This window comes from Streptomyces sp. NPDC048825 (genome assembly GCF_043198355.1).
Classification (GTDB): domain Bacteria; phylum Actinomycetota; class Actinomycetes; order Streptomycetales; family Streptomycetaceae; genus Streptomyces; species Streptomyces xiangluensis.
Genome location: NZ_JBICUR010000018.1, coordinates 1 through 57378, shown reverse-complemented (window position 1 = coordinate 57378; position 57378 = coordinate 1). Strand labels below are relative to the sequence as shown.

At 70.5% G+C, this 57378-nt stretch carries 49 protein-coding genes (1 of these 49 only partly in view); 22 read left to right on the top strand and 27 right to left on the bottom strand.

Going from position 1 to position 57378, the window contains the following annotated elements:
• The 4 genes from paaN to pdhA form a co-directional block, all read right to left on the bottom strand.
• Positions 1-208, bottom strand: the beginning of a protein-coding gene (paaN, locus tag ACGFNK_RS35010) for a phenylacetic acid degradation protein PaaN (protein ID WP_393422455.1). The gene continues 1520 nt to the left of window position 1, outside the view; the window shows 208 of its 1728 coding nt (coding positions 1-208); its start codon is at positions 206-208; its stop codon lies off the left edge, out of view.
• Positions 209-286: 78 nt separating this feature from the next.
• Complete coding sequence (locus ACGFNK_RS35005; protein ID WP_393422453.1) at positions 287-2026, bottom strand: dihydrolipoamide acetyltransferase family protein; 1740 nt, start codon at positions 2024-2026, stop codon at positions 287-289.
• Positions 2023-3042 (bottom strand): alpha-ketoacid dehydrogenase subunit beta, encoded by a 1020-nt coding sequence (locus tag ACGFNK_RS35000; protein ID WP_393422451.1) that lies wholly within the window; start codon positions 3040-3042, stop codon positions 2023-2025. Before ACGFNK_RS35000 ends, ACGFNK_RS35005 begins: the two co-directional genes overlap by 4 nt.
• Positions 3043-3047: 5 nt before the next feature.
• Positions 3048-4169 carry a pyruvate dehydrogenase (acetyl-transferring) E1 component subunit alpha gene (pdhA, locus tag ACGFNK_RS34995; RefSeq protein ID WP_393422449.1) on the bottom strand — a complete coding sequence of 374 codons (1122 nt, stop codon included), beginning with the start codon at positions 4167-4169 and terminating at the stop codon, positions 3048-3050.
• A gap of 120 nt (positions 4170-4289) precedes the next feature.
• Here pdhA and ACGFNK_RS34990 point away from each other — a divergent pair, with 120 nt between their 5' ends.
• On the top strand, positions 4290-4790 hold the full coding sequence (locus ACGFNK_RS34990) for an Lrp/AsnC family transcriptional regulator (RefSeq protein WP_386350363.1): 501 nt from the start codon (positions 4290-4292) through the stop codon (positions 4788-4790).
• 13 nt (positions 4791-4803) lie between these two features.
• Here the strand turns inward: ACGFNK_RS34990 and ACGFNK_RS34985 are convergent, their stop codons facing one another.
• A complete protein-coding gene (locus ACGFNK_RS34985) occupies positions 4804-6522 on the bottom strand; it encodes an aldehyde dehydrogenase family protein (protein ID WP_393422447.1) in 1719 nt (572 codons plus the stop codon).
• A 5-nt stretch (positions 6523-6527) separates the two neighbouring features.
• The gene (locus ACGFNK_RS34980; RefSeq protein WP_393422445.1) at positions 6528-7574 is read right to left on the bottom strand and encodes a histidinol-phosphate transaminase; all 1047 of its coding nucleotides are present in this window, start codon (positions 7572-7574) and stop codon (positions 6528-6530) included.
• Between the two features lie 343 nt (positions 7575-7917).
• Between ACGFNK_RS34980 and ACGFNK_RS34975 the strand changes: the two genes are divergently transcribed.
• On the top strand, positions 7918-8601 hold the full coding sequence (locus tag ACGFNK_RS34975; protein ID WP_393422443.1) for a hypothetical protein: 684 nt from the start codon (positions 7918-7920) through the stop codon (positions 8599-8601).
• 55 nt (positions 8602-8656) lie between these two features.
• Here the strand turns inward: ACGFNK_RS34975 and ACGFNK_RS34970 are convergent, their stop codons facing one another.
• Positions 8657-9079: a pyridoxamine 5'-phosphate oxidase family protein gene (locus ACGFNK_RS34970; RefSeq protein ID WP_393422441.1), complete on the bottom strand. Its 423-nt coding sequence runs from the start codon at positions 9077-9079 to the stop codon at positions 8657-8659.
• 335 nt (positions 9080-9414) lie between these two features.
• Here ACGFNK_RS34970 and ACGFNK_RS34965 point away from each other — a divergent pair, with 335 nt between their 5' ends.
• From ACGFNK_RS34965 to narI, 6 genes are all read left to right on the top strand, one after another.
• The gene (locus ACGFNK_RS34965) at positions 9415-10716 is read left to right on the top strand and encodes an MFS transporter (RefSeq protein WP_393422439.1); all 1302 of its coding nucleotides are present in this window, start codon (positions 9415-9417) and stop codon (positions 10714-10716) included.
• Positions 10717-10763: 47 nt separating this feature from the next.
• Entirely contained in the window at positions 10764-11240 is a 477-nt protein-coding gene (locus ACGFNK_RS34960; protein ID WP_393422437.1) for a hemerythrin domain-containing protein, read from the top strand.
• A 274-nt stretch (positions 11241-11514) separates the two neighbouring features.
• The gene (locus tag ACGFNK_RS34955; protein ID WP_393422435.1) at positions 11515-15231 is read left to right on the top strand and encodes a nitrate reductase subunit alpha; all 3717 of its coding nucleotides are present in this window, start codon (positions 11515-11517) and stop codon (positions 15229-15231) included.
• A gap of 2 nt (positions 15232-15233) precedes the next feature.
• Complete coding sequence (gene narH / locus ACGFNK_RS34950; RefSeq protein ID WP_393422433.1) at positions 15234-16931, top strand: nitrate reductase subunit beta; 1698 nt, start codon at positions 15234-15236, stop codon at positions 16929-16931.
• Complete coding sequence (gene narJ / locus ACGFNK_RS34945; RefSeq protein WP_393422431.1) at positions 16928-17587, top strand: nitrate reductase molybdenum cofactor assembly chaperone; 660 nt, start codon at positions 16928-16930, stop codon at positions 17585-17587. The genes narH and narJ overlap by 4 nt, the downstream gene beginning before the upstream one ends.
• Positions 17584-18354 carry a respiratory nitrate reductase subunit gamma gene (gene narI, locus ACGFNK_RS34940; protein WP_388677273.1) on the top strand — a complete coding sequence of 257 codons (771 nt, stop codon included), beginning with the start codon at positions 17584-17586 and terminating at the stop codon, positions 18352-18354. Before narJ ends, narI begins: the two co-directional genes overlap by 4 nt.
• Positions 18355-18376: 22 nt before the next feature.
• Here the strand turns inward: narI and ACGFNK_RS34935 are convergent, their stop codons facing one another.
• Positions 18377-20116: a GAF domain-containing protein gene (locus ACGFNK_RS34935; RefSeq protein ID WP_393422428.1), complete on the bottom strand. Its 1740-nt coding sequence runs from the start codon at positions 20114-20116 to the stop codon at positions 18377-18379.
• A 358-nt stretch (positions 20117-20474) separates the two neighbouring features.
• Here ACGFNK_RS34935 and ACGFNK_RS34930 point away from each other — a divergent pair, with 358 nt between their 5' ends.
• Positions 20475-21965 (top strand): gamma-aminobutyraldehyde dehydrogenase, encoded by a 1491-nt coding sequence (locus tag ACGFNK_RS34930; RefSeq protein WP_393422426.1) that lies wholly within the window; start codon positions 20475-20477, stop codon positions 21963-21965.
• Positions 21966-22197: 232 nt separating this feature from the next.
• Positions 22198-25575 (top strand): pyruvate carboxylase, encoded by a 3378-nt coding sequence (locus tag ACGFNK_RS34925; protein ID WP_393422424.1) that lies wholly within the window; start codon positions 22198-22200, stop codon positions 25573-25575.
• A gap of 60 nt (positions 25576-25635) precedes the next feature.
• Here the strand turns inward: ACGFNK_RS34925 and ACGFNK_RS34920 are convergent, their stop codons facing one another.
• Entirely contained in the window at positions 25636-26007 is a 372-nt protein-coding gene (locus ACGFNK_RS34920; RefSeq protein ID WP_393422422.1) for a DUF4333 domain-containing protein, read from the bottom strand.
• Positions 26008-26178: 171 nt separating this feature from the next.
• On the opposite strand from ACGFNK_RS34920, the gene ACGFNK_RS34915 reads away from it, so the two are divergent.
• Positions 26179-27363, top strand: coding sequence for a sensor histidine kinase (locus ACGFNK_RS34915; protein WP_393422420.1), 1185 nt, complete (start codon positions 26179-26181; stop codon positions 27361-27363).
• A gap of 130 nt (positions 27364-27493) precedes the next feature.
• Here the strand turns inward: ACGFNK_RS34915 and ACGFNK_RS34910 are convergent, their stop codons facing one another.
• The 9 genes from ACGFNK_RS34910 to ACGFNK_RS34870 all read right to left on the bottom strand — a co-directional run bounded on the left by ACGFNK_RS34910 (position 27494) and on the right by ACGFNK_RS34870 (position 34925).
• A complete protein-coding gene (locus tag ACGFNK_RS34910; protein ID WP_393422718.1) occupies positions 27494-28339 on the bottom strand; it encodes a class III extradiol dioxygenase subunit beta in 846 nt (281 codons plus the stop codon).
• Between the two features lies 1 nt (position 28340).
• Complete coding sequence (gene ligA, locus ACGFNK_RS34905; RefSeq protein WP_393422418.1) at positions 28341-28697, bottom strand: protocatechuate 4,5-dioxygenase subunit alpha; 357 nt, start codon at positions 28695-28697, stop codon at positions 28341-28343.
• A gap of 29 nt (positions 28698-28726) precedes the next feature.
• Positions 28727-29479: an SDR family NAD(P)-dependent oxidoreductase gene (locus ACGFNK_RS34900; protein ID WP_393422416.1), complete on the bottom strand. Its 753-nt coding sequence runs from the start codon at positions 29477-29479 to the stop codon at positions 28727-28729.
• Entirely contained in the window at positions 29476-29757 is a 282-nt protein-coding gene (locus ACGFNK_RS34895) for a muconolactone Delta-isomerase family protein (protein WP_386350327.1), read from the bottom strand. The genes ACGFNK_RS34900 and ACGFNK_RS34895 overlap by 4 nt, the downstream gene beginning before the upstream one ends.
• Positions 29758-29775: 18 nt before the next feature.
• Positions 29776-30492 carry an alpha/beta fold hydrolase gene (locus tag ACGFNK_RS34890; protein WP_393422414.1) on the bottom strand — a complete coding sequence of 239 codons (717 nt, stop codon included), beginning with the start codon at positions 30490-30492 and terminating at the stop codon, positions 29776-29778.
• Positions 30489-31559, bottom strand: coding sequence for a Rieske 2Fe-2S domain-containing protein (locus tag ACGFNK_RS34885; protein ID WP_393422412.1), 1071 nt, complete (start codon positions 31557-31559; stop codon positions 30489-30491). Before ACGFNK_RS34885 ends, ACGFNK_RS34890 begins: the two co-directional genes overlap by 4 nt.
• Positions 31560-31616: 57 nt before the next feature.
• Positions 31617-32654 (bottom strand): PDR/VanB family oxidoreductase, encoded by a 1038-nt coding sequence (locus tag ACGFNK_RS34880; RefSeq protein WP_393422716.1) that lies wholly within the window; start codon positions 32652-32654, stop codon positions 31617-31619.
• A gap of 131 nt (positions 32655-32785) precedes the next feature.
• Positions 32786-33163, bottom strand: a complete 378-nt coding sequence (locus tag ACGFNK_RS34875) for a hypothetical protein (RefSeq protein ID WP_393422410.1) — start codon at positions 33161-33163, stop codon at positions 32786-32788.
• A gap of 121 nt (positions 33164-33284) precedes the next feature.
• Positions 33285-34925 (bottom strand): AMP-binding protein, encoded by a 1641-nt coding sequence (locus ACGFNK_RS34870; protein WP_393422408.1) that lies wholly within the window; start codon positions 34923-34925, stop codon positions 33285-33287.
• A gap of 399 nt (positions 34926-35324) precedes the next feature.
• On the opposite strand from ACGFNK_RS34870, the gene ACGFNK_RS34865 reads away from it, so the two are divergent.
• From ACGFNK_RS34865 to ACGFNK_RS34855, 3 genes are all read left to right on the top strand, one after another.
• A complete protein-coding gene (locus ACGFNK_RS34865) occupies positions 35325-37007 on the top strand; it encodes an ATP-binding protein (RefSeq protein ID WP_393422406.1) in 1683 nt (560 codons plus the stop codon).
• Positions 36995-37642, top strand: a complete 648-nt coding sequence (locus ACGFNK_RS34860; RefSeq protein WP_386350700.1) for a response regulator — start codon at positions 36995-36997, stop codon at positions 37640-37642. The genes ACGFNK_RS34865 and ACGFNK_RS34860 overlap by 13 nt, the downstream gene beginning before the upstream one ends.
• Positions 37643-37874: 232 nt before the next feature.
• On the top strand, positions 37875-40091 hold the full coding sequence (locus ACGFNK_RS34855) for an alpha-L-fucosidase (RefSeq protein ID WP_393422404.1): 2217 nt from the start codon (positions 37875-37877) through the stop codon (positions 40089-40091).
• A gap of 242 nt (positions 40092-40333) precedes the next feature.
• On the opposite strand, the gene ACGFNK_RS34850 is transcribed toward ACGFNK_RS34855, so the two are convergent.
• On the bottom strand, positions 40334-40465 hold the full coding sequence (locus ACGFNK_RS34850; RefSeq protein ID WP_393422402.1) for a hypothetical protein: 132 nt from the start codon (positions 40463-40465) through the stop codon (positions 40334-40336).
• Positions 40466-40525: 60 nt separating this feature from the next.
• On the opposite strand from ACGFNK_RS34850, the gene ACGFNK_RS34845 reads away from it, so the two are divergent.
• Complete coding sequence (locus ACGFNK_RS34845) at positions 40526-42007, top strand: aldehyde dehydrogenase family protein (protein ID WP_393422400.1); 1482 nt, start codon at positions 40526-40528, stop codon at positions 42005-42007.
• 296 nt (positions 42008-42303) lie between these two features.
• Positions 42304-42510, top strand: coding sequence for a hypothetical protein (locus ACGFNK_RS34840; RefSeq protein WP_393422398.1), 207 nt, complete (start codon positions 42304-42306; stop codon positions 42508-42510).
• 12 nt (positions 42511-42522) lie between these two features.
• Here the strand turns inward: ACGFNK_RS34840 and ACGFNK_RS34835 are convergent, their stop codons facing one another.
• Complete coding sequence (locus ACGFNK_RS34835) at positions 42523-42900, bottom strand: winged helix-turn-helix transcriptional regulator (RefSeq protein WP_393422396.1); 378 nt, start codon at positions 42898-42900, stop codon at positions 42523-42525.
• A 102-nt stretch (positions 42901-43002) separates the two neighbouring features.
• On the opposite strand from ACGFNK_RS34835, the gene ACGFNK_RS34830 reads away from it, so the two are divergent.
• Together ACGFNK_RS34830 and ACGFNK_RS34825 are read left to right on the top strand one after the other, a co-directional pair.
• On the top strand, positions 43003-43641 hold the full coding sequence (locus tag ACGFNK_RS34830; protein WP_393422394.1) for an NAD(P)-dependent oxidoreductase: 639 nt from the start codon (positions 43003-43005) through the stop codon (positions 43639-43641).
• Positions 43641-44069: a nitroreductase family deazaflavin-dependent oxidoreductase gene (locus ACGFNK_RS34825; protein ID WP_386350290.1), complete on the top strand. Its 429-nt coding sequence runs from the start codon at positions 43641-43643 to the stop codon at positions 44067-44069. The genes ACGFNK_RS34830 and ACGFNK_RS34825 overlap by 1 nt, the downstream gene beginning before the upstream one ends.
• A gap of 168 nt (positions 44070-44237) precedes the next feature.
• Here ACGFNK_RS34825 and ACGFNK_RS34820 read toward each other — a convergent pair whose 3' ends face one another.
• Positions 44238-44690 carry a flavodoxin family protein gene (locus ACGFNK_RS34820; RefSeq protein WP_393422392.1) on the bottom strand — a complete coding sequence of 151 codons (453 nt, stop codon included), beginning with the start codon at positions 44688-44690 and terminating at the stop codon, positions 44238-44240.
• A 49-nt stretch (positions 44691-44739) separates the two neighbouring features.
• Between ACGFNK_RS34820 and ACGFNK_RS34815 the strand changes: the two genes are divergently transcribed.
• On the top strand, positions 44740-45429 hold the full coding sequence (locus ACGFNK_RS34815; protein ID WP_393422390.1) for a class I SAM-dependent methyltransferase: 690 nt from the start codon (positions 44740-44742) through the stop codon (positions 45427-45429).
• Between the two features lie 22 nt (positions 45430-45451).
• Here the strand turns inward: ACGFNK_RS34815 and ACGFNK_RS34810 are convergent, their stop codons facing one another.
• Positions 45452-46651 carry a M20 family metallopeptidase gene (locus tag ACGFNK_RS34810; RefSeq protein WP_393422388.1) on the bottom strand — a complete coding sequence of 400 codons (1200 nt, stop codon included), beginning with the start codon at positions 46649-46651 and terminating at the stop codon, positions 45452-45454.
• A gap of 64 nt (positions 46652-46715) precedes the next feature.
• A complete protein-coding gene (locus ACGFNK_RS34805) occupies positions 46716-48275 on the bottom strand; it encodes an AbgT family transporter (RefSeq protein ID WP_393422386.1) in 1560 nt (519 codons plus the stop codon).
• A gap of 124 nt (positions 48276-48399) precedes the next feature.
• On the opposite strand from ACGFNK_RS34805, the gene ACGFNK_RS34800 reads away from it, so the two are divergent.
• Positions 48400-49425, top strand: coding sequence for an AsnC family transcriptional regulator (locus tag ACGFNK_RS34800; RefSeq protein ID WP_386350276.1), 1026 nt, complete (start codon positions 48400-48402; stop codon positions 49423-49425).
• A gap of 67 nt (positions 49426-49492) precedes the next feature.
• Here the strand turns inward: ACGFNK_RS34800 and ACGFNK_RS34795 are convergent, their stop codons facing one another.
• From ACGFNK_RS34795 to ACGFNK_RS34780, 4 genes are all read right to left on the bottom strand, one after another.
• Entirely contained in the window at positions 49493-50137 is a 645-nt protein-coding gene (locus ACGFNK_RS34795) for a LuxR C-terminal-related transcriptional regulator (RefSeq protein ID WP_393422384.1), read from the bottom strand.
• Positions 50125-51342 carry a sensor histidine kinase gene (locus tag ACGFNK_RS34790; RefSeq protein ID WP_393422382.1) on the bottom strand — a complete coding sequence of 406 codons (1218 nt, stop codon included), beginning with the start codon at positions 51340-51342 and terminating at the stop codon, positions 50125-50127. Before ACGFNK_RS34790 ends, ACGFNK_RS34795 begins: the two co-directional genes overlap by 13 nt.
• A 123-nt stretch (positions 51343-51465) precedes the next feature.
• Complete coding sequence (locus tag ACGFNK_RS34785) at positions 51466-52650, bottom strand: NAD(P)/FAD-dependent oxidoreductase (RefSeq protein WP_393422714.1); 1185 nt, start codon at positions 52648-52650, stop codon at positions 51466-51468.
• A gap of 192 nt (positions 52651-52842) precedes the next feature.
• Positions 52843-54321 (bottom strand): MFS transporter, encoded by a 1479-nt coding sequence (locus ACGFNK_RS34780; RefSeq protein ID WP_393422380.1) that lies wholly within the window; start codon positions 54319-54321, stop codon positions 52843-52845.
• A 197-nt stretch (positions 54322-54518) separates the two neighbouring features.
• On the opposite strand from ACGFNK_RS34780, the gene ACGFNK_RS34775 reads away from it, so the two are divergent.
• On the top strand, positions 54519-56036 hold the full coding sequence (locus tag ACGFNK_RS34775; RefSeq protein ID WP_393422378.1) for an alpha-N-arabinofuranosidase: 1518 nt from the start codon (positions 54519-54521) through the stop codon (positions 56034-56036).
• 100 nt (positions 56037-56136) lie between these two features.
• Positions 56137-57159, top strand: a complete 1023-nt coding sequence (locus ACGFNK_RS34770; RefSeq protein ID WP_393422376.1) for a LacI family DNA-binding transcriptional regulator — start codon at positions 56137-56139, stop codon at positions 57157-57159.
• Positions 57160-57378 lie beyond the last annotated feature (219 nt).

Genomic DNA, 57378 nt, shown 5'->3' with positions numbered 1-57378 from the left:
GCGGGAAGGGGCGGTCGAGGAGGCCGCGGAAGGCGGCCTCGCCCGCCTCGGGTGCTCCTGCGCCGTACACGGAGGTGCTCGGGGCCTCCGGGTAGGGCGTCCAGTAGTCGCGGTCTACGGTGCGGGTCACCGCCTGGTCGAGCAGGTCCGCGTGGCGTGCGTAGAAGTCGGGGAGGTCGGGGACGTCGGGATGCTGGTCGGTGGACATGAAGGCTCCAGGCCGAACGTTCGGTCGGTTGATGGGCACAGGGCGCCCAGGTACGGGGGAGGGGGGAAGCAGGTCGGGTCAGACGTCGGCGAGCAGGGTCGCCGGGCGTTCCACGCAGTCGGCCACGAAGCGAAGGAAGCCGCCGGCCACGCCGCCGTCGCAGACCCGGTGGTCGAAGCTGAGTGACAGCTGGGTGACCTTGCGGACGGTGAGCGCGCCGTCCACCACCCAGGGTTTGTCCACGATGCGGCCGACGCCGAGGAGCGCCGCCTCCGGGTGGTTGATGATGGGTGTGGAACCGTCGACGCCGAACACGCCGTAGTTGTTGAGGGTGAAGGTGCCCCCGGTCAGCCGGTCGGGCGGCAGGCTGCCGGTCCGGGCCAGTTCGGTCAACCGGGCGAGTTCCGCGGCGAGTTGGACCGTCGTCAGCCGGTGGGCGTCGCGGACGACGGGGACGACGAGCCCGCGTTCGGTCTGGGCGGCGAAGCCCAGGTGCACCTCGTCGTAGCGCAGGATCTCCCGGCGTTCGGTGTCGACGGCCGAGTTCAGCTCGGGGTAGCGGCGCAGACCGGCGACACAGATCCGGGCGAACAGGGCCAACAGGCCGACGCGGCGGCCTGGTTCGGCGGCCTCCAGCGCCTTCTTCGCCTGGAGCAGTCCGGTCGCGTCCACGTCGACCCAGGTCGTGGCGTCGGGAATCTCGGTCCGGCTGCGGGAGAGCTTGTCCGCGACGGCTTTACGAACGCCTCGGAGCGGGATGCGCTCGGGACCGGCTGGGGCGGTCTCTGGTCGGGACACGGGCGCTGGTCCCGGGCGGGGCACGGGCGTGGGGTCCAGCCGTGACGCGGGCGTCGGCTCCGTGCTGGTCGGCGCGCCGGACGGTGCCTCCGCGTGCCTCGCGCCCTGGGCGACGGCCTGTTCCACATCCCGCCGCAGGACGACCCCGGCGGGACCGGACGGCACCAGCGCGGTGAGGTCGATCCCGTGGTCCCGCGCCATCCTGCGCACGAGAGGCGAGATGACCCGGGGAGCGTGCGGCCCGATCGCCGCCGCCGTCTCGGCCACCGGTCCGGCGGGCGCCGCCTGGGGCACGGGCCTGGCGGACGCCGCGGCGGCCCCCGGCATGGCGGGCACCGTCTCGGCCACGGGTCCGGGGCTCGCCGTGGCGGCGACCGGCCAGTCGGATGCCGTCTCGGCCACGGGCCCGGGGGACGCCGCCTGGGTCAGGGGCCCGGGGGATGCCGCCTGGGTCACGGGCCCGGGGGACGCCGCCGCGGCCCCCGCCCGTCGGCGGCGCCGACGCGACACCGGTTCGTGTCCGGTGCCGTAGCCGATCAGCACGTTGCCCGATCCGGCCTGCTCTTCCTCCCGGTACCGCTCTGCGGCCGGGTCGGATGGCGCCGGTCCCGCCATGGGCTCGCCCGACGGCGACGAACCGAGGGCCTCGCCCATGTCGCCGCCCGGCCCGCTCGTCGAGCCGGACAGGCGAGCCCCGGTACCGACTGCGGCGGGCGACGGATCGCCCGAGCCACCCGTGCCGGCGCCCACGCCGGAGGCATTCGCGTTCGCCCCCACAGTGATCAGCGGCTCCCCCACCCCCAGCGCCGCGCCCGCCTCCGCATGCAGCCGCAGCACCGTGCCCGCGTACGGCACCGGCACCTCGACCGCGGCCTTGGCGGTCTCCACCTCGACCACGATCTGGTCGATCGTCACGGTGTCGCCGACGGCGACCTTCCACTCGATGATCTCCGCGTCGGTGAGCCCCTCGCCGAGGTCGGGGAGCTTGAACAGCTGCTCGTGCAGCGTTGCGGTGGTCATGCGACCGCTCCCTTCGACAGGTGCCGGGTGTCGGGCTCGTCGGAGAACTGCAGTCGGTCGACGGCGTCGAGGATCCGGTCGACGCCGGGCAGGTGCGCATGCTCCAGCTTCGGCGGCGGGTACGGGATGTCGAAGCCGGCCACCCGCAGCACGGGCGCGGCCAGCGAGTGGAAGCAGCGTTCCTGCACCCGGGCGGCGATCTCCGCGCCGACCCCGGCGAAGCCCTGCGCCTCCTGAACGACCACGCAGCGCCCCGTCCTGCGCACCGACTCCGTGACGGTCTCGTCGTCGAAGGGCACCAGCGTCCGCAGATCCACGACCTCCAGCTCGATCCCGTCCTCGGCGGCTGCCTCGGCAGCGGCCAGGGCCACCGGTACCGAGGGGCCGTAGGCGACGACGGTGGCGTCACGCCCCGCGCGCCGGATCGCAGCCCGCCCGAACGGCAGCGCCCCGCGCGTCTCCAGATCGGTGTCCTCGCGCGACCAGTACAGCTTCTTCGGCTCCAGGAACACCACCGGGTCGGGGTCGGCCACCGCGTCACGCAGCAACCAGTACGCGTCCTCGGCCGTGGCCGGGGTGACGACCTTGAGGCCGGGCGTGTGGGCGTAGTAGGCCTCGCTGGAGTCGCAGTGGTGCTCGACTCCGCCGATTCCGCCGGCGTAAGGGATGCGGATCACCATCGGCAGGCCGATCCGCCCGCGGGTGCGGTTGCGCAGCTTGGCGACGTGCGAGGCGATCTGCTCGAACGCCGGGTAGGCGAAGGCGTCGAACTGCATCTCCACCACGGGCCGGAAGCCGCCCATCGCCATGCCGACCGCCAGCCCGACGATGCCGGCCTCCGCGAGCGGGGTGTCGAAGCAGCGCTGCTCGCCGAAGTCGCGGGTCAGCCCGTCGGTGATGCGGAACACGCCGCCCAGCGGGCCGACGTCCTCACCGAAGACGAGGACTCGTTCATCCTCGCGCAGTGCGTCACGCAGGGCGGTGTTGAGCGCCTGCGCCATCGTGACCTTGGCCATGGTCGTCAGTCCTCCTGGGCCTGGGCGGATTCGGCGAGCTCGGCCGCCAACTGGGCACGCTGCTCCCGCAGTTGCGGGGTGAGATCGGCGTATACGTGGTCGAACAGCTCCAGCGGATCCAGTACGGAGTCCGCGTTCATGCCGGCACGCACCCGCGCCGCCAGCTCCTCGGCCTCCTCCCGCACCGCCGCCACGTCCTCGTCGGTGAGCGCGCCACGCGAGCGCAGATAGGTCTCCAGGCGGTCGACCGGGTCGGCGCCCCGCCACCGGTCGACCTCGTCGTCCTCCCGGTAGCGGGTGGCGTCGTCGGCGTTGGTGTGCGCGTCCATGCGGTACGTGTGCGCCTCGACCAGGACCGGGCCGTTCCCGGCGCGGGCGTGCTCGACGGCCGAGGTCAGCACTGCCAGCACCGCGAGCAGGTCGTTGCCGTCGACCTGCTCGGCGCGCACCCCGTAGCCGATGCCCTTGTAGGCGAGGGCGGGCGCCGCGGTCTGCCGGGCCAGCGGGACGGAGATCGCGTACTTGTTGTTCTGCACGAAGAAGACGACCGGGGCGCGGAAGACGGCCGCGAAGTTCAGCGCCTCGTGGAAGTCGCCCTCGCTGGTCGCCCCGTCCCCGACGAGGGCCATCGCCACGCCGTCCTCGCCCTTGCGGCGCAGGGACTCGGCCATGCCGACGGCGTGGAGCACCTGGGTGGCAAGCGGGGTGCACTGCGGTGCGACGCGGGTGGCGGCGGGGTCGTAGCCGCAGTGCCAGTCGCCGCGCAGCAGTGTCAGCACCTCGACCGGGTCGATGCCACGGGTCACCAGGGCGACGGAGTCGCGGTAGGTCGGGAACAGCCAGTCGTCCGGGCGCAGCGCGAGCACGGCGCCGATCTGGCAGGCCTCCTGGCCGCGGCTGGACGGATAGACCGCGAGGCGGCCCTGCTTGGTGAGGGCGGTCGCCTGGGTGTCGAACCGGCGGCCCAGGACCATTCGCCGCCAGGCCTCGAACAGGGCCTCGACCTCGGGCTCGGTGTAGTCGGCCGGCTGCTTCGCGACCGGTGTGCCGTCCTCGGCCACGAACCGCACCGGCGACAGGGACGGCAGGAGGCCCTGCACCGTCTGGCGGAGGCTCTTCACAGACATGGAGGGCACTCGCTTTCTCTGGACACTTGACAGGAGAATGGTCGCCGTCGCGGAATATGTGTTCAATAGCTCGGCAGAACAGGCGACGAACTGCCGAATCGAAGAGACCGGGAGGACAAAGTGTCCGAGGAAGACGCCCTGCCGGGGGCAGTGACCGGACGAACTGCCGTCCCGCTCGACGACATCGACCGGCAGATCCTGAGCCGGCTCCTCGAGGACGGCCGGATCTCGGTCCGCGCCCTCGCCGAGCAGGTGCACATCTCCCGGGCCAACGCCTACACGCGCATCGGCCGGCTGGTGGCCGAGGACGTCATCACGGGCTTCACCGCGCAGCTCAACGCCCAGCGGGCGGGCCTGGGCACGAGTGCGTACGTGACGGTGATGATCGACCAGAACGCATGGCGGAACATCTCCCGCGAACTGCGCGAGATCCCCTACGTCGAGCATGTCGCCCTCGTCACGGGCGACTTCGACGTCCTGGTGCTGGTGCGCGCACCGGACAACCTAGCTTTGCGCAAGGTGGTGCTGGAGAGCATCCAGGCGGTGCCGGGCGTGCGCTCCACCCGCACCTGGCTGGTCTTCGACGAGGTGCGGGGGCGCGGCGCCACCTGGACGGACTGAGGGACCGGCGCGGTCATACGTCGATCAGTGCGGCGGTGGCGGCAGGGCTTCCCGCGGCGACCTCCAGACGGTCAGGTGCCGGGACGGGATCCGCCGCCGGTGCGCGCCGCCGGGAGCGCACCACGCGGAACCGGCCGGTGACGAAGTGGGCGTCCGCGCCCGGCAGTTCGGCGAGTGCCGAGGACGGGTCGGCGGGCAGGTCCTCGAGGTTCTCCACGAGGTGCACCCCGGCGTCCAGCGCCGCCGTCTCGGCCGCCGCCAGCACCAGCGGGTCGGTGGAGTGCACCGAGGCGTAGAGCGCGCCGTGCCGCGCCACCGTACGGCGCAGGAGCGCCAGGCTGTGCGAGGTCGAGTCGGTGCCCACCAGGAAGGAGATGGGCCCGGGCCACTCGCGCGTGTAGACACGCTCGTCCGAGGCGCGCAGCCGCACCAGCAGCGGACTGCGCAGATCGGCGTACGGGTGGTCGGGATGGGCCACGGGACCGGACGCGTGCAGGACCGGGCCGCACCGCGCGGCCTCCGTCAGAGCGCCGCGCACCTCGTCGGCGGTGATCGCACCCAGCACCTTTGCCGCGCGGGCGGGATGCCCGAGCAGCCGGACCACGGCGTCACCGAGGTCGGCCCCGAGGTCCCGCAGCGTCCTGTGCCCCTCGTCGGTGCTGAAGCCCCGCTCCGGCACCAGGATGTTCTGCGGCGTGGTACGCACCGTGCCGTTGCACCGGCACGAGGCGAGGGCGAGACCCCGTACCAGGCCCTGGTAGTCGCCGGTCGAGTCCACGACCACGGTGTTCAGCCCGGTCCGGTTGGCGAACACGGCGGCCTGGTGGGCGTGTTGTTCCAGCCAGTCGGCGAAGCGCGCGGAGCCCGTGAAGTCGACGATGCGCACTGCCGGATCCGTGGCCAGCCGCCGGTGCACCTGCCGCTCCGGTTCCGCCACGGCCAGGGTCACGAGGTCCGGGGAGTGACCTGCCTCCGCGAGCACCTGCCGGGCGACCCGCACCGTGATCGCCAGTGGCAGTACCGAGCGCGGGTGCGGAGCCACGACGACCGGGTTGCCGGTCACCAGGCTGGCGAACAGGCCCGGATACCCGTTCCAGAGCGGGAAGTCGGGACAGCCGACGAGCAGCGACACCCCACGGGGCACGAGTGTGCAGGTGCCCCTCAGCGCGCGCGGCGGCCGGCCCGGCTGGGCGCTTTTCCAGTGCGAGTCGACCGGCACACGTTCCGACTCGGCGAAGGCCTGGGCCACCGCCTCCAGGCCACGGTCCTGGGCACGCGGCCCGGCGGAGCGGAAGGCCGCCTGGAGGGGCTGGCCGGTGGTGTGGTGCACCGCGAGGGCCAGTTCGTGGCTGCGGGTGTTGAGCCGGCGCAGGATCTCCACGGCCAGCTCGGCGCGCTCGTACGGCCCGGCCACCCGCCAGCCGGCCGCCGCCCGCCCGGCCGCCGCGACCAGCTCCGCGGGATCGCAGCGCGGGTAGGCGATGGCAGGACCGACGCCGTACGGCGACGACTCCGTGCGCACAAGACCGAGCTCGCCGGACTGTGGCAGGGCGAAGGTCCGTCCCAGCAGCGAGCGGAACACCTTTCCCGCGGTGCGGGTCGACCTCATGCCCGCGTCGGCCGCGTCCTGGCCGGTCGCCTCGGTGAAGGGGCGTCGGCACTCACCGGCGGCGCTCGCGCGAACGATGCTCTGAAGCAGCTCGCGGTGCCGTTCGTAGGGACCGGGGCGCATGGCCGTCAGCCTCTCCAGCTCGCCGCGAGCGCGAGGAGGGCGTCGTTCTCCTCGGGCAGCCCGATCGTCACCCGGACGCCCTCGCCGCGGAACGGGCGGACCATGACCTTCCCGTCCGCGCAGTGCAGGGCGAAGTCCCCGCTGTCGCCGCCGAGCGGCAGCCAGACGAAATTGGACTGGGAGTCGGGCACATCGTGGCCGAGGTCCCGCAACCGCTCGGTGACCCGGTCCCGTTCGGCGACCGTGAGGGCGGCCCGCCGGACGACCTCCGCCCCTTCGCCGAGGGCGACGACGGCGGCCCGCTGGGCGAGGGCGCTGACGCTGAACGGCACCTGGGTCCGGCGTACGTGCGCGGCGATCCCGGGCGGCGCGACGCAGTAGCCGACGCGCAGCCCAGCCAGGCCGTACGCCTTCGAGAAGGTCCGCAGTACCGCCACGTTCGGCCGGTCGCCGAGGAGGGCGAGACCGTCGGGGATCCGGGCGGGATCGGTGTACTCCCGGTACGCCTCGTCGACGACGATCAGCACGTCCCGCGGCACCCGGTTCGCGAAGTCGGTCAGGGCCCGCGCGCCGACCGCCGTGGAGGTCGGGTTGTTGGGGTTGCACACGAAGACCAGCCGGGTCCGGGCGGTGATCGCCGCCGCCATGGCGTCGAGGTCGAGGGCGTGGTCGCGCAGGGGCACCCGCACTGCCGTACCGCCCGCTACGGCAGTGAGGATCGGGTACGCCTCGAACGACCGCCAGCCGAAGACGACCTCGTCACCGGGCCCCACGACGGTGTGCAGCAACTGCCCGCACACCTCGGAGGAACCGGCGCCCACCGCGATCCGGTCCGGCTCGACCCCGTGGTGCGCGGCCAGGGCCTCGACGAGCGAGGCGGCGTGCAGATCGGGGTACCGCGACACACCGCCGGCGGCCTCCGCGAGGGTTGCGGCCACTCCCGGCAGCAACCCGTGCGGGGATTCGTTGCTGGCCAGCACGACGGCACCGGGCAGTTTGCGGCCCGGTACGTAGGCGGGCAGCTGGGACAGGGATGCACGGACACGCACCATGCTGGACTCGCTTCTGCAGCGCTGGGGCCCGAGGCCTCGCCGTCGGGCACTTGAAAGGCAAATCGTGAAGAAAGGACGACAAGCGCTCAACTGTTTGGGAATTTCGGCTACGAATCGCCGAAAACGACGCAGGTCATCGGCAAACCGTCTCCCGCCGAGCCCATCGGGGCCTTTGGTGCGAGACGGACGGCACGCCCTCCGCAGGGCGCAGGCTCGTCTCCTTGATCACGGGACGGACACAGCGGGCCATCGAGGCCCCCGCCGCGGGCGCGGCGTGAGCAGACTGCTCGCCGCCCGAGCCGCGCGATGTCCGCGGCCTGCCCTGTTCCGATCGAGGGAGACCATGCACAGCACCCAGACCCGCCTCCGCCACGGAGCCCTGACGGCGTGCGCGGCGGCCCTCGCGCTGCTCGCGGCCGGCTGCTCGAAGGTGTCCGCGGAAGCGCAGGCCGGCGGCTGCCGCGACGACGGCCAGTGGTCGGGACGGGAACAGGCCGCATGGCTGCGCACCGCGGTGGCCTTCCGCGGGACGGCCGACGGGGCAGGCCCGTCGTACGAGGACGCTTCGGTCGTCCTCCGCGCACAGCACACGGGTGATGTCCGGGTGCTGTGCCAACCGCTCGATGTGCACGTCGAGTTCTGGACCCTCTCGGCCAGGACGACGGAGACGAAGACGGAGACGGGGACGGAGACGGAGACGTCGTCCGTCATGCGCTACGGACTGTCCGCGGACGGCAGCAGGACCCGTACCGTCGGGTTCCCCAGGGGCCTTCCCGCCGGACAGGACGGCATCTGCACCCGCGTCCTTGTGGCGGCGTACGCGGGCGCGCCCCTGAGCGACCGGGAACTGCCATGGATGACAAGGGACTTGGCCATCGCCAGGGACATGGACGTGCGGTTCGGGACGGATCGGATCGGCACCCACCGGTTGCTCCCGCCGCAGGATCCCACCGCATGCACCACGGACCGGCCGACGGCCGACCCCTCACCCACCAGGTCGACGACCTGGGACATCTACCATCCGTGACGCGGTCTCGGGCGGGTGACCGGCCACAACCCATCGGCCCGCTGCGGGCTGCGCCTCACTGCGTGCCGCGCGTACCCCTGAGTTCGCGTCCGGTGACCATCTCGGACTCGATCCGTACGACCACCGGGTCCCGCAGGGGCATCCAGGACGTGGGACCGGCCTGCGACAGCCGTTCGTGCTCGGCCGGATCGGTCACCACAGTGGCCCGGCCGGTGACGACCACGCTCCAGCCGGACCGGGTCGCCGCGTCGAACTCGTCCGCCTCGAAGGCGACCACGACGCCGTCGATGGCGCGTACGAGGTCCGAGTCCGGTGAGCTGCACAGCAGGACGGAGGCGTCCGTGTCCAGGGAGAAGTTGACGGGCAGGACCGCGGGCAGAGCCTGCCGGGTGTAGACCACGCGGCCGACCGGCACCTTGGCGAGCAGGCGCAGGCTCTCTTGCCGGTCGAGTGCGCGAAAGGCGTCGTTCTGGAACATCCGTCCATGGTCTCCGCGGTCGCGGTGAGGGGGTAGGGCCGACCGGCCCTACCCCCTCGGCCCTCTTGGGACGCGAGGACGGCCGATCGCGGCCGTTGATCCGCGTGAGCCGTGCGGGCAACGCGGTACCCGGGGTCGTACGGAGGAAGTACGCAGGGACTGCCGGGTCCGGATCAGGGGACCGTCTGTCCGTCGGCAGGGACTCATGGCCCATGCCTCGGTCGAGTCCTGATGCGGACAGTGGGGACGTGACGCCGTTCCGCAGGCAAGGAGCCGCGGAACGCGTGCGAGCCCGGTGGCGCCGTACCACCATCACGAGGAAAGGGACGGACAACATGGTCCAGCCGTCGAAGTCGAAGAGCGGCAGTTCACCGTCGGGTGTGCCGGCGCCGGGTGCGCCGGTGTCGCGCCAGGCGTGGCTGATGCTGGCCCTGGCCACGGTCGGTTTCGCCGTGAACTTCTGGGCGTGGGCGCTGCTCAGCCCGCTCGGCCCGCGGTTCAAGGACGGGCTCGACCTGTCGTCGTTCGAGCAGTCACTCCTCGTGGCGGTGCCGGTCGTGGTCGGCTCGCTGGGGCGGATCCCGGTGGGCGCGCTGACCGACCGGTTCGGCGGACGGATCATGTTCCCGATCGTGTCGGCGGCCACCATCGTGCCGGTGCTCTACCTCGGCCTGGCCGGCCATTCCTCGCTGGCTGCCCTGCTGATCGGCGGGTTCTTCCTCGGTATCGGCGGCACCGCCTTCGCCGTCGGTGTGCCGCTGGTCAACGCCTGGTTCCCGCCCGAGCGGCGCGGGCTCGCCATCGGCGTCTTCGGCGCCGGCATGGGCGGCACCGCCATCAGCGCCCTGACCACCGTGAAGCTCGTCGACGCGGGCAGCATGGCCACCCCGTTCCTGATCACGGCCGCCGTCCTTGCCGCGTACGCTGTGGCCGCCGCGCTGCTGCTGCGCGACGCCCCCGGCCGCACCGTGCCGACCGAGCCGCTGGCCCGCCGGCTGGCCGCCACCGCCCGGCTGCCCATCACCTGGCAGGCGTCCGCGCTGTACGCGATCGCGTTCGGCGGCTATGTGGCGTTCTCCGTCTACCTGCCCACCTACCTCAAGACCGGCTACGACCTGACCCAGGCCGACGCCGCGAACCGGATGGCCGGGTTCGTTCTCCTCGCCGTGGCGATGCGCCCGATGGGCGGCTGGCTGTCGGACCGCATGGGCCCGGCCCGCGTGCTGGCCGGCTCGCTGGCGGTGGTCGTGGCCGGAGCGGTCGTGCAGTCGTTCGGTCCGTCGCTGGCACCGCTGGGCACCATCGCCTTCCTGGCCATGGCCGCCGCGCTCGGCGCCGGCAGCGGGGCGACCTTCGCCCTGGTGGCCCTGCTGACCCCGGCCGACCAGGTCGGCTCCGTCACCGGCGTCGTCGGCGCCGCGGGCGGCCTGGGCGGCTTCCTGCCGCCGCTGGTCATGGGTTCGCTGTACGGGGCGTACGAGTCGTACGCGATCGGCCTCGCCCTGCTCGCGATCGTGGCCGCCGCAGCGCTGGGCTTCACCCTCACCGCCGTCCGCGCGGCCGCCGAAGGCGGGGAGCGGAAGCCCCGCACGGGTCGCCGGCGCCGGCACGGCACCACCGCCGGCACCACCGCGTAAGGGCACACGGACGGAACAAACGGGAACCAAGGACGGGGAGAAGACCGGTGTGCGAGTACTGCGGCTGCCAGTCTCTGGCGTCGATCGACGAGCTGACCCGGGAGCACGACGAGGTCGTCCGCTTGATCAGCCACCTCCGCCCCGCTCACCGGGACGGTGACGTGGACCGGATGGCGCAGGTCGCTCGCGAGATCGCGACCGTGCTCGGCCCCCACACCCAGGTGGAGGAGCACGGGCTGTTCCCCGCGATGGCCGGGGGCTTCCCTGAGCAGATCGCCGCTCTGGAGGCTGAGCACCGCCGCATCGAGGCCGTCCTGGTCGAGGCCGCCGACGGCGGCACGCCCCCGGATCCGCCCTGGCCGGACCGGCTGCTGGAAGCGATGGCCATGCTGCGCGATCACATCCTCAAGGAACAGGACGGTGTCTTCCCGGCCGCACTCGCCAATCTCAGCACCGAAGAGTGGGAAGCGGTCGAGGCCGAGCGCCTGAAGGCGGGCGGCGCCCTGTCCCGGCCGACCGCCTGACCGATCGCACTCCGGCTCCGGCCAGGGCAGCAACACACCATGCACGCCCCGTACCCCCGCTCCGCCCGAGCGGAGGTACGGGGCTTTGCACACACGGGAGTGGCCGCGCGGAGCCGGGGTAACCGCCGCTGCACGCAAGCGATCTCTACCGAGCCCCGCGTTGTTCGTGGTGTGGCTGTTGACCCTCCGGGGGACAGCGGTCGTAGAGTCGTGAGCGGCCGGAACCGATCACAATTCGAACGGGTGCCCGGTGCGCCCGGGGTGGAGTGGCACGGTGAGCACCGAGACCAGCGGCGAACAGGCACAGGCGGGCTTGGACGGCGATCTGGCGGAGGCGCTGGTGCGCAGCCGCCGGTTCTTCAGCCGGGCGGAGGTCTCCGATGACCTGCGCACCCTGCACCGCAAGGGCGGGCGCCAGGCGGACGAGTTCTACCGGGACCGCTGGTCGCACGACAAGGTGGTGCGCTCGACGCATGGGGTGAACTGCACGGGGTCGTGTTCGTGGAAGGTGTACGTCAAGGACGGCATCATCACGTGGGAGGCGCAGCAGACCGACTATCCGTCGGTGGGGCCGGACCGGCCCGAGTACGAGCCGCGGGGCTGCCCGCGGGGGGCCGCCTTCTCCTGGTACACGTACTCGCCCACGCGAGTGCGCTACCCGTACGTGCGGGGCGTACTGCTGCAGATGTACCGGGAGGCCAAGGCCCGCCTCGGAGACCCGGTGGCGGCCTGGGCGGACATCGTCTCCGACCCGGAGCGTGCCCGCCGCTACAAGGCGGTGCGCGGCAAGGGCGGCCTGGTGCGGGCGAGTTGGGACGAGGCGGTGGAGTTGGTCGCCGCCGCACACGTACACACCATCAAGGAGTACGGGCCGGACCGGCTGGCCGGGTTCTCGCCGATCCCGGCGATGTCGATGGTCTCGCACGCGGCCGGTGCACGGTTCTACTCGCTGCTCGGCGGCGCGATGCTGTCGTTCTACGACTGGTACGCCGACCTGCCGGTGGCCTCGCCACAGATGTTCGGCGACCAGACCGACGTGCCCGAGTCGGGGGACTGGTGGGACGCCGGCTATCTGATCATGTGGGGTTCCAATCTGCCGGTGACCCGGACGCCGGACGCGCACTGGATGGCGGAGGCCCGCTACCGAGGCCAGAAGGTGGTGGCGGTCTCCCCGGACTACGCGGACAACGTGAAGTTCGCCGATGAGTGGCTGCCTGCCCAGCCGGGCACCGACGGCGCCCTCGCCATGGCCATGGGGCACGTGATCCTCAAGGAGTTCTTCGTCGACCGGGCCACGCCGTACTTCACCGACTACGTCAAGAAGTACACGGACCTGCCTTTCCTGGTGACCCTGGAGGAAGGCGAGGCGGGAACGTACACAGCCGGCAAGTTCCTGACCGCCGCCGATCTCGGTGGCGAGCATGCGGCGGCCGAGCACGCCGAGTTCCGCACCGTCCTGCTGGACGCGGCCACGGGCCGGCCGGTGGTCCCGAACGGAACCCTCGGCGACCGCTTCGGCGAGGCCGGCGCCGGTAAGTGGAACCTGGACCTCGGCGACACCCGGCCCCAGCTGTCCGTCGAGGGCGGTGAGGAGGCGCCGGTCGCGGTCGACCTCCCTCGCTTCGACGCGCCCGACGGCAGCGCGGGGCGGCTGCGACGCGGGGTGCCGGTGCGGCGCGTGGCCGGGCGGCTGGTGACCACGGTGTATGACCTGTTGCTCGCCCAGTACGGGGTGAACCGGCCGGGCCTGCCGGGCAGTTGGCCGTCGTCGTACGAGGACGCGTCGGAGCCGTACACCCCGGCCTGGCAGGCGGCGATCACCGGTGTGGATGCGGGCCGGGCGGCCCGGATCGCGCGGGAGTTCGCGGCCAACGCCGAGGAGTCCGGCGGCCGTTCGATGATCATCATGGGGGCGGGCACCAACCACTGGTTCCACTCCGACACCATCTACCGGGCCTTCCTGACCCTCACTTCGCTGACCGGCTGTCAGGGCGTCAACGGCGGCGGCTGGGCCCACTACGTCGGCCAGGAGAAGGTCCGCCCGATCACCGGCTACTCGGCCATCGCGACCGCCGCGGACTGGAACCGCCCGGCCCGGTTGATGATCCAGACCGCGTACTGGTATCTGCACAGCGACCAATTCCGCTACGACCCCTTCTCGGCCGACACGCTCTCGGCGGCCGGTGCAGGGGGTCCCTTTGCCGGGAAGACCACGGCCGACGTCATCGCCCAGTCCGCGCGGATGGGCTGGATGCCCTCGTACCCGACCTTCGACCGCAACCCGCTCGACCTCGCTGACCAGGCACAGGCCGCGGGCCGCCCGGTCGGCGAGCACATCGTGGAGGAACTCAAGTCGGGGCGGCTGCGGTTCGCGGGCGAGGATCCGGACGCGCCGGAGAACTTCCCGCGCGTCCTGACCGTATGGCGGGCCAATCTGCTGGGCTCCTCGGCCAAGGGCAACGAGTACTTCCTCAAGCACCTGCTCGGCACCGATGCGTCGGTGCGTGCCACCGAGGCACCGCCGGACGCCCGTCCGCGGGACGTGGTGTGGCGGGAGGAGGCGCCGGCCGGGAAGCTCGACCTGCTGCTGACCCTGGACTTCCGGATGACCAGCACGACCGTCTTCTCCGACGTCGTCCTGCCCGCCGCCACCTGGTACGAGAAGCACGACCTGTCGAGCACGGACATGCACCCCTTCGTGCACGCCTTCAACCCGGCGATCTCCCCGCCCTGGCAGACCCGCACCGACTGGGACGCCTTCCACACCCTGGCCAAGGAGTTCAGCCGTCAGGCCGCAGGCCACCTCGGCGTCCGTACGGACGTGATCGCCGCGCCGCTGCTCCACGACACCCCCGACGAAATGGCCAACCCACGGGGGAAGGTGCGGGATTGGAAGGCGGGGGAGTGCGAGGCGGTCCCCGGCCGCACGATGCCGAAGCTCATCACGGTCGAGCGCGACTACGGGGCCGTGGTGGAGAAGATGGCCGCCCTCGGCCCGCTGCTGGACTCCCTCGGTGCCACCACCAAGGGCATCACCTTCAAGGTCGACCGCGAGCTGGAGTACCTGCGCCACAAGAACGGCACCGTGCGCGGGGGAGTGGCCGACGGGCGGCCCTCGATCGCGCGGGACGTACACGCCTGCGAGGCGATCCTGGCGCTGTCCGGTACCACCAACGGCCACCTGGCCACCCAGGGCTTCCACACCCTCGAAGCCCGCACCGGCACACGACTTGCGGACCTGGCCGCCGAGCACGAGGGCAAGCAGATCACCTTCGCCGACACTCAGGCCGCTCCGGTCCCGGTCATCACCTCCCCGGAGTGGTCCGGTTCGGAGACCGGCGGGCGCCGCTACTCGCCGTTCACGGTCAACGTCGAGCGCCTCAAGCCCTGGCACACCCTCACCGGACGCCAGCACTTCTATCTCGACCACGACTGGATGACCGCGCTGGGGGAGCAACTGCCCGTCTACCGGCCCCCGTTGAACATGGACGCGCTGTTCGACGAGCCGCGCCTCGGGGACGTCGGCGAACTCGGCGTGACAGTCCGCTACTTGACGCCGCACAACAAGTGGTCGATCCACTCCGAGTACCAGGACAACCTGTTCATGCTCTCGCTCTCCCGGGGCGGGCCGACGATCTGGATGAGCACGCAGGACGCGGCCAAGGTCGGCGTGAAGGACAACGACTGGGTCGAAGCCGTCAACCGAAACGGTGTGGTGGCCGCCCGCGCGGTCGTCTCGCACCGCATGCCGGAGGGCACCGTCTACATGCACCACGCCCAGGACCGCCTCATCGACGTGCCCCGAACGGAGACCAGCGGCCGACGCGGCGGCATCCACAACTCCCTGACCCGCCTGCTGATCAAGCCCAGTCATCTGATCGGCGGCTACGCCCAGCTCTCCTACGCCTTCAACTACCTCGGCCCCACCGGCAACCAGCGCGACGAGGTCACCGTCATCCGCCGCCGCGCCAACCAGGACGTGGAGTACTGATCATGCCCCGTGGCGAAGCCACTATTGGACGCTGTATGGCTCAGATGGCGATGGTGATGAACCTCGACAAATGCATCGGCTGCCACACCTGCTCGGTCACCTGCAAACAGGCGTGGACCAACCGCACCGGCGTCGAGTACGTATGGTTCAACAACGTCGAGACCCGCCCCGGCCAGGGCTACCCCCGCCGCTACGAGGACCAGGACACCTGGAAGGGCGGCTGGGAGCTCAACAAGCGGGGGCGCCTGGCACTGAAGGCGGGCGGCCGGTTCAAGAAGCTGATCCAGATCTTCTCCAACCCAGTCCTGCCGGCCCTCGACGACTACTACGAGCCCTGGACGTACGACTACGAGACCCTGACCAACGCCCCGCTCCAGGAGCACACACCCGTCGCCCGCCCCAAGTCCCTGATCTCCGGCAAGGACATGAAGATCTCCTGGTCGGCGAACTGGGACGACGACCTCGGCGGATCGGCCGCGACCAGCCAGCAGGACGTTCTGCTGAACGAGGTCTCGGAGAAGATCAAGTTCGAGTTCGAGCAGACCTTCATGTTCTACCTGCCGCGCATCTGCGAGCACTGCCTCAACCCGTCCTGTGCGGCCTCCTGCCCCTCCGGCGCGATCTACAAGCGGGAGGAGGACGGCATCGTCCTGGTCGACCAGGACCGCTGCCGCGGCTGGCGGATGTGCGTCACCGGATGCCCGTACAAGAAGGTCTACTTCAACCACCGCACCGGCAAGGCCGAGAAGTGCACCTTCTGCTTCCCCCGCGTCGAGGTCGGTCTGCCCACCGTCTGCTCCGAGACCTGCGTGGGCCGGCTGCGCTACATCGGCCTCGTCCTCTACGACGCCGACCGCGTCCTGGAAGCCGCCTCCACCCCGGACGAGACGGGCCTGTACGAGGCGCAGCGGAAGGTCTTCCTCGACCCGAACGACCCGGACGTCGTCGCCGCAGCCGAGCAGGCGGGCATCCCCCGGGACTGGATCGAGGCCGCCCAGCGCTCCCCGGTCCACTCCCTGATCAACACCTACAAGGTGGCCCTGCCGCTGCACCCGGAGTACCGGACGATGCCCATGGTCTGGTACATCCCGCCGCTGTCGCCGGTCGTCGACGCCGTACGCGACACCGGCCAGGACGCCGAGGACCACCGCAACCTCTTCGCCGCCGTCGACTCCCTGCGCATCCCCGTCGACTACCTCGCCCAGCTCTTCACCGCCGGGGACCCCACCCCGGTGGACGCGGTCCTGCACCGCCTGGCCGCCATGCGCTCGTACATGCGCGACATCAACCTCGGCCGCGAACCGAACGACACCATCCCCAAGTCTGTCGGCATGACCGGCGAGCAGATCTACGACATGTACCGGCTGCTGGCCCTGGCCAAGTACGACGAGCGCTACGTCATTCCGCCCGCCCACGCCGAACAGGCCCACAAGCTGGAGGAGCTGGCGACCGAGTGCAGCCTGGACTACGAGGGCGGCCCCGGCATGGGCGGCTCCGGCCCCTTCGGCGAGGCCTCCGGCGGCGCCGCCCCGATAGCGGTGGAGAACTTCCACGCCCTGCGCGACCGCCAGACCTCCGAGACCCCCGCCGCCCCGACCGACAAGGCCGCCCGAGTCAACCTCCTCAACTGGGACGGCAAGGGCTCCCCTCCCGGCCTCTTCCCACCCGGTGCGGACGACGAGAACGGTTCCGCGTCATGAAGTCCGCCGCCGCTGACGCCCGTAACTCTCTGGCCTGGCAGGCCCAGTCGCTGCTGCTCGCCTACCCCGACGACCAGCTCTCCGACCGCCTCACCCTGGCCCTCAAGGTCGCCGCCACCCAGCCGAAGGCCGTCGCACAGCCCCTCGTGCACTTCGCCGAACACGCCGGGCGCACCCCGCTGCCGGAGCTGGCCGCCGACTACGTCGCCACCTTCGACCACCGCAAACGCTGCTGCCTCTTCCTGACCTACTACGCGCACGGCGACACCCGAAAGCGCGGCCTCGCCCTGCTGAGTCTGAAACAGGCATACGCCGATGCCGGATGGCGGGTCACTGAAGACGAACTGCCCGACCACCTCGCCGTCGTCCTCGAATTCGCCGCCGCCGAGCCCGCCCTCGGATCCCGGCTGCTCACCGACCACCGCGCCGGCCTGGAACTCCTGCGCCTCGCCCTGCGCGACGCCAAGTCGCCCTGGGCACACGTCCTGGACTCCGTGTCCGCCACCCTGCCCGCCCTCGCCGGCGACGAACGCACAGCCGTCATGCGCCTCGCCGCCCAGGGCCCGCCCGAGGAACAAGTCGGCCTCGACACGTACGCGCCCCCCACGTCATCCCCCGTGTTCCTGCCCGATCCCGTCGTAGGAGGTCCCCGATGACCGCACCCGCGCAGCCCGTCACCCTGGCGGTCGAGGCCGGCACCGGCGGCATCCTGCTGTGGGTCGTGCTGCCGTACGTGGCGCTCGCGGTGTTCGTGCTCGGCCACGTCTGGCGGTACCGCTACGACAAGTTCGGCTGGACCACGCGCTCCTCCCAGCTCTACGAGAGCCGGCTGCTGCGCATCGGCAGCCCGTTGTTCCACTTCGGCGTCCTCGTCGTGCTCCTAGGCCACATCGGCGGACTGGTCGTCCCCAAGAGCTGGACCGAGGCGGCCGGGATCAGCGAGGACATGTACCACATCGGCGCGGTCGTCCTCGGCACCATCGCCGGCGTCGCGACGCTGGGCGGCCTTGCCATCCTGATCTACCGCCGTCGCACCGTCGGCCCGGTGTTCTCGGCCACCACCCGCAACGACAAGGCCATGTACGTCTCCCTGACCGTCACCATCGTGCTCGGCCTGGCCGCCACCGTGGCCGCGAACGTCGTCGGCGGGGGATACGACTACCGCGAGACCATTTCCCCCTGGTTCCGCTCCATCTTCTACTTCCAGCCCGACCCGGACCTGATGACCGGCGCCCCGGTGCTCTTCCAACTGCACGCGATCAGCGCCCTGCTCCTGTTCGCGGCCTGGCCCTTCACCCGGCTCGTCCACATGCTCACCGCACCGCTCGGCTACCTGACCCGCCCCTACATCGTCTACCGCAGCCGCGACACCGAGCTCGGCGCCCGCGCCCCGCGCCGCGGCTGGGACCGCGTGGGGTCCTGAACAGCCAGGCCTGAGACGCGAGTTACTCTTCCGCTTCCGCGGGGAGGGGCACCGTCCATTCCACGATGGTGCCGGTGGGCTCGTTCGGTGTGAGCGTGAGGCTGCCGCCCAGGTCGGTGGCGCGGCGACGGAGGTTTTCGAGACCGCTGCGGCGGGTGACGGCAGGGTCGATCCCCCGTCCGTTGTCGGACACGCGCAGGCGCAGCCGACTGCCGTCCGTCTCGGCGATGATCTCGACGGCGGTGGCGTGTGCGTGCCGGGCGGCGTTCGACAGGGTCTCGCGCAGTACCGCCAGCAGGTGATCGGCGTGGCCCGCGGGTACGCCGGTGTCCAGCAGGCCGGTCATGCGCAGGGCGGGGCTGAAGCCGAGGGCCTCGGCGGCCTTGTCGGTCTCGGACAGCAGCTTCGCGCGCAGTCCGGCACGCCCCTCGGAGCGGTCGCGCTCGCGCAGGGCGTAGATCGTGGTCCGCACCGTTTTGATGGTGTCGTCGAGGTCGTCGACCACACGCTGGATGCGCTCGGCCGCCTCGGGCCGGTCGGAAATCCGTCCCAGTACGGAGTTCAGCGTCAGCCCGGAGGCGAACAGCCGCTGGATCGCCAGGTCGTGAAGGTCGCGTGCGATGCGGTCCCGGTCGGTCAGGACCAGGAGATGATCCGCCTCGCGCCGATGCTCGGCGATCTCCAGGGCAAGCGCGGCCTGGTCGGCGAAGCCGCTGATCATGGTCATGACCGCGTCGGAGAACTCCTCGCCGCCGGGCAGATTGGCGATCTGAAGGACCGCACGGGCGTGCTCGCTCCCGCCCAGCGGGAGCAGAAACCCGGGCCCCAGTTCCACATGAGCCGCGGAGCCGGCCCCCTCCTGCGGCTCCTGGGACAGCGCGTTGCTGGTGATCCGCTCGTTGGAGCGGTGCACCTTCGCGGCCAGCGTGGTGGCCGGCAGTACCAGCCCGCGCACCCGCTCGGCGCCCTCCCCGTCGGCGGCCTCGATCACCAGCTCGTCGCCGCCGTCGATCGGCACGGCCATCGTCACCAGATCGGCCCCTGCCAGCGACCTCACGGTGGTGGCGACCTGGTGCAGCACCTGGTCCGGGTCGGTACCCGACAACAGGCTGCGGGTCAGCTCGCTGCTCGCCGCCAGCCACCGCTCCCGGCGGCGCGTGTCCTCGTACAGCCGGGCGTTGTCGATGGCCACGCCGGCCGCCGCCGCCAGCGTGCGCAGCACCGCCTCGTCCTCGTCGTCGAACTGCGCCCCGCCGCGCTTGTCGGTCAGATACAGGTTCCCGAAGACCCGGTCGCGTACGCGCACCGGGGCTCCCAGGAACGTGGTCATCGGCGGATGCCCCTCAGGGAAGCCCACCGATTCGGGATGTGTGCCGAGGTCGGCAAGGCGCAGTGGCTCCGGCTCCCTGATCAGCAGCCCCAGGATGCCCTCGCCCTCCGGATAGTGGCCGATCGCCTTGATGGTGTCCTCGTCCACGCCGACCGTGATGAACTGCTTGATCCGGCCTTCCTCGCCCAGCACCCCCAGCGCCCCGTACTCGGCATCCACCACGGCCACCGCGGACTCGGTGATCCGCCGCAGCACCACATCGAGGTCCAGGTCCGAGCCGATCGCCAGTACCGCGTCGAGCAGCGTGTGCACCCGGTCCCGGGTCGCGCGTACCTGGGCGACCTGCGCCTGCAGGCCCTCCAGCAGCTCGTCCAGCCGCAACTGGGGTGCCGCCGGACCGCCCCTTCGCTCTTCGGCCGGACTCTCCGCCATTCCCGCTCCCTCCGGAAAAAATGCACCGCTGGCACCTTCCCAGCTTGCCGGAACGGCCCTGCCCACACGCGAACCCATGTGTTGGTGCGGCCGTCACGGCAGCTCAGATCCTATTGGTTTCCTGCTGTCCGCGGCCGGGGTGTCCCGGACCGAAAGAGCCCCGGACCGAAAGAGCCCCGGACATGACGAACCAACCGGACCGCCGCCTCAGCCCTCGGCACTCACTCACACTCACCAAAAGGCACTATTGCCGAGTGCACCGGCAACAGCTCCCAACCCCATCCCGCACGGTTGCACCCTGGGCGACCTGTGGGGCGAGCAGAGCTCCACTCCCGAAACGCAATCGGAGACGTGACTGATGGAGACCACCGGACAGCAGTTCATCGCGGGCAAGCGCCGCTCCGGCACGTCCGGCGAGCAGTACCAGGTGACCAATCCGGCCACCGGCGAGGTCCTGGCCACCGACACCCTGGCAGGACCCGAGGACGTCAGCGAGGCGGTGACCGCCGCTCGCGCCGCCTTCGCCGAATGGTCGCGCACCACCCCCGCCGAACGCTCCGAAGCAATGCTGCGCTGGGCGGACAAACTCCAGGCCCGCAGCGAGGAGTTCGCCGCCACCGAGAGCCGTATCGGCGGCAAGCCGATCAGACTGGCCAGCGGATTCGACATCCCCGGCAGCATCGACAACGTACGGTTCTTCGCCGGTGCCGCCCGTAGCCTGGAAGGCCGCGCCTCGGCGGAGTACTCCGGCGAGCACACCTCCACCATCCGCCGCGAACCCATCGGCGTGATCGGCTCCATCGCTCCCTGGAACTACCCCCTCCAGATGGCCGCCTGGAAGGTGCTGCCCGCCGTCGCCGCCGGCAACACCGTGGTCCTCAAGCCGTCCGAACTCACCCCGCTCACCTCGGTGATGTTCGCCGAGGCGGCGCAGGAGGCCGGCATTCCCGACGGTGTGATCAACATCGTCACCGGCAGTGGCACTGTCGCCGGGCAGGCGCTGGTCACCCACCCCGACATCGCCATGGTCTCGTTCACCGGCTCCACCGGGGTCGGTCGCCAAGTCGCCGCGCAGGCAGCCGAGTTGGTGAAGCGCGTCCACCTCGAGCTCGGCGGCAAAGCACCCTTCCTCGTCTTCGACGACGCCGACCTGGAGGCAACCGCCCGCGGCGCCGTGGCCGGTGCCCTCATCAACGCCGGCCAGGACTGCACGGCCGCCACCCGCGCGTACGTCCAACGCCCCCTGTACGAGGCGTTCGTGGCCCGCGTAGCCGAGCTGATGGACGGCGTACGGCTGGGCCCGGTCGACGACCCCGCCACCGACATGGGCTCCCTGATCTCCCTCCGGCAGCGCGACAAGGTCGCCGCCATGGTGGAGAACGCGCGTGAGGCCGGAGCCACGATCGTGCGCGGCGGGAGGATCCCCGACGGGCCGCTGGGCCAGGGCGCCTACTACGAGCCCACTCTGATCACCGACGCGGCGCAGGACTCCGCCATCGTCCAGCAGGAGATCTTCGGCCCGGTCCTCGTCTGCCTGCCCTTCGACAGCGACGACGACGCCATCCGCCTGGCCAACGACACCCCGTACGGCCTTGCCGCCTCCGCCTGGACCAGCAACGTCTTCCGCGCCGGACGCGCCGGCCGCGAGATCCAGGCGGGCTGCGTCTGGATCAACGACCACATCCCGATCATCAGCGAGATGCCGCACGGCGGCTACAAGGCCTCCGGCTTCGGCAAGGACATGTCGGCGTACTCCTTCGACGAGTACACCAACGTCAAGCACGTCATGTCGGAGAACACCGGCGAGCAGCACAAGTCGTGGCACGACGTGGTCTTCACCAGCCGCTGACCCGCCACAGACGTAACGCGCCTGCCGACAGCGTTTCGCGCCCTGCGGGACTACGGGACTACGAGCGCCAGCTGATGGTGGGGATCGACCCGGTCTTCGCAGAGGCACCCTTGATGCCGGGTAAACGGGTGCCGACGGAGGCGGCTCCACATCGATATGGTCGTGGAGTCCGTCTCACCGCCCCCCGCCAAGCCCGACCCACCGTGTTTCTCCACCGACGTTGAGGAGTGGGATGTTCGCCAAAGTACTTGTGGCCAACCGCGGCGAGATCGCGATCCGGGCTTTCCGGGCCGCGTTCGAGCTGGGCATCTCCACGGTGGCGGTGTTCCCGCACGAGGATCGCAACTCGCTGCACCGGGCCAAGGCCGACGAGTCGTACCTGATCGGGGAACGCGGGCACCCGGTGCGGGCGTATCTGTCGGTCGACGAGGTGATCAGGGCCGCGCGCAAAGCCGGTGCGGACGCGGTCTACCCCGGCTACGGCTTCCTGTCGGAGAACCCCGATCTGGCCGCCGCCTGCGCGGACGCGGGCATCGCGTTCATCGGTCCGCCCGCGCAGGTGCTGCACCTGACGGGCAACAAGTCGCGTGCGATCGCGGCGGCCCGCGAGGCCGGGGTCCCGGTCCTGGCGTCCTCGCCGCCGTCCACGGATGTCGAGGCCCTGCTGACCGCGGCCGCCGACGTCGGGTTCCCGCTGTTCGTCAAGGCCGTCGCCGGCGGCGGCGGACGCGGCATGCGGCGGGTCGCCGAGCCCGGCGAGCTGCGCGACGCCATCGAGGCGGCCATGCGGGAGGCGAAGTCCGCCTTCGGGGACGACACCGTGTTCCTGGAGCAGGCGGTGGTGAACCCCCGCCACATCGAGGTGCAGATCCTGGCCGACGGCGTCGGCAACGTCGTCCATCTCTACGAGCGGGACTGCTCGGTGCAGCGCCGGCACCAGAAAGTCGTCGAGATCGCCCCGGCTCCGAACCTGGACCCGCGGCTGCGGGAGCGGATCTGCGCCGACGCCGTCGCCTTCGCCCGCCACATCGGGTACGTGAACGCGGGCACGGTCGAGTTCCTGGTCGACGAGCGCGGCAACCACGTCTTCATCGAGATGAACCCCCGGATCCAGGTGGAGCACACGGTGACCGAGCAGGTCACCGACCGGGACCTGGTGATGGCGCAACTGCGGATCGCATCCGGCGTCACACTGCCCGAACTCCGCCTCACCCAGGACGACATCGTGCTGTCCGGCGCTGCCCTGCAATGCCGCATCACCACTGAGGACCCCGGCAACGGATTCCGGCCCGACACCGGCACCATCTCCGCCTACCGGTCCCCGGGAGGCCCCGGGGTGCGGCTCGACGGCGGCACCGTCCACACAGGTGCCCAGGTCAGCGCCCACTTCGACTCCATGCTGGTCAAACTGACCTGCTACGGCCACGACTTCTCCAACGCCGCCCGCCGGGCCCGGCGGGCCATCGCCGAGTTCCGCATCCGCGGGGTCTCCACGAACCTGCCCTTCCTGGCCGCCGTCCTCGACGACCCGGACTTCCAGGCCGGGCACGTCACCACCAGCTTCATCGACGAACGCCCCCAGCTGCTGCGGGCCCGCCCCCCGGCCGACCGCGGCAGCCGCATCCTGCACCACCTTGCCGAGACCACCGTCAACAAGCCGCACGGGCCGCGGCCCGCCGTCGTCGAACCCGCCGAAAAGCTCCCCTCCACCAACCTCTCCGATCCACCGCCCCAGGGCTCCCGGGAGCGCCTCGCTGCGCTCGGCCCTGAAGCGTTCGCCGCCGAACTGCGCCGGCACAGGGCGGTCGCAGTCACCGACACCACGTTCCGCGACGCCCACCAGTCGCTGCTGGCGACCCGGGTACGGACCCGTGACCTGCTCGCCGTGGCGCCGCACGTCGCGCGCACGGCACCACAGTTGCTCAGCCTGGAGTGCTGGGGCGGCGCGACCTACGACGTCGCCCTGCGGTTCCTGGCGGAGGACCCGTGGGAACGGCTCGCGCTGCTGCGCGAGGCGGTGCCGAACATCTGCACGCAGATGCTCCTGCGCGGCCGCAACACCGTCGGCTACACGCCCTACCCGACGGAGGTGACCGACGCGTTCGTCGCCGAGGCCGCCGCGACCGGAATGGACATCTTCCGCATCTTCGACGCGCTCAACGACGTCGCACAGATGCGCCCGGCCATCGACGCCGTACGGGCGACCGGGACCGCGCTGGCCGAGGTGGCCCTGTGCTACACCGGCGACCTGTCCGATCCGGCCGAGCAGCTCTACACCCTCGACTACTACCTGCGGCTGGCCGAGCAGATCGTCGAGGCCGGCGCACACGTCCTGGCGATCAAGGACATGGCCGGGCTGCTGCGCCCACCGGCGGCCAGGAAGCTGGTCACCGCGTTGCGGGAACGCTTCGACCTGCCGGTGCACCTGCACACCCACGACACGGCGGGCGGGCAGCTGGCCACCCTGATCGCGGCGATCGACGCCGGAGTCGACGCCGTCGACGCGGCCGTCGCGTCGATGGCGGGTACGACGAGCCAGCCCTCGCTGTCCGCCCTGGTCGCGGCCACCGACCACACCGACCGGGCCACCGGCCTGTCTCTGCAGGCAGTCGGCGACCTCGAGCCCTACTGGGAGGCCGTACGCAAGGTCTACCGGCCGTTCGAGTCCGGGCCGGCCTCGCCCACGGGCCGCGTCTACCACCACGAGATCCCCGGCGGGCAACTGTCCAACCTGCGCCAGCAGGCCATCGCGCTCGGACTCGGGGACCGCTTCGAGCTGATCGAGGACTGCTACGCGGCCGCCGACCGGATGCTGGGCCGGCTGGTGAAGGTCACCCCTTCCTCCAAGGTCGTGGGTGATCTCGCGCTCCACCTGGTCGGTGCCGGAGTCGAGGCGAGTGCCTTCGAGTCCGACCCCGCCAAGTTCGACCTGCCGGACTCGGTGATCGGATTTCTGCGCGGCGAACTGGGCGATCCGCCCGGAGGCTGGCCGGAGCCCTTCCGGACCCGTGCCCTCGAGGGCCGGCCCGCGCAGGCGCAGCCGCCGCAGCTTTCCGACGACGACCGGAGCGGGCTGCGCGACGCGCGACGGACCACGCTGAACCGGCTGCTGTTCCCCGGCCCGACCAAGGCGTACGACACACACCGCGAGGCCTATGGCGACACCTCGGTGCTCTCGACCAAGGACTTCTTCTACGGCCTCGAACCCGACACCGAGCACACCGTCACCCTGGAACAGGGCGTGACGCTGCTGATCGAACTGGAGGCGATCTCCGAGGCCGACGAGCGCGGCTACCGGAGCGTGCTGGCCAGCCTGAACGGGCAGCTTAGGCCGGTGTCGGTGCGCGACACCTCGATCGTCACCGACGTCAAGGTCGCCGAGAAGGCCGATCGCGGTGACGACCGCCAGGTCGCCGCGCCCTTCGCCGGTGTCGTCACCCTGCAGGTGGAGGAAGGGGCGTCCGTCGAGGCGGGGCAGACCGTCGCCACCATCGAGGCCATGAAGATGGAGGCCGCCATCACCGCCCAACGCGGCGGCACCGTCGCCCGGCTGGCGATCGGCTCCATCCAGCAGGTCGAGGGCGGTGACCTCCTGCTCGAGATCCGCTGAGGTCTCGCGTCACACGCATGGTCATCGACGCCCGCTGAGACCGGGGGCTGGACCCCGGTCTCAGCGCTCGAACTTCCAGGTGACGGAGGAGTCCGACGCACGGACCACTGTCACGGGGATGTCGACGGTCCTGCCGTCGCCGTCCTTGCCGGCGCAGGTGAGGGTGGCCCCCGTCTCGGCCTTCAGCCCGGTCGGGCAGGAGACGTCGGTGATCTTCTTCCCGACCCAGGGCAGCGGGTTGTACTTGCCTTGGGTGCGGGTCGCGACGATGTTCGGAGACAGAGCATTCTGATCGTCAACCGTCACCGTGCTGTATTCGTCCAGGGTCGTGTTCGACTCGGTCCCTGAGAGCAGATAGGTGCCGACCCCGCCCAGTGCGACCGCTACGAGGGCACCGCCGACCGTGCCGACGAGGAACCTGCTGCGCTGCATCACGTCACGTACTCCTGAAGTCCTGCTGTCCGGGGAGGGGACTGGCTCCATCGTCGCCCGCGGGCGCGGGCGCCCGCCTCGGCCGAACGGACACAATGCCACGTCCCGCAGCCGGGCCCCTCGGCCGTTCGGCCGATCCCGGAGGCCGGGGGCGCCGCTTACGGTGACCGCATGAAATCCGTTTCAGCCCAGGGCTGTGCCCGCGGCTTCGGCTTCGGCGCGCTGCTCGGGTTGTGTGTCCTCGACTTCGCCGCGGTGAGTTCCGAGGGGCACGACGTCTGGCCGACCGCCGCCGTGATCGCCGTCGGCCTCGCCGCCCTCCTGTGGCCGGCCGACCTGCGGCCCGCGTGGCTCACCCCTCAGGTCCGCATCACGGTGCCCGCCGTCGTCTCCCTGGCCGGCACGGTCGGGATCACCCTGGCCGGCGAGCAGCGCGTTTTCGGTCCCGGCGAGATCACGATCATGCTGTGCCTGCTGTTCATCGCCGTGCGGCACTGCCCGCGGCGCTGGGCCGTGGTGTGCGGCACGCTCGACGCGGTCGCCGGGCTCGCCCTGCCCGTGGGCTTTTACCGGTCGCTGAGTGACGACGAAACACTGGGATTCCTGGTGGTCGGCCTGCTCCTGATCGGCCTGGTCGGCGGGCTCGCGGGCTACCTGCGCTCGCTGGACTTCCGGCGGACGGTCGCGGTGGCCGAGACCCGCCGTGACGAGCGCGTGGCCATCGCCGCCGACCTGCACGACTTCGTCGCCCACCATGTCACCGGGATCCTTGTGCAGACGCAGGTGGCGCGCATGATGGCTGACTCCCGGACTTCCCGGACCTCCCGGAGCGACGACCTCGACCCGGTCCTGGCCGGTATCGAACGCGCCGCCACCGAGGCCCTGGCGTCCATGCGCCGCACGGTGGGCGTGCTGCGCGACACCGGTCCTGACGAGGCCGCCCACCGGCCGGTGGGCGATCTCGCGGGCATCTCCGGCCTGATCGAGGGCTTCGCGAGCCCGATCCAGAAGGTCACGCTCCATCGGGACCCCGCCCTCCCCGACGACCTCCCGCACGAGGTGCAGGCGGCTGCCTTCCGGGTCGTCCAGGAGGCGCTGACGAACGTACGACGCCACGCGGCCGACGCCACGGAGATCAGCGTCGGCCTGTGGTGCGAGGACCACCGCCTGATGGTCGCGGTCGCGGACGACGGCCGCGGCGGCACCCAGCTCCCGGCCGCCGCACGCGGCGGCGGATTCGGCCTCGTCGGCCTGACGGAACGCGTCACCGCGCTGGGAGGAACGCTGTGGGCCGGGCCCAGGGTCGGCCACGGCTGGGAGGTCCGCGCGGTCTTCCCGCTGCGAAAGTCCATTTGAGCGGACGTCTTCGAGCGCCATGCCGCCCCGCGGCACGGGCGCTGGCCGAACTGGGCTGACGGCCCTTCTCCGGCTCAGATTCTCCGGCTCGGATTCTCCGGCTCAGTTTCCCGGGCTCAGTTTCCCGGGCTCAGTTTCCCGGGCTCAGGTTCTCGAACAGGACCATCCCGGCCGCGGTGTTCGACGCGGGCACGTGATACGCCTCGTGCACGCGTCGGATCCGGGGTCCCAGCGCGCCGCGCATGATCAGCCACATGATCAACTCGATGCCCTCGGAGCCGGCCTCGCGGATGTACTCCTCGCGCGTGAGCGCGGCCAGTTTGTCGGGGTCGTGCTCGATCGCGTCGAGGTACATCCGGTCGAAGTCCTGGTTGATCAACCCCGCGCGGGCGCCCGCGAGTTGATGCGACATGCCGCCGGTGCCGAAGACGGCGACCTTGAGATCCTCGGGGAAGGAGCGGATCGCCTCGCCGAGCGCGCGGCCGAGGGCCAGGCAGCGTGCGGCGGTGGGCTGCGGGTACTGGATGACGTTCACCAGGAGGGGCACCACCGCGCACGGCCAGCGCTCGCCGGGGTCCGGGCAGTACACCGACAGCGGAACGGTCAGACCGTGGTCGACGTCCAGTTCCTGATAGATCGTCAGATCGAAAGAGGCGTCGATCAGGCTCTCGACCAGATGGTCGGAGAACTCGGGGTTGCCGATGACCGACGGCACGGGGCGGCTGCCCCACCCCTCGTCGGCCACTCGGTACGACTCGGCCGTCCCGAGCGCGAAGGTCGGGGTGACGCTCATGTCGACGGCGTTGGCATGGTCGTTGTAGATGACGACCGCGATATCGGGGGTGTGCTCGGCCATCCACTCCCGCGCCGGCCCGTACCCGTCGAACAGCGGCTTCCAGTACGGGTCCTGGGTCTTCCCGTGGTCCATGGCCGCACCGATCGACGGCACATGCGAGGTGGCCAGACCCCAGATCACCTCAGCCAAAGTTCCGCCCTCCCGCTTTCAGCGCCTCCGCGAACTCCTCGGTGGTCATACCGGTGAAGACCCCGCCGAGGTACTGCATGGATTTCTGGTCGACCATGGCGAGCTTGAAGACATAGAAGATGGAGCCGCCCAGCTCCATCATCCGGTTCCAGTCCCGCCGCAGGACGGCGTCCCGTTGTTCGGCCGTGAGCCCGTACGCGTCGCAGTACGCGGCTTCGTCGGCCTTGAACCTCTCCCGGCTCCCGGCGTCCTTGAGGGACCCGCAGAGCCGGTTCAGCGCTCGGCCGCGGCGGCTCTCGGCGGCGTCGAAGACGTACGTGCCGGGGACCTGGGGTGTGCTGCTGGACATGCCGTTCCTCTCCTCTCCTGTGCGGGCCGTCAGTGCAGGAGTCCGCCGCCGTCGCAGACGAACGTCTGGCCGGTGACCATGGCCCCGTCCGGCGAGGCGAGATACGAGACGAGCCCCGCGAAATGCTCCGGGGTGACGAACTCCTTGATCGCCTGCCGGCGCATGGTCGCGTCGAACACCTCGTCGCCGGAGTGCGCCCGGGTGCCCGGCGTGGCCACCTGCGCGGGCGCCACCGCGTTGACCGTGATCCGGTGCTCGCCCAGTTCGCGCGCCATCACCCGGGTCATGCCGATGAGCGCGCCCTTGCTGGCGACGTAAGCGATCTGGCCCGGCGACCCCGTGAAGAAGGTTCGGGACGCGACATTGACCACCCGTCCGCGGTACGCGCTCTTGCTCAGCCAGGGCGCGCACGCCTGCACCATCAGCAGCGGGCCGACGGCGTTGACGTCGAAGAACCGGTGCAGTTCCTGCGGGGTTGTCTCGAGCAGCGGTGCGCGGCCGGAGAGCAGGCCGGCGTTGTTCACCAGTACGTCGATGCCGCCGTACGTCTCGGTGATCTCGCCCACGGCCTGGCGCGTCGCGGCCGGGTCGCTGATGTCGCAGTGCCACTGCCGTACGCCGGCAGCCTCGCCGCTGGCGTCCGGGTCCGGTTCGGCGATGTCGAGTGCGGCGACCGTGAATCCGTCCCTCGCCAGCCGGCGGGCGATGGCCTGCCCGAGGCCGCCCGCGGCGCCCGTCACCACGGCGACCCGCCGGCCGTCCCGGCTGCCCTGGCCGGTCAAGGCGCCTTCTCCTGCGGATGTGTGGCGAGCGCCTCGACGGTGATGTCCATCCACTTCCACATCGGCAGAGAGGCGAGCGCGTCATGCAACTCCGCCGGGTCGGCCGCCTCGTACAGGCCGATCGTGGCGTTGCGGCCCGGAACCCGCCACAGCCGCTTGAGGACGCCCGCCTCCCTGAGCTGCATGGCGCGTTCCCGCTCGCCCTTGCGCAGGGATTCGCGTACGTCGTCGGGGGTGTCAGGGGGCAGAAGGTTCTCGGTGCGTACGAGGAATTCCATGGGGCGTCCCTTCTCGGGTCAGGCTGCCGCGATGTCCAGCAACAGTTCGGCCAGTTGGCCGGGGGCGGTGACCATGGCCTCGTGACCGGTCGCGATCTCGTGAACCGGCCAGCCGCGGGCCGCGGCCCGTTCGGCGTGAGCGGTGAACGCCCGCATCCAGTCGGTGCATTCGATGAACACGCCGGGGACCTGGTCGGCCTTGCCGGTCAGCCGGAGCGGCTCGGTGTAGGTCAGCCACGGGTGTGGGGTCAGCCGGGGGCCGAGCCAGTCCAGGTCCGTCTGTTCCTCGACGCCGAGCACGCTCAGCGAGCGCACCGGGATGAGCCAGCCGAAGCCGGGTCCGGCCACGGACTCCCGGTAGTGCCCGGCGATGCGTTCGGGAAGCAGGTCGATCGCCGCGTCCCCGTCGTCGCCCACGAAGGCGTCGAGGTGGACGCGCTTGGCCAGCCGGTCGGGGATGCGGTCCGCGACCCCGGTGACGACCTGGCCCGCGTAACTGTGCCCGACGAGCACGACGTCCCGGGCGTCGTGGGCCTCGATCAGTGCCACGACGTCCTCGATGTGCGTGCCGAGCCCGACCTGCGGGCTGAGCAGATGGGCGCGGTCGCTCACCCCGGTCAGCGTGGGGGAGTGCACTTCGTGCCCGGCCTCACGCAGCAGCGCTGTGACGTGCTGCCACACCCACCCGCCGTGCCAGGCGCCGTGGAGCAGTACGAAGACGCGGCGGCCGCTCATACGGACGCCCTGCTGCGAGGGATGCGGGCGCCCTGCTGTTGCTCGTCCTGTTCGCGCTGCTCGCGGGCCAGCATCTTCGCCACCGCGCGGCGTCCGCGGAGGGCGGCCAGGTCGGACTTGATGCTGGACTCGGCCTTGCCACCCGGGTCGGTGGCGTACATGACCTCCTGCGCCTCCAGGGCGTCGACGTCCTCCTGCATCACGGCGAGCTGCTGCTCGTGCTGGAACTTCGTGAGCTCCTGGTCGTCGATGAGGTAGTCGCGGCCCAGCGCGTAGAAGTCGTGCGTCTCGTTGCCGCGCCCCGGCGTCAGCCCGTACAGCACCTTCATGTGGAAGCCCTCCGGCTCCTCGGTGCCGGTGGCCGCGACGCGGATGTTGAGAACGAAGATGCCTGGCGGGTAGAAGTCGCCGTCCTGCCAGCGGTCCACCGGAGAGGTCAGCCCGCACGACTTCTCGTAGAACGGAGGGGCCTCGATGCCGACCATGCGGCGGCTGAAGCTGACACGGTCCCCGTCCACGGTGACGTCGATGGGGGTCGCGGCGACGGCGGCGTTGCCGATGCTCGTCGGGTGCAGGAACGTCTCGTGGGTGAGGTCGAGCAGGTTCTCCAGGAGCAGCATGTGCCGCGCCTTCAACGGGACCACACCCTGTACGTGCGTCCAGTCCGGGTCGGTGAGCCACGAGGTGTCGGGCAGCAGGCTCTCGTCGGCAAGGTCCGGGTCACCGGGCCAGATCCAGATCGCGCCCTCCCGCTCGACCAGCGGGAACCGGCGCAGCGCCGCCTTGGGCCGGTCGGCCTGCTCGGCGACCCCGACGCATACGCCCTGCCCGTCGAAGCGATAGCCGTGGTAGTCGCACTGGAGCGTGCCGTCGCCGTCCAAGTGGCCCAAGGACAAGGGGTACTTGCGGTGGGGGCAGCGGTCCTCGACGGCGGTGACGGTCTGGTCGGGGAGGCGGTAGAAGCAGACCGGGATGTCCGTGATCCAGCGCTGCTTGAGTGTCCGGCCGATCTCGTCGGACCAGGCTCCCAGGTACCAGCCGTTGCGCACGTGCTGTGTCAGTGTCATGGCGGTCCTTCCTCTTGGGCAGAACACCGAGTTGACGGTGTGTCAGAGTCGTGTGTGTCAGAGGTCCAGCACGAGGCGGCCGCCCCGCGCGCGGGAGACGCAGATCAGCATCGTGTCGTTCGCGGCCCGCTCGTCCTCGGTGAGCAGTGAGTCGCGGTGATCGACCTCGCCGTCCAGGACGGGGGTCTCGCACGAGCCGCAGATGCCCTCCTCGCAGGAGGACAGGACCGGGACGCCCGCCTGTTCCACCGCCGCGAGGACCGACAGCTCCGGCGGCACGGTCAGCGTCATCCCGGACGCCCGCAGCTCCACCTCGATGGGCTGCTCGGCCGCACCGTCGGCGGTCCCCGGTACGGCCGCGGCGAACCGCTCGACGTTCAGGGACCCGGACGGCCAGCCGGCGCAGTACGCCTCGACCGCGTCGATGAGCCCCGCCGGGCCGCAGCAGTACACCAGGGCGGACGGGTCGGGATCGCCGAGGAAACCGGCGAGGTCGAGCAGTCCGTACTGGTCCTGCGGCCGTACGGACACCCGCTCGCCGTAGCCCTCCAGTTCGGGCAGGAACGCCATGGAACCGTGGGTCCGGCCGCCGTAGAGCAGGGACCACTCGGCCCCCGCGGCCTCGGCCTCGGTGATCATCGGGAGCAGGGGGGTGATGCCGATGCCTCCGCCGACGAACAGGTACCGGGCCGCGGGCCGCAGCGGGAAGTTGTTGCGCGGGCCGCGCACCTGGAGTTCGTCGCCCTCGCGGACGTGGTCGTGGATCCACTGCGAGCCGCCGCGCCCGTCGGGCTCCCGCAGCACCGCGACACGCCAGCGGTCCGCGTGCCCGGCCGTGTCCACCGGGCCGCACAGCGAGTACTGCCGGGTGACGCCCGTGGGCAGCACGACGTCGATGTGCGCTCCCGGCTGCCAGGGCGGAAGCAGTTCGTCGTCATCGGAGTTCGGTGTGAGCTCCAGCGATACGACACCCTCCGCCACCGTCTGCCGGGACCGCACGGTGACGGTGCCCTCGAACTCGGCTCCGCGCCTCTCGGAAGCACCGAGGGGGCGAGTGTCCGGGGCGGCGGCTGAAGGGCTCGTCACGTTCGTCATCTCCTCGGTACGGTCGGCGGGCGTCGCTTCGGCCGCGGTGGGCGGCGGCACGATCGACGCTAACGACCGGGGAACGCCCAGGTCATCGCTCGAATGACCGGACCGGGGGCGGCGCAAGGTCGTGGCACGGACTACGTCATCCGTCGCGCGGGGCCGGCGCCCCGTTGCCCCGGTCGGGGCCGCGGTGCCTGGTCGAGGTGGATCCGCACCTGGCGGTCGTCCTCTTCCCAGAGGGCTTCCACCACGGCATGCAGCCGCTGGACGTCGATGCGCCACATCGGTGAGCCGTAGCGGTCGTCACGCGTGATGCCGTCCTGCGGTACGGCGTCGGCCAGCAGGCCCCGGCGATCGGACGTACGGGCCGCTTCGCCCGCCTCGTCCGCGAACTCCACGTAGAGGGATGTGTCGCGGAAGGGCACCCAGATGTGCGTGGCCCCACGGTCACTCGTCCCGCTTCGCGCCGTCATGCCAGTACAGCCGTCGGACGGGGTGGAGGTGTCGAGGGTCATCGGGACTCCTTGGGATCGAGTGAGGAATCGACGGATCAACGAGGAATCGAGTCAGAGGGCGGGACGAACGAGGTCGACTCCGTCGCCGAGACCGCCGTTCAGCACGTCTCGCGCCCGGCCGTCACGATCCGTCGCCCGAGCCGGAGTCCTGGGCGGTCTTCCTGGCCCAGGCGATCTCGAGCTTGCCGGTCGGGGTGCGCGGCAGGGTCTCCGTCAGGACGACGGAGCGCGGCACCTTGTAGCCGGCGAGGCTTCGCCGTACCCAGTCGCGCAGTTCCTCGACGGTGGCCGTCGCGCCGGGCGGGACCGCCACGACGGCCGCCACCCGTTCTCCCCACGTCTCGTCGGGGATGCCCACGACGACGCAGTCGGTCACCGCGGGGTGCGTCAGCAGGACGTTCTCCACTTCCTGGGGGTGCACCTTCTCGCCGCCGGTGTTGATCACGCCCGAGCCGCGGCCGAGGAACCGGATCGCGCCGTCGGCCTCGATCCGGGCGAGATCGCCGGGGATCGCGTACCGGACCCCGTCGATGGTGCGGAACGTCGTCGCGCTCTTCTCCGTGTCCTTGTAGTAGCCGAGCGGCATGGGGCCGCAGTAGGCGAGATGCCCGGCCTCGTCACTGCCCGGTTCGACGAAACGGTCGCCGGTGCCGATCACCCGCGTCGCGGGCACGGGGAAGAAGCGCGCGGGCAGATCTCGTACGGACGAGGTCATGGCGAAGGCGAACGGGCCCCCTTCGCTCGACGCGATGGCGTCGATGACCGTGACCTCGGCGCGTTCGTGCAGCGACTGCTTGAGCGGATCGCTGAGAGCGGTGCCGGAGCTGAGGATTCTGCGTACGGAGCTCAAGTCGTGCGGCGTTCCGGCCTGTTCCGCGTGGACGAGTTCGTCGACGAGCGGCCGGCATACGGCGTTGCCGGCGACGATGACCGTGTCGACCCGCTGCTCGGCGATCGTGTGCCAGACGTGCTCCGGATCGAGACCGCCCTGCCGCGCGGTGACCGCCCGGCCGCCCACCATCAGCGCGCCCATGGTGTTGAACAGCCCGGTGGCGTGCATCAGCGGCACCACGGGCATGGTCGTCGGGGCGCGGCCCTCGCCGTGTGCCTCGGCCGCGACGGCCACGACCTCGTCGAGGGTCGCAGGGAGTCCGGTGACACCGAGCGGGTGGAAGATCGGGACCACGAGGGAGTGCAGCAGATCGCTCTGCCGCCATACGACGCCCTTCGGCTTGCCCGTGGTCCCGCCGGTGTACATGAAGAGGCGGTCCGATCCGGGGCGCTGCTGCGTCTCGCGCGGTGCATGCGCCGCCAACAGGTCCTCCAGCTCGGGCACGGCAGGTCCGGTCGGGCCGTCGGCGTGTGGCTCACCTGCCCTGACCAGCAGCTTCAGCGTGGGCACATGCTGCGCCGCATGCGTGACCCGGTCGGCCAGGGTGCCGCTGAAGACGAGTGCCGCCGCGTCGGCGTCGGTGAGGAGTTCGGAGAGTTCCTCGCCGGTGTAGCGGTAGTTGGCGTTCACCGGCACGGCACCGAGCTTGAAGGCGGCGAAGACCGTCTCCAGGTAGGCGGCGCCGTTGTAGAGGTAACAGGCCACGGTGTCGCCGACGCGTACCCCGGCCACCTCCAGTGCGGCGGCCAGCCGTGACGCGCGCTCGTCGAACTCCCGGTAGGTGGTCTCACGACCGGGTTCCGCGACGGCGACGGCATCGGGCAGCGCACGGGAGACCGCCTCCCAGATCGTGCCGATGGACACGTCCATTTCCTCAGACCTCCTTGTCTTCGGGGGCTTCGGGTCTCGGACAGACCGCGCGGCCGGACACGCCTCATGTGCGGCCCCGTGGTTCCGGAGCGCGGGGGTCCGGTGGATGCACGGGGCGCTCTCCTCAACGTAGGCAGGTGGCGTCCGCGCGGGAACGCGAGCAATGACGCAACCGGCTCGGCGCTTCGACCGGGCGGTGAACAGGTCGAATGACGTAGGCCCGGCCCGAATCCGCCGGGCTACGATGCTTGAGCGGACCGCGACTCGCCTCGGTCCGCTCACCAGCCCGCCCCTTCGTCGATGTGTCGACATGGTGCAGTGTGCAGTGGCCCTCGCAGTGGTCTTCGGGGCGGGTTCGTCGCTCGTCGATGATGACGATGGTGAGGAGATGGATCGGTCATGCCAGGTACGCCGCTCGTGGGCTGGGACGACATCGCGGCCGTCGCGCCCGACGGCCTCGCGGTACTGGACTGCGTGGGCCGGTTCGTACGGCTGAACCCGGCCGCGGTCGCGTTGTGCGGCGCGGGGGAGGAGGCCGAGCTGCTCGGTGTGCCGGCTCCGTTCGCGCTCGCGGAGGGTGATGGCGCCTGCTGGGTGGGCCTGCTGGAGGAGCAGCCGGAGGGCCACTCGGACGGGCCGTCGGAGGAGCGGTCGGACGCGCAGGTGGCTCACTGGGTGTCCGCCTCCGGAGCCCGGCGCGAGTTCGCCTACCGGGCCCGTACGCTGGCGTCCGACCCGAAGTTCACCGTCGTGTCGTTCCGCGATGTGACCGATGAATCGCACCGGCAGCGCAGGCTCGTGGCGATCGCCCGCACATCGATCGCGCTGGCCACGGAGGGCTCGCTCGGCTCTACCCTGGACGCCGTGGCCCAGCAGATCGTGCAGGCCGACGGACTGGCCGGAGCGCAGATCCTCACCTTGGACAGCACGGGCCGGGAACTGAGGCTGATGGGCTCCGCGGGGCTGCGGCACTGGGATGTGTTCCTCGACCGGTTGCTGGAGTGCCGCGACCGGGGCGCCCGGCTGTGCATGCTCGACAGCATCAAGGAACGTAAGCCCATCGTCGTCCCCCACCGGTGGGCCCAGATCCGTGAGGACCCGGCCTGGGAACCGCTGCACGCCTACCTCGGCGAGCTGAACTGGGACTCGTTCGTCAGCGTTCCGCTGATGGCGCGCGGCCGTCCCGAGGGCGTACTGAACGCGTACTTCGCACCCGGGCAGGAGATCGGCAGCCGCACGCTCGAGTTCCTCGGCGCCATGGCGGAACAGGCGGCCCTCGCCGTCGACTACGCCACGCTGCTGCAGAGCGAACGCGAAGGGGCACGCCGCAACGAGCGCCGGCGCCTCGCCCGAGATCTGCACGACTCGATCGTCCAGCAGGTGTTCTCCATCGGCATGCAGGCCAACGCGGCCGGAGTGCTGGGCACCCGCGGCGGGCCGGTTCCCGCGGAGGCCGTCCAGCAGTTCGCGGCCGAGGTCGGAGCACTCTCCCGGACGGTGCTCGCCGACCTGCGGGCGATGGTGCACGAGCTGCGTCCGCCCTCCTCCGCCCGGCTCGGACTGGAGGACGCGGTGAGCGCGCTCGTCAAGAGCACCGAGAACCGTACGGGCCTCGCCATCCGCCTCATCCGCGACCAGGAACTGGACGTGATCGAACCGGAACTGGCCGAGGACATGTACCGGATCATCGCGGAGGCCATCCACAACGTGGTCAAGCACGCGGAGGCCACCACCGTCACCATCCGCCTCGGCGTCCGCGACCACACACTGACCGCGAGCGTACGAGACGACGGGCGCGGGATCGCGGCGTCCGCCGGGCGAGGGAACGCCCCGGAGGGGAAGGCCGGCCGGACGGCCCGCCATCACGGCTACGGACTGACCACCATGCGGGAAAGGGCTGAACGATGGGGCGGCACCATGAGGATCAGATCCGGCGCGAAGAGCGGTACGACCGTGCGCGTCGTCATTCCCCTCCCCGTACGGGTGCCGGAGTCGCCCCCCACGGACCCGGAGAGCTCCCGGAGCGCCCGGTCGGCGGTCCCGCTCCCGGAGGCGGCGAAGCCCGTCCGATCCGGGTCCTGATCGTCGACGACCACGCCGTCGTACGCCGCGGAATCCGCGCGTACCTCGAGGTCCTGGACGACATGGAGGTGGCCGCGGAGGCCGCCGACGGGCAGGAGGCGCTCGCCCGGCTGGACGCGATGGCCGCGCACCGGGAACTTCCCGACGTGGTGCTCATCGACCTGCTCATGCCGAGGATGGACGGGGCGACGACGATCGGAGTGATCACGAACCGTCATCCCGAGGTACGGGTCGTCGTGCTCACCAGCTTCGGCGAGATGGAACGCGTCCACGCCGCGCTCGCGCAGGGCGCCGCCGGCTACCTGCTCAAGGACGCCGAAGCGGGGGAGGTGGTCGCCGCGATCCGCGCGGCGGCCCGCGGTGAGGTCTTCCTCGACCCCGAGGTGGCCAGGGGACTCACCCAGGAGATCGTCTCCCCGCCGACCGGTCTCGCCGCGCTCACCGGCCGGGAACGCGACGTCCTCGTCCTGGTCGCCGAGGGCCGGTCGAACCAGCAGATCGCCGACGAGCTGGTGATCAGCGAACGCACGGCCCGCACCCACGTGAGCAACGTCCTGCGCAAACTCCGGCTCACGTCACGGACGCAGGCCGCGCTGTTCGCGGTACGGCAGGGACTGGTGCCGCCGAGGGCCTGAGTGTCGAACGACGTTCACGCATGGAGGCAGCTTGGAGTCAGGGGGCAGCGCTCCCGAGCGGATCAGCTCACGGAGCTGATCGATGGCCTTGCCCGTCGGAGACATGTGATGTCTCCGCCTGCATAAACGGCGCAATTAAGCAATAAAACGGTCAATTCTCTTGCCCTTGCAAGCGCATTCATCGCTTCACACCCGTTGACAGTAGTGGGTGGCGTGCCTGACGTTCGTGCGTATGTCGCAATCGATCAGCAGACGAAGGCTCTTGACCGGCACCACGGCCGTCGTGGCGGCCACAGTGGCCACCGACGTGTTAGCAGCCGGAGGTGCCCTGGCCGCTCCGAGGACCTACAAACCCACCTGGGACTCCGTGAACCGACACCCCGCTGCCCCCGAGTGGTTCCGGGACGCCAAGTTCGGCATCTACTTCCACTGGGGCGCGTTCAGCGTGCCCGCGTACGACAGTGAGTGGTACCCGCGCAACATGTACGAGGACGGCAGCAAGGCGAACCAGCACCATGTCGCCACGTACGGCAGCCCGTCCGCGTGGCCCTACCACAACTTCGTCAACGGGGCGGCCGACCTGGCGGGCAACCACAAGGAGTTCGCGCCGAAACTCAAGTCGGAGGGCGGCGACTTCGACCCCGACGAGTGGGCCCAGCTGTTCGTCGACGCCGGCGCGAAGTACGCCGGGCCGGTCGCCGAGCACCACGACGGCTACTCGATGTGGGACAGCCAGGTCAACGAGTGGAACTCCGTGGACAAGGGCCCGCGGCTGAACCTGCTGAAGCTGTTCACCGACGCCATCCGCGCCAGGAACCTGAAGCTGCTGGTGGCGATGCACCACGCGTACAACTTCACCGGCTACTTCGAGCACGCGCCGGCGCAGTCGGACCCGAGCCTGAAGAAGTTCTACGGGCAGCTGGGCGCGGAGCAGGAGAACCAGCTCTGGTACGACAAGCTCAAGGAGGTCGTCGACCGGGCCAGGCCGGACATCCTGTGGCAGGACTTCAACCTGACCGAGGTCGACGAACAGCAGCGGCTGAACTTCCTGGCGTACTACTACAACCAGGCCGACAAGTGGGGCAAGGAAGTCGTCGCCACCTACAAGGACGGCTTCAACAACCACGGCCAGGTCTTCGACTACGAGCGGGGCGGCCCGGCCGACCTCACCGCGCCCTACTGGCTGACCGACGACAGCATCTCCAGCTCCAGCTGGTGCTACACCGAGGGCATCGGCTACTACACGCTCCCGCAGGTGTTGCACTCGTTCATCGACCGGGTCAGCAAGAACGGCAACATGCTGCTCAACATCGCCCCGAAGGCCGACGGCACCATCCCGCAGGGCCAGCGCGACCTCCTGCTCGGCATCGGCGACTACCTCAAGCGCTTCGGCGAGTCGATCTACAGCACCCGGGCCTGGACCGCGTACGGCGAGGGCCCGACGAAGATGGGCGGTGGCTCCTTCACCAGGCCCACGGCCGGCACCGCGCAGGACATACGGTTCACCCGCGACAAGGCGGGCACCGTCCTGTACGCCACGGTCCTGGGCTGGCCCGGGAGTTCGCTGACGGTCACCACGCTCAGCTCCGACCGGATCGATCTGGACGCGTTGTCCTCGGTGAAGCTGCTCGGCTCGACGGCCGGCGAGTACATCGACCTCGCCACCCCGGTCCAGGACGCGACCGGGCTGAAGGTGACCCTTCCGTCGACGGCGCCCTTCGACGCCCCCGCGTACGTCCTGAAGCTCCGCTTCTCCGGCCGGATTCCGGTACTGCAGCCCCTCACGGGCGCTCTGCTGTTCAAGGACGCCGACTACCGCGGCGACAGCGCCGTACTCGCCCTCGGCAGCTACACCGCCGAACAGCTGACCCTCGCCGGAATGCCGCCGCGCACCCTCTCCTCACTCAAGCTGGCTCCGGGGTACCGGATCGTCGGCTACTCCGGCGACGACTTCACCGGTACGTCGTGGACCTTCACCGCGGACAGCACCGGCATCCGGAAAAAGATCACCTCACTGAAGGTGATCCTCAACCCGTCGGCCTGGTTCAGGATCACCAACGTCACCAACGGCATGGCCCTGGACAGCGGCGGCGACGTCTCCAGCGGCTCCGACCTCAAGCAGCGGACCTGGGGCGGTGAGGCCGACCTGCAGTGGCACGCGGTCGACCTCGGCAACGGCTACTACAAGCTCGAGAACCGCACCAACGGCATGGTCGCCGACGGATGGGGTGCCACCGGCGACGGCGCCACCGTCAGACAACAGGACTGGAACGGCCACACCGACCAGCAGTGGCTGCTCACCCACCGCGGCGACGGCAGGTACTCCATCGCCAACCGCACCACGGGACTCGTCCTGGACAGCGGCGGCAACGTCTCCTCCGGTTCCGCCGCCAAGCAGTGGACGTGGGGCACCAGCACCAACCTGCTGTGGAGGTTCACCGCCGTCTGAACCATGGCCCCGTCCTCACGAGGCCGCCTGTCCTGCCGACCGCGACGGATGTCCCGGACCGACCGGGACAGAAGTCGCCGTCAGGTGCCGTCATCGGAAGGATCCGTCGAGCCCGGCGGCGTTCCTACGCTCAGGGAGTCGACGTACCGGCTCCCGGCGCAGGAGATCATCATGACGCACACCGGACGGGTGCCCGTTCAGGCTTCGGCTTCTCAGTCGTGAGCTTCTCTGGCGGCGGATCCTCAGACGTGCGGTACCGCGGCGACGCGGGCGAAATCCGCGCTGATGTCTCCGGCGGTCTGCGGCAGCAGCGGCAGACGGGTCTCGACGAGCCGCTCGACCGACGTCTCGGCGGCGTGGGCGTTGTCCGTCATACGGATATCTGTCCGCTGATCATATAGACCTCCCTGATCCTTGATCCCTTGGAGAGCCGCATGTCCGAGAAGCTCGAAACAGACCCAAAGGAGACCCGGGCGGAAGCCGTCCGGACCGGACTGCTCATCGACGGCAAGACCGTCGAGACCGAAGGGTGGACTGCCGTCCACGACCCCGCCGCCCCCGACCGGATCGTCGGCCATGCCGCCGCGGCGACCCCGGACCAGGCCCGCGCGGCGGTGGCGGCGGCGGACGCGGCGTTCCCCGGCTGGGCCGCGATGCCTGCCCGCCGGCGAGCGGAGATCCTCGGTGAGGCGCTCACCCTGCTCGAGGACAGCGCGGCCGAGCGAGCGGCCCTGATGACCCGCGAGAACGGCAAGATCGCCTTCGAGAGCCAGATCGAGATGGGGGTCTTCGTCGCGCGGACCCGGGCGGCGATCGACCTGGTCGACAACCTTGACCAGGTGCGGCGCCTCGACGGTCCGCCGCTGACCTCGCACATTTACCGGCTCCCCATGGGCGTGGTCACCGTCATCGTGCCGTTCAACTGGCCGATCGCGATCCTGGGAGCGAGCCTGCCGTACGCGCTGCTCGCCGGGAACACGGCCGTGGTCAAGCCCCCGCCCACCGTGCCGCTGTCCATGGTGCGCACCCTGGAACTGTTCGCCGCGGGACTCCCCGCCGGCGTACTGAACGTCGTGACCGGCAGCAACGACGCGGTCTCCCCACTGCTCACCGACCCCCGCGTCCGGAAGATCGTGTTCACCGGCAGCACGGCCGCCGGCAAGAACATCATGGCCGCCGCCGCGCAGAACCTCGCCTCGGTGACCCTTGAACTCGGCGGCAACGACCCCGCGATCGTCATGGACGACGCCGTACTCGACGAGGAGCACCTGGGGCGGCTCGTCACGGGCGCGTTCCTGACGAGTGGCCAGGTCTGCATGGCCGTAAAGCGGGTGTACGTCCACCGCTCCCGGTACGACGAACTCGTCGACCAACTGACCTCCGCCCTCGACACCCAGCGCGTGGGCCCGGGAACCGATCCCGCCTCGACCATGGGCCCGCTCAACAGTGCCACTCAGCGCGACAAGGTGAACGCCATGCTGGCTGAGGCGGCCCGCGCGGGAGCCGAGATCCGCGAACTGGGCACCCTGGCCCCCGCCGCCGCCTCCTCGGGAGGACACTTCCTGCGCCCCGCCCTCGTCCTCGATCCCGACCCCGGCCTGAGGATCGTCACCGAGGAACAGTTCGGCCCCGCCCTGCCGATCCTGCCCTTCGACGACGTCGACTCGGTACTGGACCAGGTCAACAACGACTGGTCGGGCCTGTGCTCCTCGGTCTGGAGCGCCGATCCCACCCGCGCGGCGGCCCTCGCGGAGCGGTTGCGCACCGGCACCACCTGGATCAACCACGCCAACGCCGTCGCCTGCGACGACCGAGCCCCCTTCGGCGGCTTCCGCCAGAGCGGCATCGGACGCGAGATGGGCCCGGACGGGCTGCTCTCGTTCACGGAACCGCACACCATCACAACGCAGGGATAGAAGCAGGTACGTACGGACCGCAGGGATGGAAGCAAATACGGCTGGACCCCGCCTGCGTCCCCGGGCGGGGTCCAGCCGTGTTCCGGCTCTTCTTCCTCTGGGCCAGGCGAGCGGCACGGACACCGTGTCGTACGTGGTGTTCTCATCCCGGATCGGCGTGTTGAAGCGCGAGTTGGGAAGGTGCAGCCGCCCCTTGTAGGCGGGGCCGCGGTGGGCTCATCGAAGCGGTTGTCCCTGATCACCCGGACCGCAGTGCCCGCCTGGCCGACCGGTTGGGCTGGATCACGTCCACTTGGTTGCTGCCCGGCGGGACGACGGGGGCCGAGTTCGCGGCCATGCGCCACTTCGCGCTCAACGGCACCGATCACCGCAGCCACTACGAGCAGAACGCCGCCAGTGCCGTCCACGTCCGCTGGCGCAACACCCGCGCGGAACCGAAGACGAACTTCGCCCCCGACTCACCCATCCGGAAGTGGACCCAATACCCGGCCAAGACTGCGTGACGCACCGGCCTCCTAGCCGGTATTGCCGAGCGGTGAGGCCGCTTCGCGTGCGTCGATCAGCTCGTCCCAGTGCTCCGCTGCCCAGGTGCACGCTGCGGCCATCGGCAAAAGGAGGCTGCGGCCGAGCGGGGTCAGTTCGTATTCGACCCGGCGCGCCGGCTCGGCGTGGACCGTGCGTGTGACCAGGCCATCACGCTCGAGCGCACGGAGCGACTGGGTGAGTACCTTGGCAGAGATGCCGTGGAGCGGGATCCGCAGCTCCGAGAACCGCCGCGGTCCCTGTTCGAGGCAGCGGATGATCATCCCTGCCCATTTGTCGCCGAAGCGGATCGGTGAGAGAGCGGACGGGCAGACCGGGTCGAACATGTCGGGATCCAGTGGCTCAGTCACCGCCCCACAGTAGTCGGTATCTCCTTGGTAACCAGGGCCTTCCCTATCGTCCGGGGGAAGTGGTCGGCGTTCGGGCCCGGCCTGCGGATTCGAGGGGAAGCCATGAGCCAGATCATTGTCTTCGGTGCCGGCGGCAGGGCAGGCCGGGCCGCCGTCGCAGAGGCCCGCAGCCGTGGTCACCAGGTCACCGCAGTCGTGCGTGACCCAGCCAAGTACGCCGATCTGTTGGCTGTGGACGGCGTACGGACCGTCGCGGGCGATGTCACCCACGCCCGCAGCGTCGCCCAGCTGTCCATCGGACACAATGCCGCGATCAGCGCGGTCTACGATGCCGCCGCGCACCCCGAAGCCTTCTTCGCCGGCGCATCCCGTGCCCTCCTCGACGGCCTGGCGCAATCCGGCGTCAACCGACTGGTGGGAGTCGGCCTGGCCTCGGTGCTGGAGACCGCCTCCGGAGCCCTCCTTATGGACACACCTGGCTATCCCCAGGACTACCGTGCCTTCTACCTGGGGCACGCGGCAGGAACGGACGTGCTGCGCACGGTGACTCCCGGATTGGACTGGCTGGTCCTCAGCCCGGCGGGCCACTTCGACCACGACGGTGCCCGCACCGGCAGGTACCGGGTGGCCCCGGCCGAGGCGACCAGCCGCATCTCCTACGCCGACTTCGCGATCGCGTTGCTCGACGAGATCGACAATCCGCAGCACCACCGCACGCACGTCGGCGTCGAGGCCGGCTGATGGACAGGCAGGAGGAAATCGCCGACAGTCCGAACGAGTGGGTGGCGCAACACATCCGCCATTACCTCGAGACGAACGGCCAAGCCAGACCAGGCATGAACGACCTGCTCCTGACGACCCGCGGCCGCAAGTCCGGGAAACTGCGCCGCACGGCCCTGGTCCATGTGCGGGATGGCGACCGCTACATCCTCGCCGCTTCCAATGCGGGAGCCGATCAGCACCCAGCCTGGTATCTCAACCTGACCGCAAACCCGAACGTCACGGTCCAGATCGGCCCGGAAAGCTTCCCCGCAGCCGCGAGGACCGCCACGCCCGATGAGAAACCGCGACTGTGGGAGCTCATTGTGGCGGCCGTTCCGTCTTACCAGGGCTACCAGGAGGCGACCAGCCGTGAGATCCCGGTAGTGATCATCGACCGCACCTACTGATCATCTGCGGTCCGCCGATCCGCTGAGACCAAGACCCCACCACCTCGAGGCGTCCGGCCGGAGGAACACTCCGCCCGGCCTCCACCAGCACCTTCGTGATCAGCACCGAGAGACAGCCGGACACCGTCCGACAGCATGTCCTGACTCTCCCGGCACAAGGGCCTGCCGTCAGTCCATCAACCCCGCCGCGACCGTCGCCCCGAGCTCCCAGCAAGCCTCGATGTCGGCCTTGCCCGGCTCGCCGGTGACGGTCACCGGCTCGGCCGCACGGCGCCAGCCGAGGCCCGTCGTGATCGACTCGATCCCGCGCAGGGCGCCTGTCACGTCGCTTCCGCCGTGCACGTAGAAGCCGAAGGGGCGGCCTCGTGTCGCGTCCAGGCAGGGGTAGTACACCTGGTCGAAGAAATGCTTGAGGGCGCCGGACATGTAGCCGAGGTTCGCCGGAGTGCCGAGCAGATAGCCGTCCGCGGACAGTACGTCCGACGCCGTCGCGGACAGCGCGGCGAGCCGTACGACCCGTACGCCCTCGATCTCCGGGTCCGTCGCGCCGGACACGACGGCTTCGAACATCGCCTGGCAGTTGGGCGAAGGCGTGTGGTGCACGATCAGCAAGGTAGCCACGTCCCGAACCGTAACGCCGGTCGGGCGCAGTTGTCGGCCGCGCCCGGGGATGCGACGATGCCCGGCACTGCACACCGCAACGGGAGGGCGTGCCTTGGCCGACGGGGATCAGGGGCAGCGGGCGGCGGCGGTCTTCGACGTGCTCGGGCCCGTGTACGAGAAGGCGTTCGCCCATTCCGAGGCGCACTTGGCGTCGCTGGAGTGGCTGCTCGGGAGGCTCGCGCCCGGCAGCCGGGTGCTGGATGTCGGCAGCGGAACGGGGCGTCCCACTGCCTCGACCCTCGCCGCGGCGGGCCACGACGTACTGGGGATCGACGTCTCACCCGTCATGGTGGAACTCGCCACCCGGCAGGTGCCCGACGCCACGTTCCGCCGCGCCGACATTGCTGAAGTCCCCCTCGGGGACGGCTCGTTCGACGCGGTCTGCGTGTACTTCTCGCTGCTGCAGATGTCCCGTGAGCAGCAGTCGGGCCTGATACGGCGACTGGCGCGGGGCCTGCGGCCGGGAGGCAGTCTGCTGCTCGCCACCGTGCCCGCCGACGTGGAGGACGTCGAGGTCGTGTTCATGGGTCAGCCCGTCCGGGCGACGAGCTTCGCCACCGAGGACCTCGTCTCCCTTGTGAACAGGGCAGGTCTCGAGGTGGAGTCCGAGCACCACACGATGTTCACCCCGGCCCACCCCGGTGCCGTCGCCGAGCCCCACGTCTTCCTGTACTGCCGACAGGAGCCGACCGCCTGACCTCACCGAGGGGCACCCTGGCTCAGCCCCCCAGCGGCTCTGCCAGTCGTCCCAGCAGTCCCGCGACCAGGGCCGTCTGGGCGGGCACAGTGTCGGGGTAGATGAACTCGCCCTGAGCGTGGGCCCCGTCCCCGACCGCACCCATGCCGCACAGCACCGGGAACCCGAGCGCGGCAACGAAGTTGGCGTCGCTCGCACCGCCGACCGCCGCGTCGGGCAAGCCGTCGCGTCCCTGCTCGCGGGCAACCTCGCGAGCGAGGTCGAGCAAAGGGGCGGAGGCGGTGTTGAGGGTCATCGGCGGCCGGTTCCAGGCGTGTTCGATGTCGATGCGTACGCGGGGGTCGCTGACCTTGATGGCGTCGAACTCGGCGTCCACGCGGTCCTGTTCCGCCTCGCTGCTGACCCGGATGTCGATGGTGGCGGTGGCCTGGCCGGCGACGACGTTCGTACCCGAACCGCCCTTGATGAGCCCGGTGTTGACCGTCGTCCCCCTCGCGGGGGAGGCGACGGCCGCGGCGGCGACCACGAACTCCGACAGCGCGGTGATCGCGCTCGCCCCGTCCTGAGGAGCGAGCCCTGCGTGCGCCTCGACGCCGGTGGCCGTGACCCGGAAGATCCCGGAGCCCTTGCGGCCGGTCTTGACCGCGCCGTGGGCGGTCGGCTCCAGCACCAGCGTGGCGTCGGCCTTCTGCGCGACCTCCTCGATCACCGGCCGCGAGGACAGGGAGCCGATCTCCTCGTCGCCGTTGAAGACGAAGGTGACGGCGGGCACGCGTACGCCACTCTCCCGCACCAGCCTCAGGGCCCAAATGCCTTGTGCCAGACCGGTCTTCATGTCGAAGATGCCCGGCCCGCTGAGCCTCACCCGACCGTCGTCGGACGCCTCCGGCGGCTCCCATCCGGCAAGCGTGCCGGTCGGCCATACCGTGTCGTAGTGCCCGACGAGCGCGACGTGCCCGGCGCCGGTGTCGGTGCCGGGGTAGGTCAGCGTGAGGGTGTCGCCGAACGCGCCGCCGGGGTGGCGCTGTTCGTGGTCGGGCCGACCGAGGCGGTGACAAGCGACCTCGCGCAGGAGGTCCAGGCCCGCCGTGAGGCCGGGCAGATCGTAACTGCTGGTCTCGTGGCGGACGAGGGTCAGGATGTCGGTGACGATCTCCGACGCGGCCTCCTGGGCGCGGGCGGTGAGGGGGGAGGCAGCGGGCGAAGCGGGCGATGCGGTCATGATCTGCTCTGTCTGCTTTCTGGTACGAAGGTGGGGGGTGGCGTTTGCCGGCAGAAGGGCGGGGTCAGCTGATGCCGAAGGGGACGCCCAGCAGGTACCAGGCCACGAAGAACGCGATCCAGACGACCCAGACGACGGCGGCGATCGGGATCGTGAAGGAGGCCAGGGTGCCGATGCCGGCGGACTTGCGGTACTGCTGGATGAAGCCCAGCGCCATCACGAAGTACGGGCTCATCGGGGTGACGCAGTTGGTGACCGAGTCGGCGACGCGGTAGACGGCCTGGGTGGTCTCGGGGTCGATGCCGATGAGCATCAGCATGGGTACGAGGACGGGGGCGGCCAGCGCCCACAGCGCGGAGCCGCTGGTGATGACGAGGTTCATGAACGTGATCAGCACGGCGATGCCGACGAGCACGGTCCATCCGCTCATGTCCAGGTCACGCAGGACCTCCGCGCCCTTGACGGCGAGGATGTTGCCGATGTTCGTCCACTTGAAGTAGGCGAGGAACTGGGAGATCGCGAAGAACAGGACGAGGATCGGCGCCATCGAGCGGGTGCCGTCGGCCATCGCGGCGATGATGTCGCGGGAGGCGGAGAAGGTGCCGGTCATGCGGCCGTAGACGGCGCCGAGCACGGCGAAGAACAGGCCCAGGACGAGTGCCATCCCGCCGATGAGCACGGAGTCGACGATGCCGCCGTCCTCGCCTCGCAGCGGTGAGGACGCGGGGATCATGGCCACCACCAGGAACGCGATGAAGCCGAGGGCGACCAGCCCGGTCGCACGCAGGGCACGGCGCTGCTGCTCGGTGACCTCGATCGCCTCCAACTCGTCGGCGTTCAGCGCGGCGACCGGCTCGTCGGGCTCCAGGTCCGTACGGCGGGCGAGGACCTTGTCGACGACGAGCGTGATCACCAGGGCCACGAGGACCGACGAGCCCAGCCCGAAGAAGTAGTTGGCCACCGGCGTGACGACGTAGTCGGCGTCGATGGTGTGGGCGGCGGCGGTGGAGATCCCCGACAGCAGTACGTCAGTGGTGGTGAGCGAGGGGGAGGCGTCGTAGCCGGCGGAGATCGATACGTAGGCGACGATGCAGCCGAGCACCGGACTGCGGCCCGCCGCACGGAAGATGAGCGCGCCGAGCGGGATGAGAGTGACGTAGGCGGCGTCGCCTGCGACATGGCTGACCATGGCCGTCATCGACAGCGCGAAGGTCAGGTACTTGCCCGGCACCCGCGCGACCATGCGGCGCAGCAGGGCGGAGAACAGTCCGCTCTTCTCGGCGACGGCGATGCCGAACATCACGGTGAGGATCGTGGCCAGCGGCGGGAAGGCCGCGAAGTTGTCGACGGCCCCCTCGACCGCCATGGTGAGGCCGTCCCTGCTGAGCAGGTTCTCCACCTTGATGGTCTCGTCCGTGCCGGGGTGCACGGCGCTGACGCCGACCCACGCCAGTACGGCGCTGAGGACGGCGACGACCCCCGCGAGGATCCAGAACAGCCAGAACGGGTTGGGGAGTTTGTTACCGACCTTCTCGATCGCCGCGAACGCGCGGAACGCGGTGCGCAGGGCTCTCGACTGTGGCTCGGTCGGCTGAGGCTGAGGTTGAGCGGAGGTGGCACTCATCGGTACCCCTTCGTGCATTGAGGGACGTTCCTGCGAACAATGGCACCAGGATGAGAGATTCTCCAGTCTCTGGATGTAACAGTGGGATTAACCGGCAAGCTCTGGCGGTCTAAGGTGGGGCATCATGAGCCGCCCTCTCCTCGACGATCTCGACCGTCGCCTCATCGGAGCGCTGCACCTGGCACCCCGCGCCACCTGGGACGACATCGGCGGGATCCTGTCCGCCGACCCCAGCACGCTCAAACGCCGTTACGACCGGCTGTACGAGGCGCGGATGGTCCGCGTGATCGGGCAGGCCGCCTGGGGAATGCACTCCACGGCGATGCCGGTCCACGTCTTCCTGGACATCACCGGCGAAACCCCGCTCGCCGTCCTCCGCCGGCTCCAAGACCTGCCCCACCTCCAGCTCCTGGCGCAGATCTCCGGCGACCATCCCCTCTATGCCGTCGTCCACGCCCCTTCGGAAGCGGCCACCAGCGAGGCGATCGACCGGATGTTCTCCGTCCCCGGCGTACGCCGCGTCAAAGCGCTGCCCGCCCTCAGCACCCATCGCCGGGGCCACACCTGGGACCCCCAGTTCCTCACCGAGACCGAACGTGCGGACCTGCTCGAACTCGCCGGCGCCCGCCCCGAGGGCACCGCGAGCGCGACACCCCCCGCCAAGCCGCTCAGTGAGGCCGAACGCACCGTCGTGGCCCAGCTGATCCAGGACAGTCGTGCATCCGCCGCGAGCATCGCCCGAGCCGCCGGCCTGGCCACCTCCACCGCGCACCGCGTCGTCCGCCGGGTCCTCGACGAGGGATGGGTCAAGCCACGCCTGGAGATCGTCTCGGAATGGCTCGGCTTCCAGACCCCGTTCATGCTCCGCCTGCGGGTGGCCCCCGGCGAGACCCCCGACGTCATGCGCCGTATCGACCGGCTCCCGCAGACCCGGCTCGCCGCCCACGTCGCCAGCGACATGTCCGTACTCGCCACCGGCCTGGTCACCGACCGCTCCGCCGTGGCGCACTTCATCGACAACGAGCTGGCCAAGATCCCCGGCATCCTCACCGTCAGCGTCGACGTGATGCTCGTGGAGCCGCGCCGCTACTGGCTGGACCGCGACCTCGACTCCGGTCTCGGGGAGTTCCACGCACCGGCGCTGCTGTGAGAGCCCGAGCGTGATTCAACTCCGACGCCAAAGACCGGCCGGGCAATGCACCCCGGCGCCCCACCGCCTACTGGCTGTTGAGGTAGGTCAGCACGGCGAGCACCCTGCGGTGGCCGCTGTCGCTCGGCGGCAGGCCGAGTTTGAGGAACACATTGCCGATGTGCTTGCTCACGGCGCGATCGGTGACGACGAGGGTCTTGGCGATGGTGGTGTTGTCGTGGCCCTCGGCCATCAGCTTGAGCACCTCGCGCTCGCGTGGGGTCAGCGAGTCCAGGGGCGAGCCGCCACGCCGGGTGAGCAGCTCGGTGACCACCTCCGGATCAAGGGCCGTACCGCCGGCCGCGACCCGGTCCAGCGCGTCGAGGAACTCGTCCACCCGGCCCACCCGGTCCTTGAGCAGATAGCCGACCCCGCTCGCCCCGCCACCCAGCAACTCGGCGGCGTACGACTCCTCCACGTACTGCGAGAGCACGAGCACCGGCAGTCCGGGGATCTTCTCGCGGGCCACGAGCGCGGCGCGCAGGCCCTCGTCCCGGAAGCCGGGAGGCATCCGGACGTCGAGCACGGCCACGTCCGGGCGGTGCTCCAGCAGCGCCGGCAGGGTCTCGGGGCCGGTGCCGACGACGGCCGGCACTTCATGCCCGGCCGAGGTCAGCAACAGCACGAGCCCTTCTCTGAGCAGGGCGTTGTCCTCGGCGATCACCACACGCACGGCAGCTCCACTTCGATCACGGTTGGTCCCCCGAGGGGGCTGGTCACGGTCACTGTCCCGTCCAGGGCGGCCACTCGGCGGCGGATTCCCAGCAGGCCGGAGCCGCCGTTCTCGTCCGCGCCGCCCCGGCCCTCGTCCTGGACGACGGCTCGCAGCCCGTTGCGGAGCCGTTGCAGGTCGACCGACGCGCGCCTGCTCCCGCTGTATTTGGCGGCGTTGGTGAGAGCCTCGGCCACCGCGAAGTAGGCGGCTGCCTCGACCGCGGCCGGTGCCCGGAGCCCGTCGTCCTCCAGGCCTTCCACGCGCACGGCCACTTCCATGCCTCCCCCACTCTCGGCTTCGCTCGAGCGGGGGGACCCCCACCCGGCCGTCAACGCGCGCACGGCGCCGACGAGGCCACGGTCGGTGAGGATCGGCGGGTGAACGCTACGGACCACGTGGCGCAGCTCGGTCAACGCCTCCTCGGCCTGGTCCTGCGCGACGGTCAGCAGCTTGCGTGCGGCCACCGGGTCACGGTCGTACGCGCGCAGCGCCAGCCCGATCCGCATGGACAGGGCGACGAGCCGGGCCTGTGTCCCGTCGTGCAAGTCCCGTTCGATACGGCGCAGTTCGGCGCCGTGCGCCGCGATCGCGTCCGCCCGGGTGGCGGCCAGTTCCTCGACCCGTGCGGCGAGCCGCGCCTTGGGCGAGGGCTTCAGCAGGGCCTGTGACCAGTCGGCCTCCAGGTCGGCGAGGCGGATGATCAACGGCAGGACGCAGGCCTCACGTCGCAGCAGCCCGGCCCGTACGCTGTCGACGACCAGAGCCGGCGGCCAAAGGGGCAGCGCCAGGAACACCAGGGCCCCGTAGACGTAGTACGCGCCCATCCACCGCAGGTCGGTCAGGGTGCCGGGGTCCCGGACCGCGGTACGCAGACGTGGCCCCAGCGTCCCGGTGAGCGGCTGGTACGCCTCGGGGACCCTCCGGCCCGTCCAGGCGGCCGTCGTGGCGCGCTTGGCCCTGGCGATCCGGCGGATCAGCAGTACCGTCTCGGGCAGCATCCACGCACCCACGACCGCGAGCGTGCCGATCGCCGTGATCAGCAGCACGGTGACAAAGAGGTACAGGCCGAAGGCCATCGCCGCGGCAACGACCAGATGGACCGTGGCCCGCGCAGCCTGCCGCAGCGTCCAGCCCAGGCCGGCCACGCTATCCGCCGGGTGCATGCACATACCGCCTGCTCCGGTGACCACGCGGCTGGTCCCTGCGGTCCTGCATGAGCAATCTCCTTGCCGACTTGGCTGACGGGCGGGAGGCGAACTCGTACGCTCCCGCCCGGGTGGTCGGGGTCAGACCGTCCCGGTTCCGGCGGCCGTTACGGCGTCGCGCCACTCCACGCCGCCCGCGACGGCCTGCCGCCAGGCCCGGACGGCCTTGGGCGGCATGCCGACCGCGAGGGCGCCGGTGAGCTTCTCGCCGGTGCGGTAGGCAGCGATGAACCGGCGCTCGGCCAACTCCCCGTCCACGATGGTGACTTCGTCGTGACCGCGCAGGTATCCGTACGCCTGGATCTTCATGTCGTACTGGTCGGACCAGAAGTACGGCACCGGCGCGAACGGCTTGCGAGCCTGAGGCGCGGCGAGCAGATTGCGGGCGGCGGCCATGCCCTGCTCGGCGGCGTTCGTACGGTGCTCGATTCGCATCGACGTTCCGAAGAGCGGGTTGTACCAGCGGGCGACGTCACCGGCCGCGTACACGCCCCTGGCGGCTTCGCAGTACTTGTCGCAGATGACCCCGTCGCCGACCCCCAGACCGCTGTCCGCGAGCCACTCGGTGTTGGGCTGTGAGCCGATGGCGACCAGGATCTCGTCGGCCTCGACCACCTCCCCGTCCGCGAGCCGCACGCCCTCCTCGGTCACCTCGGTCACGGTGACCCCGGTACGCAGCCCGACGCCCCGGTCGAGATGAGCGCGTGAGAGCAACTGGCCGATCTCGGTGCCGACCGCGTGGGCCAGTGGGACGGGGGCGGGTTCGAGCAGGGTCACCTCGGCGCCCAGGCGCCGGGCGACGGCCGCGGCCTCGGCGCCGAGGAACCCGGCGCCCACCACGACCAGACGACTGCCCGGCTTCAGCCGGTCGCGCAGGGCGAGGGCGTCGTCCAGGGTGCGCAGCACATGTGCGCCCTCGCCGGGCAGCCGCCGGGGCCGTACACCGGTGGCCACGATCAGCCCGTCGTACGGCACCCGCGACCCGTCGGCCAGGCCGACCGTGCGGTCCGCCACGTCCAGCCCGGTCGCCGCAAGGCCCAGCCGCAGGTCGAGACGCAGGGCGCCGAGATCGTCCTCCGGACGCAGCGGCAGTCGCCCGGCCGTCCACTCACCCGAGAGGATCTGCTTGGACAGGGGAGGACGGTCGTACGGAGGATGCGGTTCGTCACCGATGAGGGTGAGCGTGCCGTCGTAACCCTCCCGGCGCAGGGTCTCGGCCGCCGCGAGCCCGGCGGCCGAGGCACCGACGACCACGATCCGCTTCATCGCCACGTCCAGTTCCACACGCATGGTTGTCACCTCGGGTCTTTCTCGGTTCTGTGGGGGATGGGAGGGGAGCTCGGCCACCGGTATGGAAGCGGAGCCGGCTGATAGCTCCGGTCAGTTCTCTGACATCGAGCAGACGTGGTCCGCATCACGTCGCGGGTGCTGGGTCTGAGCGGGCTTACAGCGGGGTGCTCACGCCCCGGAGACCGCCGCCGGCTCCGCGGCCCCCTCGTCCACCGGGGCCACCGGGGCCGCGGCCCTCTGACGAGGGATGAAGGAGGCGAAGAAGAAGGCGAGGAGAGCCGCACCGGCACCAAGTGCCATGACCACCTTGAAGCCGTTCTCGGAGGGCAGGGGGAAGCCGCCGAAGTCGGTGGTCATCTGCGCCAGGATGACGCCGGCGAGCGCACTGGCGAACGACGTGCCCATGGACCGCATCAAGGTGTTGAGGCTGTTGGCCGCGGCCGTCTCGGACGCGGGAACCGCACCCATGATCAGGGCTGGCATGGCGCCGTAGGCGAAGCCCACGCCGCCGCCGATGATGCAGGCGACCAGCACGATGTGCCAGACCTCGGACATCAGCACCACGCTCAGGCTGTAGCCGGCGGCCACGATCACCGCGCCCGTCATCAGCGTGATCTTCGGGCCCTTCGCCTTGGTGATGCCCGCGGACACGGCGGACATCACCATCATGACCAGGCCCTGCGGGGCCAGGATCAGACCGACGGCCAACATGGACTTGCCGAGGCCGTAGCCGGTGGCGTCGGGCAGTTGCAGGACCTGCGGCAGGACGAGCGACATGGCGAACATCGAGAAACCGAGCGCGACCGAGGCGAGGTTGGTGAACAGCACCTGACGGCGGGCGGAGGTGCGCAGATCCACCAGCGGCTGCGCGGTGCGCAGCTCGTACCGGCCCCACATCAGGAAGACGACGATCGAGGTGCCGAACAGGCCGAGGGTGGTGCCGCTGGTCCAGCCCCAGTCGCCGCCCTTGGAGATGGCCAGCAGCAGGGACACCAGCGCGGCGGACAGACCGAGGGCCCCGACCAGGTCGAAGCTGCCGCCGGTGCGGACCTTCGACTCCGGCACGATCAGCAGGACGAGCGCGAGAGCCACGACACCGAGGACGGCAGAGGTCCAGAACAGCATGTGCCAGTCGTAGTTGTCGGCGATGAACGCGGCCGAGGGCAGGCCAAGGGCGCCTCCGACGCCGAGCGAGGCGCTCATCAGCGCCGTGGAGCCGGCGAGCCGCTCGGCGGGCAGTACGTCGCGCATGACGCTGATGCCGAGCGGGATGACGGCCGCCGCCAGGCCCTGCAGGGTCCGGCCCACGATCATCGGGACGATCGAGTCGCTCAGAGCGCAGACGACCGAACCTGATATCAGCAGCACGATGCTGACCAGCAGCATGCGGCGCTTGCCGTACATGTCACCGAGGCGGCCGACGACCGGAGTCGCGACAGCGGCGGCCAGCAGGGTGGCGGTGACGGCCCAGGCGGTGTTCGACGCCGAGGCGTCCAGATACTTCGGCAGCTCGGGAACGATCGGAATGACCAGGGTCTGCATCAGTGCGACCACGATGCCGGCGAAGGCCAGGACCGCCACCACGGCGTTCGACCTCGGTGGGGAGGAAGACCCGGCCTTGGCGTCTGGGGCAAGGGCGTCGGACATGGAGGGCCTCCGTCGGAGAGCGGGATTGCTTGACTTACGCAACCTTAGGCAGGTTACTTGAGTTAAGCAAGCTCCAAGATTCCCTTCTGTCGTCCCTCTTGACACAGTCGCCACGCAGCGTGAGATTTTATCGATACAAATCTTGCCAGGCACGCCCCTTCACCGCCCACGCACCACCACGCCCCTGGAGACCATCCGTGGCCAACGCCATCGCGATCATCAACCTCGACATCGAGGGCCCGAAGATCAGCCGCCACCTCTACGGTCACTTCGCCGAGCACCTCGGCCGCTGCGTCTACGGCGGTTTCTGGGTCGGGGAGGACTCGCCGATCCCCAACGAGGGCGGCATCCGTCTCGACGTCGTCGAGGCGCTGCGTGCCTTGAACATCCCCAACCTGCGCTGGCCCGGCGGCTGTTTCGCCGACGAGTATCACTGGAAGGACGGCATAGGCCCCCGGGACGAGCGGCCCCGCATGGTGAACACCCACTGGGGCAACGTGGAGGAGAACAACCACTTCGGCACCCATGAGTTCATGGCGCTGTGCGAACTGCTCGGCGCCGAGCCGTACATCAGCGGCAACGTGGGCTCCGGCACCGTGCAGGAGATGAGCGAGTGGGTCGAGTACCTGACCCGCGACGGGGACAGCCCCATGGTGCGGCAGCGCCGGGCCAACGGTCGCGAGGAGCCGTGGCGCGTGAAGTTCTGGGGCATCGGCAACGAGACCTGGGGCTGCGGCGGCAACATGCGCGCGGAGTACTCCGCCGACCTGGCCCGCCAGTACGCCACGTACTGCCGTGACCACGGCGACAACGAGCTGTACCGCATCGCCTCGGGCGCGTCCGACGACGACTACAAGTGGACCGAGACGCTGATGCAGCAGATCAACTGCTTCGGCTGCGAAGCCACCCCGCGCACCTTCTTCCAGGGGATCTCCGTCCATCACTACACGATGGCCGGGCTCTGGGAGGCGAAGGGCAGTGCCACCGATTTCGACACGGACGACTACTACCGGACGATGCTCTCCGCCCGGGAGATCGACCGGATCCTCACCGGTCACTCCACCGTCATGGACATCTATGACAGGGGACGCCAGGTCGGCCTGGTCCTGGACGAGTGGGGCACCTGGTGGGACGTCGAGCCGGGCACCAACCCCGGCTTCCTGTTCCAGCAGAACTCCCTGCGCGACGCGCTGGTGGCCGGCACGCACTTCGACATCTTCCACAAGCATGCCGACCGCCTGTACATGGCCAACATCGCCCAGACAGTCAACGTCCTGCAGGCGATGGTCCTCACCGACGGCGACGCGCTGGTCCTGACCCCGACCTACCACGTCTTCGAGATGAACAAGGGCCACCAGGACGCCACTTCGCTCGGCGTCCACCTGCGCGCGGAGGGCGCCCGCCGCCCGGTGGGGGACGCCGAGCTGGACACCCTGTCCGCCTCCGCCAGCGTCAAGGACGGGACGGTGCTCATCTCGCTGTCCAACCTCGACGCCGAGGAGTCCGCCGAGGTGACGCTCGACCTGCGGGGCGGCTCCGTCAGGGAGGCGACCGCCCGCATCCTGACCGCCGCCCGCCTCCAGGACCACAACACCGCTCAGGCACCGGAGACGGTCCGTCCGCGCGCCTTCGACGACCTGAAGGTCACCGACGGGCGAGTGGCCCTGACCCTGCCACCCCACTCGTTCGTCACCGTCCGGGCCCCGCTCGCCTGACCATGGGTCCTTCACCGTGCTCCGCGTCCGTTCGGCGGGCTGCGAGGCTGCGGTGTAATGGGTGTCGGGTGGGGGCGAGGACCGCAGACCTGGGGTGAACGTGGCAACGATTCAGGACGTGGCGAAGGCCGCCGGTGTCTCGGCGATGACCGTCTCGAATGTCATCAACGACCATCCCAATGTGCGTACGGCGACCCGGGAGAAGGTCCTCGCCGCGATGGCCCGGCTCGACTACCGGGTCAACGTGGCGGCCCGCAATCTGCGCAAGGGCCGCACCGGCACCATCGGTCTCGCCGTCCCCGAAGTGAACGGCTATTACGGCCGACTGGCCACCGCCATCATCGCCGCGGCCGAACGACACGGCCTCCGGGTGAGCATCGAGCAGACCGGAGCCTCGCGCGAGAACGAGCTGGACGTGCTGTCCATGTCGCGCAACCGGCTCTACGACGGGCTCATCCTCAGCACAGTGGGAATGGGCTCGGCCGACGTCGAACTGCTCAAGGTGGATTACCCGGTGGTCATCCTCGGCGAACGGATCTTCGGCGGTCCCGTGGACCACGTCGCCATGCCCAATGTCGAGGCGTCGTACGCGGCCACCCGCCATCTGATCGAACGCGGCTGCCGCCGCATCGCGCTGGTCTGCGGGCCGCTGACGGACGAAGTCGACGTGTCCAGCCTCCGCTTCACGGGCTACCGGCAGGCGCTGCTGAGCGCAGGTCAGCCCCAGGACCCCGAACTCGTGCAGAGCGTGGAGAGCTTGACGATGCGCGCGGGCGCGCTGCGCGCCCGGCAGATGGTGGAGAACGGGCTCGACTTCGACGGTGTCTTCTGCGTGACCGACACCGTGGCCGTAGGCGTACTGCGCGGTCTGGCCGACGCCGGCGTGCCTGTGCCGGAGCGGGTCAAGGTGATCGGCTTCGACAACATCGAGGAGAGCGAGTTCATCGTCCCCTCGCTGTCCACCATCGATCCGGACCACGACATGATGGCGCAGCGAGCGGTCGACCTTCTGGCCGGCCGGATCGAACGCAGCGAACGGAACGGGCGGACCGAACATGGGGCGGACCGGGAGGAGTTCGTCAGCTCCTACTCCGTGGTGATCCGGGAGTCGACCGGCAGCTGAGCCGACCACATGCCTCACAGACCAATCGCCTTCCGCGCGCTGCGGGTCCGCGGGCACGCGCCTTTTCGTCTCCGGGGCGTGGCTCCGATACGCCGTCCGGGGGTGGGCCCCCCCCCCGCGGGGGGCCCCCCCCCCCCCGGGGGGGGGGGGCGGGGGGGGGGGGGGGGGTGGGGGGGGCGCAGGAGGGCCCGGCGCGGGGGCCGCAGTGGCGGGGGGGGC

Bases quoted from the DNA above. Each gene is read 5' to 3' on its own strand.
- ACGFNK_RS35005 (WP_393422453.1), bottom strand. From the start codon at position 2,026: ATGACCACCGCAACGCTGCACGAGCAGCTGTTCAAGCTCCCCGACCTC.
- ACGFNK_RS35000 (WP_393422451.1), bottom strand. From the start codon at position 3,042: ATGGCCAAGGTCACGATGGCGCAGGCGCTCAACACCGCCCTGCGTGAC.
- pdhA (WP_393422449.1), bottom strand. From the start codon at position 4,169: ATGTCTGTGAAGAGCCTCCGCCAGACGGTGCAGGGCCTCCTGCCGTCC.
- ACGFNK_RS34985 (WP_393422447.1), bottom strand. From the start codon at position 6,522: ATGCGCCCCGGTCCCTACGAACGGCACCGCGAGCTGCTTCAGAGCATC.
- ACGFNK_RS34980 (WP_393422445.1), bottom strand. From the start codon at position 7,574: ATGGTGCGTGTCCGTGCATCCCTGTCCCAGCTGCCCGCCTACGTACCG.
- ACGFNK_RS34975 (WP_393422443.1), top strand. From the start codon at position 7,918: ATGCACAGCACCCAGACCCGCCTCCGCCACGGAGCCCTGACGGCGTGC.
- ACGFNK_RS34970 (WP_393422441.1), bottom strand. From the start codon at position 9,079: ATGTTCCAGAACGACGCCTTTCGCGCACTCGACCGGCAAGAGAGCCTG.
- ACGFNK_RS34965 (WP_393422439.1), top strand. From the start codon at position 9,415: ATGGTCCAGCCGTCGAAGTCGAAGAGCGGCAGTTCACCGTCGGGTGTG.
- narH (WP_393422433.1), top strand. From the start codon at position 15,234: ATGCCCCGTGGCGAAGCCACTATTGGACGCTGTATGGCTCAGATGGCG.
- narJ (WP_393422431.1), top strand. From the start codon at position 16,928: ATGAAGTCCGCCGCCGCTGACGCCCGTAACTCTCTGGCCTGGCAGGCC.
- narI (WP_388677273.1), top strand. From the start codon at position 17,584: ATGACCGCACCCGCGCAGCCCGTCACCCTGGCGGTCGAGGCCGGCACC.
- ACGFNK_RS34935 (WP_393422428.1), bottom strand. From the start codon at position 20,116: ATGGCGGAGAGTCCGGCCGAAGAGCGAAGGGGCGGTCCGGCGGCACCC.
- ACGFNK_RS34930 (WP_393422426.1), top strand. From the start codon at position 20,475: ATGGAGACCACCGGACAGCAGTTCATCGCGGGCAAGCGCCGCTCCGGC.
- ACGFNK_RS34925 (WP_393422424.1), top strand. From the start codon at position 22,198: ATGTTCGCCAAAGTACTTGTGGCCAACCGCGGCGAGATCGCGATCCGG.
- ACGFNK_RS34920 (WP_393422422.1), bottom strand. From the start codon at position 26,007: ATGCAGCGCAGCAGGTTCCTCGTCGGCACGGTCGGCGGTGCCCTCGTA.
- ACGFNK_RS34915 (WP_393422420.1), top strand. From the start codon at position 26,179: ATGAAATCCGTTTCAGCCCAGGGCTGTGCCCGCGGCTTCGGCTTCGGC.
- ligA (WP_393422418.1), bottom strand. From the start codon at position 28,697: ATGTCCAGCAGCACACCCCAGGTCCCCGGCACGTACGTCTTCGACGCC.
- ACGFNK_RS34895 (WP_386350327.1), bottom strand. From the start codon at position 29,757: ATGGAATTCCTCGTACGCACCGAGAACCTTCTGCCCCCTGACACCCCC.
- ACGFNK_RS34890 (WP_393422414.1), bottom strand. From the start codon at position 30,492: ATGAGCGGCCGCCGCGTCTTCGTACTGCTCCACGGCGCCTGGCACGGC.
- ACGFNK_RS34885 (WP_393422412.1), bottom strand. From the start codon at position 31,559: ATGACACTGACACAGCACGTGCGCAACGGCTGGTACCTGGGAGCCTGG.
- ACGFNK_RS34880 (WP_393422716.1), bottom strand. From the start codon at position 32,654: ATGACGAACGTGACGAGCCCTTCAGCCGCCGCCCCGGACACTCGCCCC.
- ACGFNK_RS34875 (WP_393422410.1), bottom strand. From the start codon at position 33,163: ATGACCCTCGACACCTCCACCCCGTCCGACGGCTGTACTGGCATGACG.
- ACGFNK_RS34870 (WP_393422408.1), bottom strand. From the start codon at position 34,925: ATGGACGTGTCCATCGGCACGATCTGGGAGGCGGTCTCCCGTGCGCTG.
- ACGFNK_RS34865 (WP_393422406.1), top strand. From the start codon at position 35,325: ATGCCAGGTACGCCGCTCGTGGGCTGGGACGACATCGCGGCCGTCGCG.
- ACGFNK_RS34855 (WP_393422404.1), top strand. From the start codon at position 37,875: ATGTCGCAATCGATCAGCAGACGAAGGCTCTTGACCGGCACCACGGCC.
- ACGFNK_RS34850 (WP_393422402.1), bottom strand. From the start codon at position 40,465: ATGACGGACAACGCCCACGCCGCCGAGACGTCGGTCGAGCGGCTCGTC.
- ACGFNK_RS34845 (WP_393422400.1), top strand. From the start codon at position 40,526: ATGTCCGAGAAGCTCGAAACAGACCCAAAGGAGACCCGGGCGGAAGCC.
- ACGFNK_RS34830 (WP_393422394.1), top strand. From the start codon at position 43,003: ATGAGCCAGATCATTGTCTTCGGTGCCGGCGGCAGGGCAGGCCGGGCC.
- ACGFNK_RS34825 (WP_386350290.1), top strand. From the start codon at position 43,641: ATGGACAGGCAGGAGGAAATCGCCGACAGTCCGAACGAGTGGGTGGCG.
- ACGFNK_RS34815 (WP_393422390.1), top strand. From the start codon at position 44,740: ATGCGACGATGCCCGGCACTGCACACCGCAACGGGAGGGCGTGCCTTG.
- ACGFNK_RS34810 (WP_393422388.1), bottom strand. From the start codon at position 46,651: ATGACCGCATCGCCCGCTTCGCCCGCTGCCTCCCCCCTCACCGCCCGC.
- ACGFNK_RS34805 (WP_393422386.1), bottom strand. From the start codon at position 48,275: ATGAGTGCCACCTCCGCTCAACCTCAGCCTCAGCCGACCGAGCCACAG.
- ACGFNK_RS34800 (WP_386350276.1), top strand. From the start codon at position 48,400: ATGAGCCGCCCTCTCCTCGACGATCTCGACCGTCGCCTCATCGGAGCG.
- ACGFNK_RS34790 (WP_393422382.1), bottom strand. From the start codon at position 51,342: ATGCACCCGGCGGATAGCGTGGCCGGCCTGGGCTGGACGCTGCGGCAG.
- ACGFNK_RS34785 (WP_393422714.1), bottom strand. From the start codon at position 52,650: ATGAAGCGGATCGTGGTCGTCGGTGCCTCGGCCGCCGGGCTCGCGGCG.
- ACGFNK_RS34780 (WP_393422380.1), bottom strand. From the start codon at position 54,321: ATGTCCGACGCCCTTGCCCCAGACGCCAAGGCCGGGTCTTCCTCCCCA.